The 56,612-nt window shown below is 73.0% G+C and carries 44 protein-coding genes, 1 rRNA gene and 1 other RNA gene (1 of these 46 running past the window's edge); 26 read left to right on the top strand and 20 right to left on the bottom strand.

Translation table 11 applies throughout. The features are described from left to right. Positions 1 to 93 (top strand): 5S ribosomal RNA (gene rrf, locus ACZ6KO_RS13190); the annotation flags it as partial. A 129-nt stretch (positions 94 to 222) separates the two neighbouring features. Here rrf and ACZ6KO_RS13185 read toward each other — a convergent pair. Genes ACZ6KO_RS13185 through ACZ6KO_RS13165 form a run of 5 tightly spaced genes read right to left on the bottom strand, consistent with a single transcriptional unit; the run spans position 223 to position 5,764 of the window. Continuing rightward, positions 223 to 1,533 carry a DUF58 domain-containing protein gene (locus ACZ6KO_RS13185; RefSeq protein WP_469303749.1) on the bottom strand — a complete coding sequence of 437 codons (1,311 nt, stop codon included), beginning with the start codon at positions 1,531 to 1,533 and terminating at the stop codon, positions 223 to 225. Further along, the gene (locus ACZ6KO_RS13180; protein WP_469303747.1) at positions 1,533 to 2,507 is read right to left on the bottom strand and encodes an AAA family ATPase; all 975 of its coding nucleotides are present in this window, start codon (positions 2,505 to 2,507) and stop codon (positions 1,533 to 1,535) included. The genes ACZ6KO_RS13185 and ACZ6KO_RS13180 overlap by 1 nt, the downstream gene beginning before the upstream one ends. Beyond that, positions 2,504 to 3,778, bottom strand: a complete 1,275-nt coding sequence (locus ACZ6KO_RS13175; protein WP_469303744.1) for a DUF4350 domain-containing protein — start codon at positions 3,776 to 3,778, stop codon at positions 2,504 to 2,506. The genes ACZ6KO_RS13180 and ACZ6KO_RS13175 overlap by 4 nt, the downstream gene beginning before the upstream one ends. After that, positions 3,775 to 4,464 (bottom strand): DUF4129 domain-containing protein, encoded by a 690-nt coding sequence (locus tag ACZ6KO_RS13170; protein WP_469303742.1) that lies wholly within the window; start codon positions 4,462 to 4,464, stop codon positions 3,775 to 3,777. The genes ACZ6KO_RS13175 and ACZ6KO_RS13170 overlap by 4 nt, the downstream gene beginning before the upstream one ends. 4 nt (positions 4,465 to 4,468) lie before the next feature. After that, positions 4,469 to 5,764, bottom strand: a complete 1,296-nt coding sequence (locus tag ACZ6KO_RS13165) for an MFS transporter (protein ID WP_469303740.1) — start codon at positions 5,762 to 5,764, stop codon at positions 4,469 to 4,471. A 216-nt stretch (positions 5,765 to 5,980) separates the two neighbouring features. Here ACZ6KO_RS13165 and mtrA point away from each other — a divergent pair, with 216 nt between their 5' ends. The 6 genes from mtrA to ACZ6KO_RS13135 all read left to right on the top strand — a co-directional run bounded on the left by mtrA (position 5,981) and on the right by ACZ6KO_RS13135 (position 13,342). Further along, positions 5,981 to 6,670 (top strand): two-component system response regulator MtrA, encoded by a 690-nt coding sequence (gene mtrA, locus ACZ6KO_RS13160; RefSeq protein WP_360903204.1) that lies wholly within the window; start codon positions 5,981 to 5,983, stop codon positions 6,668 to 6,670. A 1-nt stretch (position 6,671) separates the two neighbouring features. Continuing rightward, positions 6,672 to 8,636 carry an MtrAB system histidine kinase MtrB gene (mtrB, locus tag ACZ6KO_RS13155; RefSeq protein ID WP_469303737.1) on the top strand — a complete coding sequence of 655 codons (1,965 nt, stop codon included), beginning with the start codon at positions 6,672 to 6,674 and terminating at the stop codon, positions 8,634 to 8,636. Positions 8,637 to 8,700: 64 nt separating this feature from the next. Further along, on the top strand, positions 8,701 to 10,578 hold the full coding sequence (locus tag ACZ6KO_RS13150; RefSeq protein WP_469303735.1) for an LpqB family beta-propeller domain-containing protein: 1,878 nt from the start codon (positions 8,701 to 8,703) through the stop codon (positions 10,576 to 10,578). Positions 10,579 to 10,712: 134 nt separating this feature from the next. After that, positions 10,713 to 11,474 carry a ComF family protein gene (locus ACZ6KO_RS13145; protein ID WP_469303733.1) on the top strand — a complete coding sequence of 254 codons (762 nt, stop codon included), beginning with the start codon at positions 10,713 to 10,715 and terminating at the stop codon, positions 11,472 to 11,474. 317 nt (positions 11,475 to 11,791) lie between these two features. Then, positions 11,792 to 12,484 (top strand): ribosome hibernation-promoting factor, HPF/YfiA family, encoded by a 693-nt coding sequence (gene hpf, locus ACZ6KO_RS13140; RefSeq protein ID WP_469303731.1) that lies wholly within the window; start codon positions 11,792 to 11,794, stop codon positions 12,482 to 12,484. Positions 12,485 to 12,634: 150 nt separating this feature from the next. Beyond that, on the top strand, positions 12,635 to 13,342 hold the full coding sequence (locus ACZ6KO_RS13135; protein ID WP_469303729.1) for a response regulator: 708 nt from the start codon (positions 12,635 to 12,637) through the stop codon (positions 13,340 to 13,342). 96 nt (positions 13,343 to 13,438) lie between these two features. Here ACZ6KO_RS13135 and ACZ6KO_RS13130 read toward each other — a convergent pair whose 3' ends face one another. Continuing rightward, complete coding sequence (locus ACZ6KO_RS13130) at positions 13,439 to 14,617, bottom strand: winged helix-turn-helix domain-containing protein (RefSeq protein ID WP_469303727.1); 1,179 nt, start codon at positions 14,615 to 14,617, stop codon at positions 13,439 to 13,441. Positions 14,618 to 14,887: 270 nt separating this feature from the next. Here ACZ6KO_RS13130 and secA point away from each other — a divergent pair, with 270 nt between their 5' ends. Continuing rightward, positions 14,888 to 17,692, top strand: coding sequence for a preprotein translocase subunit SecA (secA, locus tag ACZ6KO_RS13125; protein ID WP_469303724.1), 2,805 nt, complete (start codon positions 14,888 to 14,890; stop codon positions 17,690 to 17,692). Between the two features lie 462 nt (positions 17,693 to 18,154). Here secA and ACZ6KO_RS13120 read toward each other — a convergent pair whose 3' ends face one another. Then, positions 18,155 to 18,610 carry an Rv3235 family protein gene (locus tag ACZ6KO_RS13120; protein WP_469303722.1) on the bottom strand — a complete coding sequence of 152 codons (456 nt, stop codon included), beginning with the start codon at positions 18,608 to 18,610 and terminating at the stop codon, positions 18,155 to 18,157. A 274-nt stretch (positions 18,611 to 18,884) separates the two neighbouring features. Here ACZ6KO_RS13120 and ACZ6KO_RS13115 point away from each other — a divergent pair, with 274 nt between their 5' ends. From ACZ6KO_RS13115 to ACZ6KO_RS13105, 3 genes are all read left to right on the top strand, one after another. Then, positions 18,885 to 19,385, top strand: coding sequence for a DUF6912 family protein (locus ACZ6KO_RS13115; RefSeq protein ID WP_469303720.1), 501 nt, complete (start codon positions 18,885 to 18,887; stop codon positions 19,383 to 19,385). Then, positions 19,382 to 20,041 carry an HAD family hydrolase gene (locus ACZ6KO_RS13110; protein WP_469303718.1) on the top strand — a complete coding sequence of 220 codons (660 nt, stop codon included), beginning with the start codon at positions 19,382 to 19,384 and terminating at the stop codon, positions 20,039 to 20,041. Before ACZ6KO_RS13115 ends, ACZ6KO_RS13110 begins: the two co-directional genes overlap by 4 nt. 367 nt (positions 20,042 to 20,408) lie before the next feature. Further along, positions 20,409 to 25,376, top strand: a complete 4,968-nt coding sequence (locus ACZ6KO_RS13105) for an NAD-glutamate dehydrogenase (protein ID WP_469303715.1) — start codon at positions 20,409 to 20,411, stop codon at positions 25,374 to 25,376. Between the two features lie 108 nt (positions 25,377 to 25,484). Here ACZ6KO_RS13105 and ACZ6KO_RS13100 read toward each other — a convergent pair whose 3' ends face one another. Beyond that, positions 25,485 to 26,276 (bottom strand): ABC transporter ATP-binding protein, encoded by a 792-nt coding sequence (locus ACZ6KO_RS13100; protein WP_469303928.1) that lies wholly within the window; start codon positions 26,274 to 26,276, stop codon positions 25,485 to 25,487. A 22-nt stretch (positions 26,277 to 26,298) separates the two neighbouring features. Next, the gene (locus tag ACZ6KO_RS13095) at positions 26,299 to 27,195 is read right to left on the bottom strand and encodes an ABC transporter permease (RefSeq protein ID WP_469303713.1); all 897 of its coding nucleotides are present in this window, start codon (positions 27,193 to 27,195) and stop codon (positions 26,299 to 26,301) included. A gap of 134 nt (positions 27,196 to 27,329) precedes the next feature. Here ACZ6KO_RS13095 and ACZ6KO_RS13090 point away from each other — a divergent pair, with 134 nt between their 5' ends. After that, entirely contained in the window at positions 27,330 to 27,947 is a 618-nt protein-coding gene (locus ACZ6KO_RS13090; RefSeq protein ID WP_469303710.1) for a TetR/AcrR family transcriptional regulator, read from the top strand. A 31-nt stretch (positions 27,948 to 27,978) separates the two neighbouring features. Here ACZ6KO_RS13090 and ACZ6KO_RS13085 read toward each other — a convergent pair whose 3' ends face one another. From ACZ6KO_RS13085 to ACZ6KO_RS13065, 5 genes are all read right to left on the bottom strand, one after another. Next, positions 27,979 to 30,261 (bottom strand): bifunctional glycosyltransferase/CDP-glycerol:glycerophosphate glycerophosphotransferase, encoded by a 2,283-nt coding sequence (locus ACZ6KO_RS13085; protein ID WP_469303708.1) that lies wholly within the window; start codon positions 30,259 to 30,261, stop codon positions 27,979 to 27,981. A gap of 124 nt (positions 30,262 to 30,385) precedes the next feature. Then, positions 30,386 to 31,324 carry a carbohydrate ABC transporter permease gene (locus ACZ6KO_RS13080; protein ID WP_469303706.1) on the bottom strand — a complete coding sequence of 313 codons (939 nt, stop codon included), beginning with the start codon at positions 31,322 to 31,324 and terminating at the stop codon, positions 30,386 to 30,388. Next, positions 31,321 to 32,643 carry a carbohydrate ABC transporter permease gene (locus ACZ6KO_RS13075; RefSeq protein ID WP_469303926.1) on the bottom strand — a complete coding sequence of 441 codons (1,323 nt, stop codon included), beginning with the start codon at positions 32,641 to 32,643 and terminating at the stop codon, positions 31,321 to 31,323. Before ACZ6KO_RS13075 ends, ACZ6KO_RS13080 begins: the two co-directional genes overlap by 4 nt. Before the next feature lie 15 nt (positions 32,644 to 32,658). Further along, a complete protein-coding gene (locus tag ACZ6KO_RS13070; RefSeq protein WP_469303704.1) occupies positions 32,659 to 34,029 on the bottom strand; it encodes an ABC transporter substrate-binding protein in 1,371 nt (456 codons plus the stop codon). Between the two features lie 98 nt (positions 34,030 to 34,127). Further along, a complete protein-coding gene (locus ACZ6KO_RS13065; protein ID WP_469303923.1) occupies positions 34,128 to 37,190 on the bottom strand; it encodes an FHA domain-containing protein in 3,063 nt (1,020 codons plus the stop codon). A gap of 376 nt (positions 37,191 to 37,566) precedes the next feature. Here ACZ6KO_RS13065 and ACZ6KO_RS13060 point away from each other — a divergent pair, with 376 nt between their 5' ends. Together ACZ6KO_RS13060 and ACZ6KO_RS13055 are read left to right on the top strand one after the other, a co-directional pair. Then, entirely contained in the window at positions 37,567 to 39,390 is a 1,824-nt protein-coding gene (locus ACZ6KO_RS13060; protein WP_469303702.1) for a serine/threonine-protein kinase, read from the top strand. A gap of 159 nt (positions 39,391 to 39,549) precedes the next feature. After that, positions 39,550 to 40,815, top strand: a complete 1,266-nt coding sequence (locus ACZ6KO_RS13055) for a serine/threonine-protein kinase (RefSeq protein WP_469303700.1) — start codon at positions 39,550 to 39,552, stop codon at positions 40,813 to 40,815. Positions 40,816 to 40,889: 74 nt separating this feature from the next. On the opposite strand, the gene ACZ6KO_RS13050 is transcribed toward ACZ6KO_RS13055, so the two are convergent. Next, positions 40,890 to 41,921, bottom strand: coding sequence for an isopenicillin N synthase family dioxygenase (locus ACZ6KO_RS13050; protein ID WP_469303698.1), 1,032 nt, complete (start codon positions 41,919 to 41,921; stop codon positions 40,890 to 40,892). 273 nt (positions 41,922 to 42,194) lie between these two features. Here ACZ6KO_RS13050 and prfB point away from each other — a divergent pair, with 273 nt between their 5' ends. Then, positions 42,195 to 43,304, top strand: coding sequence for a peptide chain release factor 2 (prfB, locus tag ACZ6KO_RS13045; protein ID WP_469303696.1), 1,110 nt, complete (start codon positions 42,195 to 42,197; stop codon positions 43,302 to 43,304). Positions 43,305 to 43,405: 101 nt separating this feature from the next. On the opposite strand, the gene ACZ6KO_RS13040 is transcribed toward prfB, so the two are convergent. After that, positions 43,406 to 43,597 (bottom strand): hypothetical protein, encoded by a 192-nt coding sequence (locus ACZ6KO_RS13040; protein WP_401450714.1) that lies wholly within the window; start codon positions 43,595 to 43,597, stop codon positions 43,406 to 43,408. A 236-nt stretch (positions 43,598 to 43,833) separates the two neighbouring features. On the opposite strand from ACZ6KO_RS13040, the gene ftsE reads away from it, so the two are divergent. From ftsE to ssrA, 5 genes are all read left to right on the top strand, one after another. After that, positions 43,834 to 44,523, top strand: coding sequence for a cell division ATP-binding protein FtsE (ftsE, locus tag ACZ6KO_RS13035; protein WP_469303693.1), 690 nt, complete (start codon positions 43,834 to 43,836; stop codon positions 44,521 to 44,523). A gap of 16 nt (positions 44,524 to 44,539) precedes the next feature. Continuing rightward, complete coding sequence (gene ftsX, locus ACZ6KO_RS13030; protein ID WP_469303691.1) at positions 44,540 to 45,499, top strand: permease-like cell division protein FtsX; 960 nt, start codon at positions 44,540 to 44,542, stop codon at positions 45,497 to 45,499. Positions 45,500 to 45,566: 67 nt separating this feature from the next. Further along, a complete protein-coding gene (locus tag ACZ6KO_RS13025; RefSeq protein ID WP_469303689.1) occupies positions 45,567 to 46,775 on the top strand; it encodes a S41 family peptidase in 1,209 nt (402 codons plus the stop codon). A gap of 18 nt (positions 46,776 to 46,793) precedes the next feature. Further along, entirely contained in the window at positions 46,794 to 47,279 is a 486-nt protein-coding gene (gene smpB / locus ACZ6KO_RS13020) for an SsrA-binding protein SmpB (RefSeq protein ID WP_469303687.1), read from the top strand. Positions 47,280 to 47,357: 78 nt separating this feature from the next. Then, positions 47,358 to 47,746, top strand: a transfer-messenger RNA (tmRNA) gene (gene ssrA, locus ACZ6KO_RS13015). A 120-nt stretch (positions 47,747 to 47,866) separates the two neighbouring features. On the opposite strand, the gene ACZ6KO_RS13010 is transcribed toward ssrA, so the two are convergent. The 4 genes from ACZ6KO_RS13010 to ACZ6KO_RS12995 form a co-directional block, all read right to left on the bottom strand. Further along, complete coding sequence (locus ACZ6KO_RS13010; protein ID WP_469303685.1) at positions 47,867 to 48,298, bottom strand: type II toxin-antitoxin system VapC family toxin; 432 nt, start codon at positions 48,296 to 48,298, stop codon at positions 47,867 to 47,869. Continuing rightward, positions 48,295 to 48,525 carry a FitA-like ribbon-helix-helix domain-containing protein gene (locus tag ACZ6KO_RS13005; RefSeq protein WP_392065608.1) on the bottom strand — a complete coding sequence of 77 codons (231 nt, stop codon included), beginning with the start codon at positions 48,523 to 48,525 and terminating at the stop codon, positions 48,295 to 48,297. The genes ACZ6KO_RS13010 and ACZ6KO_RS13005 overlap by 4 nt, the downstream gene beginning before the upstream one ends. A 280-nt stretch (positions 48,526 to 48,805) precedes the next feature. Continuing rightward, positions 48,806 to 49,693 carry an SH3 domain-containing protein gene (locus tag ACZ6KO_RS13000; RefSeq protein ID WP_469303682.1) on the bottom strand — a complete coding sequence of 296 codons (888 nt, stop codon included), beginning with the start codon at positions 49,691 to 49,693 and terminating at the stop codon, positions 48,806 to 48,808. A gap of 41 nt (positions 49,694 to 49,734) precedes the next feature. Next, positions 49,735 to 51,051: an MFS transporter gene (locus ACZ6KO_RS12995; protein ID WP_469303679.1), complete on the bottom strand. Its 1,317-nt coding sequence runs from the start codon at positions 51,049 to 51,051 to the stop codon at positions 49,735 to 49,737. 88 nt (positions 51,052 to 51,139) lie between these two features. Between ACZ6KO_RS12995 and ACZ6KO_RS12990 the strand changes: the two genes are divergently transcribed. The 6 genes from ACZ6KO_RS12990 to ACZ6KO_RS12965 form a co-directional block, all read left to right on the top strand. Continuing rightward, entirely contained in the window at positions 51,140 to 52,078 is a 939-nt protein-coding gene (locus ACZ6KO_RS12990; protein WP_469303921.1) for a LysR family transcriptional regulator, read from the top strand. Between the two features lie 142 nt (positions 52,079 to 52,220). Next, positions 52,221 to 53,582 (top strand): nitrate/nitrite transporter, encoded by a 1,362-nt coding sequence (locus ACZ6KO_RS12985; protein ID WP_469303677.1) that lies wholly within the window; start codon positions 52,221 to 52,223, stop codon positions 53,580 to 53,582. 93 nt (positions 53,583 to 53,675) lie between these two features. Further along, entirely contained in the window at positions 53,676 to 54,824 is a 1,149-nt protein-coding gene (locus ACZ6KO_RS12980; protein ID WP_469303675.1) for a uroporphyrinogen-III synthase, read from the top strand. Between the two features lie 218 nt (positions 54,825 to 55,042). After that, positions 55,043 to 55,591 carry a GNAT family N-acetyltransferase gene (locus ACZ6KO_RS12975; protein WP_469303919.1) on the top strand — a complete coding sequence of 183 codons (549 nt, stop codon included), beginning with the start codon at positions 55,043 to 55,045 and terminating at the stop codon, positions 55,589 to 55,591. A 66-nt stretch (positions 55,592 to 55,657) separates the two neighbouring features. Further along, positions 55,658 to 56,218 carry a CGNR zinc finger domain-containing protein gene (locus ACZ6KO_RS12970; protein ID WP_469303673.1) on the top strand — a complete coding sequence of 187 codons (561 nt, stop codon included), beginning with the start codon at positions 55,658 to 55,660 and terminating at the stop codon, positions 56,216 to 56,218. Between the two features lie 115 nt (positions 56,219 to 56,333). After that, positions 56,334 to 56,612, top strand: the 5' portion of a protein-coding gene (locus ACZ6KO_RS12965) for a HelD family protein (protein ID WP_469303670.1). Its footprint extends 2,055 nt past the window's final position; 279 of the gene's 2,334 nt are visible here — the first part of the coding sequence; its start codon is at positions 56,334 to 56,336; the stop codon falls past the right edge of the window.

Raw genomic sequence — 56,612 nt, 5'->3', positions numbered from 1 at the left:
ACGCCCGGTTACATTCCGAACCCGGAAGCTAAGCCTTTCAGCGCCGATGGTACTGCAGGGGGGACCCTGTGGGAGAGTAGGACGCCGCCGAACAATCATTGTGGGAAAGCCCCGCACCTTATGGTGCGGGGCTTTTCTGCGTTCAGGGTCCGTTTGCTGTTCCCGTGCGAGTGAACCTCTGAGGCCCCGTGTCCTGGGAGGGGGCTCCCAGGACACCAGGGGTCAGAGGCGGCCGGCGGCCTTCAGGGACAGGTAGGCGTCGGCCAGGGCGGGGGCCAGGGTGTCCGGGGTGGCGTCGACGACCGTGACGCCGTGGCGGGTGAGCTGCTCGGCCGTGCGGTGGCGCTGGGACTGGGTCTGGGTGCCGGCCGCGGCCTCGTAGACGGCTTCGACCGTGCCGCGCGACGCGGTCATCTCCGCCACGTGGGGGTCGGCCACCGAGGCCAGGACGACCGTGTGGCGCTGCGTGAGGCGCGGGAGCAGGGGGAGGAGGCCCTCTTCGACAGGGGCCGCGTCCAGGCTCGTCAGGAGGACCACCAGGGAGCGGCGCGGGGCGCCGCGCAGGATGGTGGAGACCAGGCTGCGGGAGTCCGTCTCGACCAGTTCCGGTTCGAGCGTGGCCATCGCGTTCACGAAGGACGGCAGGACGTCGGCCGCCGACCGGCCCTGGACCTGGGCGCGGGTGCGCCGGTCGTAGGCCAGCAGGTCCACGCGGTCGCCGGCCCTGGTGGCCAGCGCGGCCAGCAGGAGGGCGGCGTCCATGGACGCGTCCAGGCGGGGGGCGTCGCCCACCCGGCCGGCCGAGGTGCGGCCGGTGTCCAGGCAGATCAGGATGTGGCGGTCGCGCTCCGGGCGCCAGGTGCGGATGGCCACCTTGTTCTGGCGGGCGGTGGCCCGCCAGTCGATGGAGCGGGTGTCGTCGCCGGGCACGTAGTCGCGCAGGCTGTCGAACTCGGTGCCCTCGCCGCGCGTCAGCACGCTCGTGCGGCCGTCCAGCTCGCGCAGGCGGGCCAGGCGGGAGGGGAGGTGCTTGCGGCTGGTGAAGGGCGGCAGGACCCGGACCGTCCAGGGCACCTCGTGGTTGCCCTGGCGGGCGAACAGGCCCAGCGGCCCGTACGAGCGGATCGTGACTCGGGCGGCCCGGCGGTCACCGCGCCGGGTCGGGCGCAGCCGGGTGGTGAGCCGGCGGCGTTCACCGGCCGGGATCTCCAGGGTGTGGCGGGAGGCCTCGAACTCGGTGCCCGGCCGCCAGCTGCTGGGCGGCCAGGCGTCCCGCAGGCGGGCGCGGAGCTTGCGCCCGCCCGGGTTGGTCACCGTGAGGTGGACGTCGGCGCTCTCGCCCAGGCGTACCGAGGTGTCGCCGGATCGGGACAGGCGCAGAGTGCGTACGGGCGCCGCCAGGGCGTAGTCGCAGGCGCAGGCCAGGGCGATCGGGCCGTTGACGGCGAGGATCCCCGTCCAGCTCGGCTCCAGGATGCCGACGGGGATGCTGCCGAGGGCCGCCACCAGGGCGGCGCGTCCGGTGAATCCCATCAGCGGGGGACCGGGACGTGGGAGAGGATCGCGGTGATGACCGCGTCGGCCGTGACCCCCTCCATTTCCGCCTCCGGCCGGAGCTGGATGCGGTGGCGCAGCGTCGGCAGCGCGAGGGCCTTGACGTCGTCCGGGATGACGTAGTCGCGGCCGGTCAGCCAGGCCCAGGCGCGGGCGGTGGAGAGCAGGGCGGTGGCACCGCGCGGGGAGACGCCGAGGGTCAGCGACGGCGATTCGCGGGTGGCACGGCAGATGTCGACGACGTACGCGGTGATCTCGGGGGAGACGGCCGTCTTGGCGACGGCCTGGCGCGCGGCCTCCAGGTCGGCGGGGCCGGCGACCGGGCGGACGCCGGCGGCGGCCAGGTCGCGCGGGTTGAAGCCGGCGGCGTGCCGGGCCAGGACGCCGATCTCGTCCTCGCGGGAGGGCAGGGGCACGGTGAGCTTGAGCAGGAAGCGGTCCAGCTGGGCTTCCGGGAGGGGGTAGGTGCCCTCGTACTCGACGGGGTTCTGCGTCGCGGCGACCAGGAACGGCTCCGGGAGCATGCGCGGGGTGCCGTCGATGGTGACCTGGCGCTCCTCCATCGCCTCGAGGAGGGAGGACTGGGTCTTGGGAGGGGTCCGGTTGATCTCGTCCGCGAGGAGGAGGTTGGTGAAGACCGGGCCGTTCTGGAAGGAGAACTCGGCGGTGCGGGCGTCGTAGACGAGGGAGCCGGTGACGTCGCTCGGCATCAGGTCGGGGGTGAACTGCACGCGCTTGGTGTCGAGTTCGAGGGAGGCGGCCAGTGCCCGTACCAGGAGGGTCTTGGCGACGCCGGGGACGCCTTCGAGCAGGACGTGGCCGCGGCAGAGCAGGGCGACGACGAGACCGGTGACCGCGGAGTCCTGGCCGACCACGGCCTTTCCGATCTCGGTGCGGAGCGCTTCCAGGGAGGCGCGTGCGTCGTCCGCGTGAGCGGTGGTCGGGGACGTCATGAGGTGCGGACCTCTCTTTCGAGGGCGTCGAGGTGGTCGGCGAGCGCGACGAGTGCCGCGTCGTCGGACGGTGCGGGGCCGAACAGAAGGCCTGTCAGGTCCCGGGTGGGGTCGAGGAGATGGGCCGAGGCGGCGGGCAGCAGGGTCGCCGGGTCGTGGGCCCGGGCCGCCGGTACGCCGAGCAGGGCCGCGAGGCGTTCGCGGGTGGCGGCGCGCAGCACGGTGGCGGCGCGGTCGCGGGCGTCGGCCTTGTGGTAGAGGCGGGCGCGGCCCTCGGTGGCCTCGGAGGCGCGGATGACGACGGGCAGCCGTTCGGTGACGAGCGGGCCCAGTCGCCGGGCCCGCCACAGGGCGGCCACGGCCGCGGCGATGAAGAGCTGGAGCAGGGCCCAGTTCCAGCCGTCGGGGATCAGGTCGCCGAGGGACTTCCGCTCGGCGGCGGCGCCTTCGGAGAGGTCGGCGAGGGAGGGCAGGTACCAGACCACTTCGGGCCGGGAGCCGAGGAGTTGCAGGGCGAGGGAGGCGTTGCCCTCCTTGGCGAGCTCCTCGTTGAGGAGGATGCGCTCGGAGCCGAGGAGGACGGTGTCGCCGCCGCCGGTCGCCGGCAGGACGAGCACGGTCGGGCTGCCGGCGCTGGGGTAGCAGCGGACGGCGCCGGGCCGGTCGGTGGTGTAGCGCAGGCCGTCGCCGGTGGCGGCGCGGCCGGCGGTGGCGGCGGCCGGGAGGGTGCAGTCGGGGGAGAGGACCTCGTCGGTGGTGGCGGGCCGGGAACGGACGCCGGGGGCGAGGGAGTTCAGGGCGTCGTCGGCGCCGAGGAGGATGGTGCGGCCGCCGGAGCGGTCCATGGCGGTGCGCAGGGCGGTGCGCTGCTGTTCGCCGAGGAGGTCGGGGTCGGTGACCAGCAGGGTGGTTCCCTTGCCGGTGGCCGCGGCGGCTTCCCGAGTGGTGGTCACCACGCGGCTGGCGACGCCGCGTTGCTCGAGGAGTTCGGCGACGGCCCGGCTGCCCTCGGGGTCGGCGCTGCGGGGGTCGAGGTAGCCGTGCTGCTTGCCGCTGTTGAAGGTGGCCAGCAGCAGGCCGGCCGCCAGGAGGGCGGCGAAGGCGAGGACCAGGCCGCGGGAGCGGCGCCAGAGCTGGGCCGGGGTGAGGGCGGTGGAGGTCGTGCCGGGCGTGCGCGCGGGCACCGCGGCGGTCGCGGGCACGGGTGCGGCCGCGGGCGTGGTCGCCGGAGCGGGCGCGGTCGGGCGGTCGGGGGTCGTCGGGCCGGTCATGCGGTGGGTCCCGGGGCGCTGGTCAGGAGGGGCTTGGCCCGCTCCAGGGTGAGGTCGAGGTCGCGCAGGCGGCCGTACGTGGCGGCGTCGGCGGTGCGGCCGCCGTAGGTGACGTCGTCGAAGGTACGGGCGGCGGCGCGCAGGTCCGCGGTGTGGTCGGGCAGGGCGAGGGCGGCCTCGGCGGCGGCCTCGTCGGCGGTGCGGCCGGGGCGCGGGTCCAGGAGGGTGCGTTCCTCCAGGGAGCGGACGACGGCGCGCATGCGTTCCTGGACGGCCTCGGTCCAGTGGCCGGCGGCCGCGTGGGCGTCGGCGGCCGCGCGGTGGTCGGCGGCGGAGCGGACGCGGTCGTCGAAGAGGTCGCCGGCGGTGGCGGCCAGGCGCCCGGGGGTGCCGAGCCGCCACCACAGCAGGCCGATGATCAGGATGATCGCCAGCACGATCACGACCAGGCCGGTGGCGCCTCCCGGGGTGGCGCCGGAGGCGGCGGAGAAGAGGTCGTCGACCCACTCCCAGAACCGGCGCATGGCGCGGTCCAGGAGGGAGGGGTCGTTCTCGTGGTACATCGGCTTCGACAGTTCGCGCTCGGCCGCCTCGCGGGCGGGGCCGCGCGGTGTCGTCACCGGTGGTGCGGTGTCGCCGGGCAGCAGTGCCGCGGCGTGCGTGATGAGTCCCCCCGTGCTCGTCACCGCATCAGCCCCCGGTGGTGTGGTTCGGGCCCGGTCCGCCGGTGCCGTCGGTGGTGCCGTAGTTCTCGACGCCGGCCGCGCGCGCGAGCTCGAGGTCGAGGGCCTCGCGGCGGATGCGCTGGTCGATGTAGAGCAGGACGGTGACGCCGGCCTGCATCGGCAGGGTGATGCCCAGGGCGATGACCGTGCCGATGGCCGAGATGATCAGGTAGCCCCAGCTGTCGGAGACGGTGCCGTCGGTGATGCCGGCCATGCCGCCGCCGAAGAGCGCGGCGCCGATCCCCGTGAAGGGCACCACGATGATCATGGACACGATGCCGGTGATGATGGCGGTGAGGACGCTGATGCCGAAGATCCGCCACCAGGAGCCGCCGACCAGCTTCGAGGAGCGGGCGAAGGCGGTGAAGATGCCGGCCTTCTCCAGCATCAGGGCGGGCGGGGCCAGGCTGAACTTGATCCACAGCCAGGTGACCAGCACGAGCGCGCCGATGCCGACGAGCACGGCGAGTCCCGGGCCGCCGGCCAGCAGGGCGGGTACCACCAGGACGCTGACCAGCAGGATCGCGCCGAGCGCCATCAGCACGGTCAGTCCGCACAGGCGCAGCAGCTGCGGGCGGGCGTCGCGCCAGGCGCCGGAGACGGTGGAACTCTGGCCCAGCACCGCACGGCTGAAGATCATCGTGAGCATCGCGGTGACCAGGATTCCCCCGATCAGCTGGACGAAGATGCCGACGAGGGCCAGCAGCATGCTGCCGCCGGCGGCGTCGAGGACCTCTCCCGGGGTGGTGGTCTCCGGGTCGAGGGTGAGGTCGGCGAAGGCGTACTTCTCGAAGAGGACGTTGGCCACCTCGACGATGACGGCCACCGTGAAGGTGATCGACAGGACCGAGCGCCAGTGCGTACGCATGGTGGTGACCGCGCCGTCGAGGATCTCGCCCAGGCCCAGGGGGCGCAGCGGGATCACGCCGGGCTTGGCGGCCGGGGGCTTGTTCCAGCCGCCGGGGCCGCCGTAGGGGCTGCCGTACTGGCCGCCGTGGGGCTGCTGCTGCCCGCCGTACGAGCCCCAGCCGGCGCGGGGCTGCTGCGGGCCGGAGCCGGGCGCCGCGGGGCCGTCGGTGCCAGGGCTGGACCACTGGCCGGGCGGCGGCTGCTCGGCCGACCAGCCGGGGGCCGCAGGGGGCTGCGCGCCCGGCTGCTCGGGCTGCGCGCCGGGAGGTGTGGGCTGCGAGTCGGGCGCGCCGGGCCGCTCCCCGTCGGACGGAGAGGATCCGGGCGTTGCCCAGCCCGGAGAGTCGTTCATCGTGGCTCCTTCACGTCACCTGCGGGGCGGGGGCGCTGGTCGGCTGCCATCGTGCCACGTGGGGACGCCGGGCGGACCGGCCGTCCCCCCCGGTTTCCCGAGCCTGCCCGCACCTTCAATTGTCACCCGTCGAGCGGGCAGACTGGATCACCCCGGCCATCCGGCCGCGGGACCGCTGTGGGACAGCTCACCGCCAGGTCACGATTAGCTAATGGGATGATGTCAACCATGAAGGGACGCGTCCTTGTCGTCGACGACGACACCGCGCTGGCCGAGATGCTCGGCATCGTGCTGCGTGGAGAAGGTTTCGAGCCGTCGTTCGTCGCGGACGGCGACAAGGCCCTGGCTGCCTTTCGCGAGGCCAAGCCGGACCTGGTGCTGCTGGATCTCATGCTGCCCGGACGGGACGGCATAGAGGTCTGCCGGCTGATCCGCGCCGAGTCCGGCGTGCCGATCGTCATGCTCACGGCCAAGAGCGACACGGTGGACGTCGTGGTCGGACTGGAGTCCGGCGCCGACGACTACATCGTCAAGCCGTTCAAGCCCAAGGAGCTGGTCGCCCGTATCCGGGCCCGCCTGCGGCGTTCGGAGGAGCCCGCGCCGGAGCAGCTGACCATCGGTGACCTGGTCATCGACGTGGCCGGCCACTCCGTCAAGCGCGACGGTGCCTCGATCGCGTTGACCCCGCTGGAGTTCGACCTGCTGGTCGCGCTCGCCCGCAAGCCCTGGCAGGTCTTCACCCGTGAGGTGCTGCTGGAGCAGGTGTGGGGCTACCGCCACGCCGCGGACACCCGCCTGGTCAACGTGCACGTGCAGCGGCTGCGCTCGAAGGTCGAGAAGGACCCCGAGCGCCCCGAGATCGTCGTGACGGTGCGCGGTGTCGGCTACAAGGCCGGACCCAGCTGACGTGCCGCCCGGCAGGGCCCCCGGCTCCCGCTGGGGGGCGACACGGGCGCGCCGGCTGCTCCAGGACGGGGCGCCCGGCGGCCCCGTCCTGCGCCTGTTCGTACGGCTGGCGCGGCGTCCGCTGCTGCCCGCGGTGCGGTTGTGGCGGCGCAACCTGCAGCTGCGGGTGGTCGCCGGCACGCTGCTGATGTCGCTGGGCGTGGTGCTGCTGCTCGGCTTCGTCGTCATCGGCCAGGTCAGCAACGGCCTCCTCGAGGCCAAGCAGGACGCGGCGCAGAGCCAGGCCGCGGGCGGCTTCGCGGTCGCACAGGAGAAGGCCAACACCCCGTCCGCGGCGGACGGCGCCGATACGGGCGCCGTGGACGCCAAGGGCGGCCGGGACGCCAGTACGTGGATGAACTCCCTCGTGTGGCAGCTGGCCAGTGGCGGCCAGTCCGCGTTCGAGGTGGTCGCGCTGGGCGCGAACACGGGCGACGTCGGCAAGGGCGTGCGCGGGGCGCGCGCCTCCGGCGACGTGGACCCGACCGCGAGCATCCCGGCGGAGCTGCGCAAGTCCGTCGACCACGGGACCGGCACCTTCCAGACCTTCGCGAAGATCCGCTACACCGCCCCGGACAAGGCCCCCGAGGCCGCCCTGGTCATCGGCAAGCGGCTGACCGACATCAACGGTGCCCCGTACGACCTGTACTACCTCTTCCCGCTGACGCAGGAGGAGGAGTCCCTCAACCTGATCAAGGCGACGATCGCCACGGCGGGCCTGTTCGTGGTCGTGCTGCTCGGCGCCATCGCCTGGCTGGTCGTGCGCCAGGTCGTCACGCCCGTGCGGATGGCCGCCGGGATCGCCGAGCGGCTCTCGGCGGGGCGGCTCCAGGAGCGGATGAAGGTCACCGGCGAGGACGACATCGCGCGCCTGGGCGAGGCCTTCAACAAGATGGCGCAGAACCTCCAGAACAAGATCCAGCAGCTGGAGGACCTGTCCCGGATGCAGCGCCGCTTCGTCTCGGACGTCAGCCACGAGCTGCGGACCCCGCTGACGACGGTCCGGATGGCCGCCGACGTCATCCACGACGCCCGGGTCGACTTCGACCCGGTCACCGCGCGCTCGGCCGAGCTGCTCGCCGGTCAGCTGGACCGCTTCGAGTCCCTGCTCGCCGACCTGCTGGAGATCAGCCGGTTCGACGCGGGCGCCGCCGCCCTGGAGGCGGAGCCGATCGACCTGCGGGACGTCGTACGCCGGGTCATCGACGGCGCGGAGCCGCTGGCCGAGCGCAAGGGCACCCGGATCCGGGTGCTGGGCGACACCCAGCCGGTGATCGCCGAGGCCGACGCGCGGCGGGTGGAGCGGGTGCTGCGCAACCTGGTCGTCAACGCCGTCGAGCACGGCGAGGGCCGGGACGTGGTCGTACGGCTGGCCTCGGCGGGCGGCGCGGTCGCGGTCGCGGTACGGGACTACGGCGTGGGCCTCAAGCCCGGCGAGGCGACGCGGGTCTTCAACCGGTTCTGGCGGGCCGACCCGGCCCGGGCCAGGACCACCGGCGGTACGGGGCTGGGCCTGTCGATCGCGGTCGAGGACGCGCGGCTGCACGGCGGCTGGCTCCAGGCGTGGGGCGAGCCCGGCGGCGGTTCGCAGTTCCGGCTGACGCTGCCGCGCACGGCCGACGAGCCGTTGCGGGGGTCGCCGATCCCGCTGGAGCCGGAGGATTCCCGGGGCAACCGGGCGCGGGCCGAGGCCGAGCGCCGGGCCGCCGCCGTACCGGGGCAGCCGGCGGACCGCGGTCCGGGCGTCGCGGGCGGCTCCGGGCTGCCCGGAGGCGGTACGGCCGAACGTTCGGCGATACCGCCGCGCCCCGCGGCGGTGCCCGCCGACCCGACGGCGCTGCCGGGCAGCGGCGCGCGGGTGGTGGCCCGGCCGAACGGCGGGGGAGCGGCGGAGCACGTACAGGAGGACGCGGGACGTGAGGGCTGAGGGCAGGGGCGGGGCCGGCGGGATCGCCGGGGCCTCGGGGACGGCCGAAACCGCGGAGATCGCCGTGACCGAGGGGACCTCGGCGGGCGCCGGGGCCGCCGGGGGCGTGCCGGGCGGGTCCGGACGACGGGTGCGTGCCGGGAGCGCGCGCGGGCTGCGGGCGGGCGCCGTGCTCGGCGGGGTCGCGCTGCTGGTGCCCGGCTGTGCCTCGATGCCCGACCACGGGGAGATCCGGCAGGTGCAGGCCTCGCCGGGGGCCGATTCCCTGGTGCGGGTCTTCGGCGTACCGCCGGCCGACAAGGCCAGTCCGATGGAGATCGTGCGCGGTTTCGTGGAGGCGATGACCGCCGACGACCCGCAGCTGGACACGGCCCGCAAGTACCTCACGGAGGACGCGGCCCGCAGCTGGAAGCCCAGCTCCGGCATCACCGTGACCGCGGGCGGCCTGCGCATCTCGGGGCAGACCGAGAAGGACCCGGAGACCCCGCGGTTCAAGATGAGCAGCACGATGCTGGCGACCGTGGACGAGCGCAGCGCGTACCAGCCGGACCCCGGCGGCGGGACCTACGAGGAGTACCTGCAGCTCCTCAAGAACAAGGAAGGGCAGTGGCGGATCGCCACACCGCCCAAGGGGCTGGTGCTGAGCGAGTCCGACTTCCAGCGCATCTACAAGCCGGTCAACAAGTTCTACTTCGCGGGCGGGACGCTCGTCGCGGACCCGGTGTACGTGCGCCAGCGCACCGACCCCGACTCGCGCATGGACCCGATGACGCAGACCGTCAAGTCGCTGCTGGACGGGCCCTCCAAGTGGCTCGGGCCGGTCGTCACCTCCAGCTTCCCGACGGGCACGGAGCTGCGGGAGGGCACCAAGTCCCTGACGTACGACGGCCAGAACACGCTGCGCGTGCCGCTGAACCTCAAGGCGGACAACGTGGCGCAGCCGCAGTGCCAGCGGATGGCGACCCAGCTGCTGTACACGGTGCGGGACATGACCGCCTCGCGGCTGGACCGGGTGGAGCTGCTGCGCTCGGACAAGTCCTCGCTGTGCGCGGTGACCGAGGCGGCCGCCTCGACGATCGCCAGCCGGCCGGCCGCTCCGAGGTACCAGTACTACGTCGACAAGGACGACAAGCTGGTCCGGATGCCGGTGGAGGGGCAGGCCGAGGACCAGCAGAACCGGGCCGAGCCGGTGCCGGGGCCGGTGAACTCGCCCGCCCTCAAGGTCGGGGCCGCCGCGGTGTCGCACGACGAGCGGCGCGCGGCGGTGGTCTCCGAGGGCGGCCACGCCCTGTACGTCGTCTCGCTGACGACGGCCGGTCTGATGCCGCAGCCCGTGCTGACCAGCAAGGCGAACAAGCTGACGGCGCCCAGCTGGGACGCCCGCGGTGACCTGTGGATCGCGGACCAGGACCCGGCGAACGCGGGTCTGCTGTGGGTGCCCGCCGGGACCGGGGCGCACGAGAAGGTCGACGTGAGCGGGCTCGGCAGTGGCCGGATCAGCGCGGTGCGGGTCTCGGCCGACGGGGTGCGGATCGCGCTGCTGGTGATCAAGGACGGCCGCAAGACGCTGTACGTCGGGCGGATCGAGCGGCCCGAGCACAAGACGGACGGGGCGGCGGTGTCGGTGCGCGAGCTGCGGCCGGCGGCGCCGCAGATGGCCGATGTGACGGCGATGAGCTGGGCGCCGCGGGGCAGGCTGCTGGTGATCGGGCGGGAGAGCGGCGGTGTCGTGCAGGCCCGGTACACGCTGTCGGACGGCTCGATGGTCGCGGGCAGCCTGCCCGGTGCGACGGGGCTGAGCGCGGTGGCGGCGACGGAGGACGAGACGCGGGCGGCGCCGGTGGTGGCGCAGGCCGTGGACGACGGGATCGTGTCGCTGCCGCCGGGCGGACAGTGGCGCACCGTGGGCGCGGGCGGCCGGGCGCCGGTCTACCCGGGCTGAGGCCGCGGGCCGTCGGGCCCGGGAGCCGCCGGGCCCGGGGGACTGTCGCCCGGGGGAGGTGGTCCTGGGCCGTCCGGCCCGGAGGGTTGTCCACAGGGGTGGCGCGTGGGCGTGGCCGGCGGCACTGTGGGGTGATGCGGTGGTGCTGGCAGGAGCTCGCCGGGCTGGTGCTGCCGGGGGACTGCGCCGGGTGCGGTGCCGCGCGCGTGCTGCTGTGCCACGGCTGCCGTGCGGCGCTGACCGGAGCGGGAGCGCGGCGGGTGCGGCCGTCCCCGGCGCCGGCCGGGCTGCCGGTGGTGCATGCCGCGGCCTCGTACGAGGGCGCGGTACGGGCGGTGCTGCTCGCCCACAAGGAACGCGGCGCCATGCCGCTGGCCGGGGCGCTGGGCGTCGCGCTGGCCGGTGCCGTACGCACGGGACTGGCGGGACGGGCCGGGGCGGCGGGCGGCGGGGTGGAACGCGAGGTGGTCCTCGTACCGGTGCCCTCGGCGCGGGCCCGGGTGCGGGCGCGCGGGCACGATCCGGCGCGCAGGATCGCCCTGGCCGCGTCCGCGTGGCTGCGTACGACCGGGACGCCGGCGCGGGTGGCGGCCGTCCTGCGGCAGCGGCGGCCGGTGGCCGACCAGGCGGGCCTGGGTGCCCGGCAGCGGCGGGAGAACCTCGCGGGGGCACTGGAGGTACGCCGGGGTGCGGCGCGGCTGCTGGAGGGGCCCTGGGTGGTCCTGGTGGACGATTTGATGACGACCGGGGCGACGCTCGCGGAGGCGGCCCGCGCGGTGCGCGCGGCGGGGGTGCCGGTGGGGGGCGGTCCGACGGCGGCCGTGGTGGCGGGTCCGGCGTACACGCCCGCCTGCGCGATTGAGACAAGATCTGCCGGAACTCGAACAGAGCAATAAAGTTGCGAATAGATTTGGAACTGATCGGGAAGGCGCATCGTTGCAGGTAGTAAGAGGGGTGATACCCCTGAACGGAGGTACGTTCCGGTAGCGGGTGCCGACAACCGGCAGAGAGAGATATGTTCGGTTGTGAGGAACTGGCGAGCCTTGGCCCGCAACGTCTCTCGACTCTGAAGTCGGTGGGGTGGCGATCTTGCCGATGGGGGAGGAGGAGGTGAAAGTCGCCAAGTCCGAGGCTCCGGTGTTCACCGGGGTCTGGTGCGAAAAGGGAGACGCTTCGCCCGAAGCGGCGGAGCGATCCGGGAACGGAGTTCTGCGTGGACATCGTCGTCAAGGGCCGCAAGACCGAGGTGCCCGAGCGGTTCCGTAAGCACGTGGCCGAGAAGCTCAACGTGGACAAGATCCAGAGGTATGACGGCAAGGTCATCAGCATGGACGTCGAGGTGTCCAAGGAGCTCAACCCGCGTCAGGCCGACCGTTCCGACCGTGTGGAGATCACCCTTCGTTCCCGCGGTCCCGTGATCCGTGCCGAGGCAGCCGCCGCCGACCCGTACGCGGCGCTGGACCTGGCGCACGAGAAGCTCGAGGCCCGGCTGCGCAGGCAGCACGACAAGCGTGCCAGCCGCCGCGGCAACGGCCGCCTCTCCGCCGCGGAGGTCGCCGATGCCGTCCCGGACGCCGCGACGCTGAACGGGAGCGGCCAGCCCGTGTCCGACGAGGAGTCGGGCGTTCCGACGACCCGCATCGGCTCGCTGGAAGTGCAGGGCGAGGGCCCGCTCATCGTCCGCGAGAAGACCCACTCGGCGGCACCCATGTCGCTCGACCAGGCGCTTTACGAAATGGAGCTGGTCGGGCACGACTTCTATCTTTTCGTCGACTCCGAGACCAAGCTGCCCAGCGTCGTCTACCGGCGCCACGCCTATGACTACGGCGTCATCCACGTGAACCCCGACGGTGCCTCGAGCTCCGAGGAACCGCGGGGCGGCGCCGGCGGCGCGCTCGGCGGCTGACCCCGGATCGGCCGGTGCCCCTGCGGACGCGCCCGTGCGTCCCGGGGGCACCCGTATGCTGGCGGACAGTCAACCGGCGGTCGACCTCGCCGGGTTGAGGCGGAACTCGCAGGGCTCGCAGGACCCGCAGGTCTTGCAGGGGGAGGAACGATGGCGGACAGCTTCGAGCCGGAATGCCGTGTCGACGGCCCCGGCGGTGAGCCGATCCGGGTGCTCGTCGTGGACGACCACGCCCTCTTCCGGCGCGGACTGGAGATCGTCCTCGCGCAGGAGGAGGACATCCAGGTCGTCGGTGAGGCCGGGGACGGTGCGGAGGCGGTGGACAAGGCGGCCGACCTGCTGCCGGACATCGTGCTGATGGACGTGCGGATGCCGCGCCGGGGCGGGATCGAGGCGTGCACCTCGATCAAGGAGGTGGCACCCTCCGCGAAGATCATCATGCTGACGATCAGCGACGAGGAGGCCGACCTCTACGACGCGATCAAGGCGGGGGCCACGGGCTACCTGCTCAAGGAGATCTCCACGGACGAGGTCGCGACCGCCATTCGCGCGGTGGCGGACGGGCAGTCGCAGATCAGCCCCTCGATGGCGTCGAAACTCCTGACCGAATTCAAGTCGATGATCCAGCGCACGGACGAGCGGCGGCTGGTGCCCGCGCCGCGGCTGACCGACCGCGAGCTGGAGGTCCTCAAGCTGGTGGCGACCGGGATGAACAACCGCGACATCGCCAAGGAGCTGTTCATCTCCGAGAACACCGTGAAGAACCACGTCCGCAACATCCTGGAGAAGCTGCAGCTGCACTCCCGGATGGAGGCCGTGGTCTACGCGATGCGCGAGAAGATCCTCGAAATCCGCTGAGCGCTCCGGGGCCGCCGGCGGCCCGCGGCCCCGGAGCCGCCCGGCACCGGCGGCCCGCGGCCCCGGCGGCCCCGCCCTGTGGCCCCGCCCGGCGGCTCAGCCGAGAGTCGCCAGCTCCGCCGTCACGGCCGCCGCCTCCTCGGGTGAGGCCGCCCGCTCGATCCGTACGTCCTCGCAGCCCACCCAGGACGCCGCCTCCACCAGCGCCTCGGCCATGGCGCGCGCCGCCCTCGGCGTGGTCAGCGACAGCTGGCGGGCCACCAGGGTGCGGCCCTCCCGCGCCGGGTCCACGCGGCCCTGGAGCCGGCCCCCGGCCAGCAGCGGCATGGCGAAGTAGCCGTGGATCCGCTTCGGCTTCGGCACGTACGCCTCCAGCCGGTGCGTGAAGCCGAAGATCCGCTCGGTGCGCGGCCGGTCCCAGATCAGCGAGTCGAACGGGGAGAGCAGCGTGGTGCGGTGCCGCCCGCGCGGTACGGAGGCCAGCGCGGCCGGGTCCGCCCAGGCGGGCCGGCCCCAGCCCTCGACCTCCACCGGCACCAGCCCGGAGTCCGCGATCACCGCGTCGACCTGCTCGCCCCTGAGCCGGTGGTAGTCCGCGATGTCGGCGCGCGTGCCCACGCCGAGGGACTGCCCGGACAGGGCCACCAGCCGGCGCAGGCACTCGGCGTCGTCGAGGTCGTCGTGGAACAGGGCGGCCGGGACCGCGCGCTCGGCCAGGTCGTACACCCGCTTCCAGCCGCGCCGTTCGGTGCAGACCACGTCACCGGTGTCCAGCAGCCACTCCACCGCGATCTTCGTCTCGGACCACTCGAACCACTCGCCGCCGTTCTTCGCGCCGCCCAGCTGCGTCGAGGTCATCGGGCCCTCGGCCGCCAGCCGGTCCAGCACCGTCTTCGTCGAGCGCTCCTTGTCGGCGAGCACGTGCCAGCGGTGGCCGCGCGCATAGCGGGCCCGGCGGCGGAAGGCGAAGTGCGGCCACTCCTCGATCGGCAGGATGCACGCGGCGTGCGACCAGTATTCGAAGGCGTGGCTCCCGCTCCAGTACGCCGACTCCACGGCGGTGCGGCCCACCGCGCCCAGGCGCGCGTACGGAATCAGCTCGTGCGAGCGGGCGAGCACGGAGATCGTGTCGAGCTGGACGGCGCCCAGGTGCCGCAGCACCCCGCGGACCCCGCCACGCCGGTCGGGCGCGCCCAGGAAACCCTGCGCGCGCAGGGCGATGCGGCGCGCGTCGTCGGCGGAGAGGGACACGGTCGGCTGCGGCAGGCTCGTCATGACCGCACCCTAGAGGCCGCCACTGACACCGGGCCGGGGCGACGGCGGGGGCGAAGCCGGGGGGAGGTGGGAGCGAACACTTTTCGGCGGACACCGGCACCTATCGCGGTCCCCGTACGTTCTCCTTCCGGGCGGCCGCAGCCCTTGCGGCCACGGCAGACCTCCCGGCGTGACCGAGTCCTCGCTTACGATGGCCGTTGCGGTGGGGTCCACCTGCCGTGCCCGTGTACGAACCAGTGCCAGGCCCGACCGGCAAGGAGACAAACCTCGGTGTCCGTCTTCAACAAGCTCATGCGTGCAGGCGAAGGCAAGATCCTGCGCAAACTGCACCGCATCGCGGACCAGGTCAACTCCATCGAAGAGGACTTCGTCAACCTCTCCGACGCCGAGTTGCGGGCGCTCACGGACGAGTACAGGCAGCGGTTCCAGGACGGCGAGAGCCTCGACGACCTGCTGCCCGAGGCCTTTGCGACGGTCCGCGAGGCCGCGAAGCGCGTGCTCGGCCAGCGTCACTACGACGTCCAGCTCATGGGCGGCGCCGCGCTGCACCTCGGCTACGTGGCCGAGATGAAGACCGGTGAGGGCAAGACCCTCGTCGGTACCCTCCCGGCGTACCTGAACGCGCTGTCCGGCAAGGGCGTGCACCTGATCACGGTGAACGACTACCTGGCCGAGCGCGACTCCGAGATGATGGGCCGCGTCCACCGCTTCCTGGGCCTGAGCGTCGGCTGCATCCTGGCCAACATGACCCCGGCCCAGCGCCGCGAGCAGTACGACTGCGACATCACGTACGGCACGAACAACGAGTTCGGCTTCGACTACCTGCGCGACAACATGGCGTGGTCGAAGGAGGAGCTGGTCCAGCGCGGCCACAACTTCGCCGTGGTCGACGAGGTCGACTCGATCCTCGTCGACGAGGCCCGTACCCCGCTGATCATCTCCGGCCCGGCCGACCAGGCCACGAAGTGGTACGCCGACTTCGCCAAGCTGGTCACCCGCCTGACCAAGGGCGAGCCCGGCCAGCCGCTGAAGGGCATCGAGGAGACCGGCGACTACGAGGTCGACGAGAAGAAGCGCACCGTCGGCATCCACGAGGCCGGTGTCGCCAAGGTCGAGGACTGGCTCGGCATCGACAACCTCTACGAGTCCGTGAACACCCCCCTGGTCGGCTACCTCAACAACGCCATCAAGGCCAAGGAACTGTTCAAGAAGGACAAGGACTACGTCGTCATGGACGGCGAAGTCATGATCGTCGACGAGCACACCGGCCGTATCCTCGCCGGCCGCCGCTACAACGAGGGCATGCACCAGGCGATCGAGGCGAAGGAAGGGGTGGACATCAAGGACGAGAACCAGACGCTCGCCACGATCACCCTCCAGAACTTCTTCCGCCTCTACTCGAAGCTGTCCGGTATGACCGGTACGGCCATGACCGAGGCCGCCGAGTTCCACCAGATCTACAAGCTGGGCGTCGTGCCGATCCCGACGAACCGGCCCATGCAGCGCAAGGACCAGGCCGACCTGATCTACCGGACCGAGGTCGCCAAGTTCGCCGCCGTCGTCGACGACATCGCGGACAAGCACGAGAAGGGCCAGCCGATCCTGGTCGGCACCACCTCGGTCGAGAAGTCCGAGTACCTCTCGCAGCAGCTGAACAAGCGGGGCATCCCGCACGAGGTCCTCAACGCCAAGCAGCACGACCGCGAGGCGATCATCGTCGCGCAGGCCGGCCGCCGCGGCGCGGTCACGGTCGCCACGAACATGGCCGGCCGCGGTACGGACATCAAGCTCGGCGGCAACCCGGACGACCTCGCCGAGGCGGAGCTGCGCCAGCAGGGCCTGGACCCGGAGGAGCACATCGAGGAGTGGGCGCACGCCCTCCCCGCGGCGCTCACCCGGGCCGAGGCGGCGGTGAAGGCCGAGTTCGAGGAGGTCAAGGAGCTCGGCGGGCTGTACGTGCTGGGCACCGAGCGCCACGAGTCGCGGCGTATCGACAACCAGCTGCGCGGCCGCTCCGGCCGACAGGGCGACCCGGGCGAGTCCCGCTTCTACCTGTCGCTGGGCGACGACCTGATGCGCCTGTTCAAGGCGCAGATGGTCGAGCGGGTCATGGCCATGGCCAATGTCCCCGACGACGTGCCGATCGAGAACAAGATGGTCACGCGCGCGATCGCGTCGGCCCAGTCGCAGGTCGAGACCCAGAACTTCGAGACGCGCAAGAACGTCCTGAAGTACGACGAGGTCCTCAACAGCCAGCGCGAGGTCATCTACGGCGAGCGCCGCCGCGTCCTGGAGGGCGAGGACCTGCACGAGCAGGTGCGCTTCTTCATGGACGACACCATCGACGCGTACATCGCGGCCGAGACGGTCGAGGGCTTCGCCGAGGAGTGGGACCTGGAGCGCCTGTGGGGCGCCTTCAAGCAGCTCTACCCGATCAAGGTGACGGTGGAGGAGCTGGAGGACGCGGCGGGCGACCGGGCCGGGATCACGGCCGAGTTCATCGCGGAGTCCGTCAAGGACGACATCCACGAGCAGTACGAGGAGCGCGAGAAGGCGCTGGGCTCGGAGATCATGCGTGAGCTGGAGCGGCGCGTGGTGCTGTCGGTGCTGGACCGCAAGTGGCGCGAGCACCTGTACGAGATGGACTACCTGCAGGAAGGCATCGGCCTGCGGGCGATGGCCCAGAAGGACCCGCTGGTCGAGTACCAGCGGGAGGGCTTCGACATGTTCAACGCCATGATGGAGGGCATCAAGGAGGAGTCCGTCGGCTACCTGTTCAACCTGGAGGTCCAGGTCGAGCAGCAGGTCGAGGAGGTTCCGGTGCAGGCTCCGTCGCTGACGAAGGAGGAGGCGCCGGTCCCGGCCGCGCGTCCGGAGATCCGGGCGAAGGGCCTGGAGGCCCCGCAGCGCCGTGGCGGCCTGCACTTCTCGGCGCCGACGGTCGACGGTGAGGGCGGCGTGGTCGAGGGCGACTTCGACGACGACGGCGCTGCCGGCGGGTCGGGCGACGGGATGACGCGGGCGGAGCGGCGCAAGGCGCAGCGTGCGTCGGGCGGCCGCCGCCGCAAGAAGTAACGCCACCCCCGACGGGGCCGGCCCCGCCCCCACCGGGCGGGCCGGCCCCGTCGCGCTTCCCGGCCCCTGGCCACCGCTCCCTGGTCCCCGGCCCCTTGGCACGCCGTCCCGGCCCCGCGCTGCCGTCCCTGGCGGGTGGGGTACGCGAGCCTGCCCCCGCCTGGCGTTGCGCCGCTGCGCGGGGCTCTCCCCCACCCCGCCCCTTCCCGAAACCGGGGGCTCCGCCCCAGACCCCGGGGGGTGACGGGCTGTGCCCGGACCCGGGGAACCGGGGCTCCGCCCCGTACCCCGAGGCCGTGAGCCCAGCCCGGTTCCGGGCCGGGACCCGGACGGGGCTGCGTCCCGGACCCCGGGGGCGGGAGCCGCGCCCCCGGTTCCGGGCCTGCCAGCGGGGCCTGGGCGCCCCGGGGGCCGGGGAGCCGGGTGAGGGCCCCGGGGGCCCGTGTGGGGCCCCCGGGGTGGTCAGAGGTGTTGGCCGCCCAGGTCGATGGCCGCGCAGCGCCAGCGGAGGTCCGGGCCCTGTTCCAGGCGGAACGCCATCGCCAGCGTGCGGTCGCCGATCGCGATGCGGGCGAAGGCCTCGATCACGCCCGGGCCGGGGTGGAAGCGGCCGCAGTGGCGCAGGACCGGGCGCAGGCGGTCGGCGGGACGGGGGTCCGGGCGGGCGCAGAGGGCGATCAGCTGCTCGTACGCCGGGCCGATCGTGTGGCCGAGCATCGCGTGCACCGGGCGGTGGCCGCTGAGCACCGCCAGCAGGCGTTCGGCGAACCAGTAGTGCGGGCCCAGGCGCAGCGCCCGCGGCGCGCCCGGCGGGCGGCGCTGGTCGCGGCGGCCGGCGGGGCGGGTCCGGGCGGCGGCCCGTCGTCCGCGTCCGCTGCCGTCGGCGGGCCGGGTCCTGGTGCTGGTCCTGTCCGTCACGATCGCCCCCGGGAAGGCCTGGCCCGGCGAGTACCGGGCGGTAACTTGTTGGGGATCTTTTACGGGGAGTGACCGCCCGCCGCAATCGGTCCCCCTCGTGCGCACCGGCCCGGCGCACGTTCACCTATCCGGGTGACCCCGCCCGCCCCCGGCCCGGCTCCGCGCCCGTCCGCGGGGAGCGGGGTGGACGGGATCCGGCCAGGGCCGGGCACCCCGAAGGGGTACGGGCGGCCGTATCCTGAGGGCGTTTGACGACTACCGAAAGCAGCCGGCCATGCGCGTGTACGTCCCCCTGACCCTTCCCGGGCTCGCCGAGGCGCACAAGGCGGGCGAGCTGGGCCCCGCCCCCCTGCGGGCGTACGCCGTCACGCCCGGGCTCCGCGAGTGGTACGTCTCCGACGACATCGAGGAGCTGGAGTACGCGGCCCTCAGCCGCGCCGCCTCCGCTTCGCTGCGGCTGATCGCGGCCGACGCCGCCGCGCCGCGCAAGCGCGTGGTCGTCGCCGTGGACGTGGCCGACAAGGCCGCCTCCGCCACCCCCGGCCTCGACGAGGCCACCCTCGGCCAGGTCACCCTCGACGGCCCCGTGCGCCTGACCGTCGCCGCCGCCGTCCACGTCGACGCCGCCGACGCCGAGGCCGACGTCGCGGCCGCCGCCGACGCCCTGCCCGCCGCCGACTCCGGCGACGACGACGCGCAGTTCACCGTCGACGGTGCCGAGGACCACGAACTGCTCTGGTTCGGCGTCCAGGAGATCCCGGGGCTGCTGTCATGAGCCCGCACCTGGTCTGGGACTGGAACGGGACCCTGCTGCACGACATCGACGCGGTCATAGCCGCGACGAACGCCTCGTTCGCCGAGTTCGGGTTCGCCCCGCTCACCCTCGAGGAGTACCGCGAGCTGTACGTCGTCCCCGTGCCGAAGTTCTACGAGCGGATCATGGGACGGCTGCCCACGGACGCGGAGTGGACCGTCATGGACGACACCTTCCACCGCCATTACTGGGCCGCCGCCGCGGACGCCGGGCTGACCGACGGTGCCAAGGAGCTCCTCGGCGACTGGCAGCGCCGGGGTCTGAGCCAGTCCCTGCTCTCCCTCGCGCCCCACGACAAGCTCGTCCCGCTCGTGCGCACCCACGGCATCGAGGGGCACTTCGTCCGCGTGGACGGCCGCACCGGCCCCTCCCACACCAGCAAGGCCGGACATCTCGTACGCCATTTGGAGGCCCTGGCGCCGACGGGTGTGCGTGCCTCCCGTACGGTCCTCATCGGGGACGCCGTCGACGACGCCCTCGCCGCCGCGCACGTCGGCGCCCGCGCCGTCCTCTATACGGGCGGTTCGCACAGCCGGGCCAGTCTGGAATCGGCCGGTGTCCCCGTCGTCGACACCCTGGCAGACGCCGTTCGCACTGCCCGCGAGCTGGCCGAATAGCGACTTGGCACGCGCGGCGGTGTACGTCTCTGCGCAGAGTGTCAAAGTTCTGCCCCCTCTTTTGTACAAAGCCCTCTCATGACGGAACGGGGGTAGGGGGAGATAGCCTTGTACCCGTGATCAGCGCGATAGTCATCGGGGGCACCGCTGCCCCCGGCCAGCGCCCGGCGCACGACCGTGCCCGGGCCTTCGCTGATCCCCGCTGCCGGGACCGCTCGCCGATCATGGCCGATTCCCTCCCGGACGCTTCCCACGACGACATAGCGTCGGTTCCGGACGGATTCCCCGCCTCGCGGCGCTACGTCGATCCTTCTTCCTTCACTTACGCCTACGTCACGCAACGGCGCGCGACAGGAGCCATGAGGACATGCAGACCAAGCTGGACGAAGCAAAGGCCGAGCTGCTCGCACGGGCGGCACGGGTAGCTGAGAACAGCCCGGCCGGGGGGCTACTTCCGACTGGGTCCGAGCAGGGCGAGCGGCCGGACCAGGCCACGGTGCTCTCCTACCTCCAGCGCTACTACCTGCACACGGCCCCCGAGGACATCACCGACCGCGACCCGGTCGACATCTTCGGCGCGGCGCTCTCGCACTACCGGCTCGCCGAGAACCGGCCGCAGGGCACCGCGAACGTGCGCGTCCACACCCCCACGGTCGAGGAGAACGGCTGGACCTCCAGCCACTCGGTCGTCGAGGTGGTCACCGACGACATGCCCTTCCTCGTCGACAGCGTGACCAACGAGCTCTCCCGCCAGGGCCGCGGCATCCACGTGGTCATCCACCCGCAGGTCGTCGTACGCCGTGACGTGACCGGCAAGCTCATCGAGATCCTCGGCCCGGACTGCGACGCCCACGGCCCCCGCACCGCGCGCCCCCACGACTCCCTCGTCGAGTCCTGGATCCACGTCGAGATCGACCGCGAGACCGACCGCGCCGACCTCAAGCAGATGACCGCCGACCTGCTGCGCGTGCTCTCCGACGTCCGCGAGGCCGTCGAGGACTGGGAGAAGATGCGCGACGCGGCGCTGCGCATCGCCGAGGGGCTGGGCACCGAGCCCGTCGCGTCCGACCTGCGCGAGCACGAGCTCGACGAGGCCCGCGAGCTGCTGCGCTGGCTCGCCGACGACCACTTCACCTTCCTCGGGTACCGCGAGTACAACCTGGTCGACGGCGACGCGCTCGCCGCCGTCCCCGGCACCGGCCTCGGCATCCTGCGCTCCGACCCGCACCACAGCGGCCAGGAGGACGCCCACCCGGTCTCGCCGTCGTTCAACCGGCTGCCCGCCGACGCCCGCGCCAAGGCCCGCGAGCACAAGCTGCTGGTGCTGACCAAGGCCAACAGCCGCGCCACCGTGCACCGGCCGTCCTACCTCGACTACGTGGGCGTCAAGAAGTTCGACGCCGACGGCAACGTGGTCGGCGAGCGCCGCTTCCTCGGCCTGTTCTCGTCCGCCGCCTACACCGAGTCCGTGCGCCGCGTGCCGGTCATCCGCCGCAAGGTCGCCGAGGTCCTGGAGGGCGCCGGCTTCTCGCCGAACAGCCACGACGGCCGCGACCTGCTGCAGATCCTGGAGACCTACCCGCGCGACGAGCTGTTCCAGACCCCGGTCGACAAGCTCCGCGAGATCGTCACCTCCGTCCTGTACCTCCAGGAGCGCCGCCGGCTGCGGCTGTACCTGCGCCAGGACGAGTACGGCCGCTACTACTCGGCCCTCGTCTACCTGCCGCGCGACCGCTACACCACCGGCGTCCGGCTGCGGCTCATCGACATCCTCAAGGAGGAGCTCGACGGCCACAGCGTCGACTTCACCGCCTGGAACACCGAGTCGATCCTCTCCCGCATCCACTTCGTCGTCCGCGTCACGCCCGGCACCGAGCTGCCCGCGCTGACCGACGCCGACGTCGAGCGCCTGGAGGGCCGCCTCGTCGAGGCCGCCCGCTCCTGGTCCGACGGCTTCGACCAGGCGCTCACCGCCGAGCTCGGCGAGGAGCGCGCCGCGGAGCTGCTGCGCCGCTACAGCGGCTCCTTCTCCGAGGGCTACAAGTCCGACCACTCGCCGCGCGCCGCCGTCGCCGACCTGTGCCACCTGGAGAAGCTCCGCACCGGCGGGCAGGACTTCGCGCTCTCGCTGTACGAGCCGGTCGGCGCGGGCCCCGGCGAGCGCCGCTTCAAGATCTACCGCACCGGCGAGCAGGTCTCCCTGTCGGCCGTCCTGCCCGTGCTCCAGCGCCTGGGCGTCGAGGTCACCGACGAGCGCCCGTACGAGCTGCGCTGCACCGACCGCACCAACGCCTGGATCTACGACTTCGGCCTGCGCATGCCGGTGTCCGACGGCAGCGGCGACAGCTACCTCGGCGACGACGCCCGCGAGCGCTTCCAGGAGGCCTTCGCCGCCGTCTGGACGGGCGAGGCGGAGAACGACAACTTCAACACCCTCGTGCTGGGCGCCGGGCTGACCTGGCGCCAGGCCGTCGTGCTGCGCGCGTACGCCAAGTACCTGCGCCAGGCCGGCTCCACCTTCAGCCAGGACTACATGGAGGACACCCTCCGCAACAACGTCCACACCACCCGGCTGCTGGTCTCCCTCTTCGAGGCGCGGATGTCGCCGGGCCGCCAGGCCGCCGGCACCGAGCTCGTCGACGCGATGCTGGAGGAGCTGGAGGGCGCCCTGGACCAGGTCGCCTCGCTGGACGAGGACCGCATCCTGCGCTCCTTCCTCACCCTGATCAACGCCACCCTGCGCACCAACTTCTTCCAGAAGGACGCGGCCGGCGAGACGCACCCCTACGTGTCGATGAAGTTCGACCCGCAGGCCATCCCGGACCTGCCGGCGCCCCGCCCGGCCTTCGAGATCTGGGTGTACTCCCCGCGCGTCGAGGGCGTCCACCTGCGCTTCGGCAAGGTCGCCCGAGGCGGTCTGCGCTGGTCCGACCGGCGCGAGGACTTCCGTACGGAGATCCTCGGCCTGGTCAAGGCGCAGATGGTCAAGAACACCGTCATCGTGCCGGTCGGCGCCAAGGGCGGCTTCGTCGCCAAGAACCTCCCGGACCCGTCCGTCGACCGTGACGCGTGGCTGGCCGAGGGCATCGCCTCGTACAAGGTCTTCATCTCGGCGCTGCTCGACATCACCGACAACATGGTCGGCGGCGAGGTCGTGCCGCCCAAGGGCGTGGTCCGCCACGACGAGGACGACACCTACCTCGTCGTCGCCGCCGACAAGGGCACCGCGACCTTCTCCGACATCGCCAACGGGGTCGCGGAGTCGTACGGCTTCTGGCTCGGCGACGCCTTCGCCTCCGGCGGCTCGGCCGGCTACGACCACAAGGGCATGGGCATCACCGCGCGCGGCGCGTGGGAGTCGGTCAAGCGCCACTTCCGCGAGCTGGGCCACGACACCCAGACCCAGGACTTCACCGTCGTCGGCGTCGGCGACATGTCCGGCGACGTCTTCGGCAACGGCATGCTGCTCTCCGAGCACATCCGTCTGGTCGCCGCCTTCGACCACCGGCACATCTTCATCGACCCGAACCCGGACGCGGCCGTCTCCTACGCCGAGCGCCGCCGCCTGTTCGAGCTGCCGCGCTCCTCGTGGGCCGACTACGACACCGAGCTGCTCTCCGCGGGCGGCGGGATCCACCCGCGTACCGCGAAGGCCATCCCGGTCAACGCGGCCGTGCGCGAGGCCCTCGGCATCGAGGCGGGCGTCACCAAGATGACCCCGGCCGAGCTGATGCAGGCGATCCTGGGGTCCCCGGTGGACCTGCTGTGGAACGGCGGCATCGGTACGTACGTCAAGGCGGCCACCGAGTCGCACGCCGACGTCGGCGACAAGGCCAACGACGCCATCCGCGTCAACGGCCAGGACCTGCGGGTCAAGGTCGTCGGCGAGGGCGGCAACCTGGGCCTGACCCAGCTGGGCCGCATCGAGTTCGCCCGCCTCGGCGCCGGCGGCGAGGGCGGCAAGATCAACACCGACGCCATCGACAACAGCGCCGGCGTGGACACCTCCGACCACGAGGTGAACATCAAGATCCTGCTCAACGCGGTGGTCTCCGACGGCGACATGACCGTCAAGCAGCGCAACAAGCTGCTGGCGGAGATGACCGACGAGGTCGGCGTCCTGGTGCTGCGCAACAACTACGCGCAGAACGTCGCCCTGACCAACGGCGTCGCCCAGGCCCCCAGCCTGCTCCACGCCCAGCAGCGCTACATGCGCCGCCTGGAGAACGCCGGCCTGCTCAACCGCGCGCTGGAGTTCCTGCCCACCGAGCGGCAGATCCGCGAGCTGCTGGGCACCGGCAAGGGCCTGACCCAGCCGGAGCTGGCCGTCCTGTTCGCCTACACCAAGATCACGGTGGCGGACGAGCTCATCCACACCACGCTCCCGGACGACCCGTACCTGCGCCGCCTGCTGCACGCGTACTTCCCGGCCGCGCTGCGCGAGAAGTTCCCCGAGCAGGTCGACGGGCACGCGCTGCGCCGCGAGATCGTCACCACGCTGCTGGTCAACGACACCGTCAACAGCGGTGGTTCGACCTTCCTGCACCGGCTGCGCGAGGAGACCGGGGCCTCCCTGGAGGAGATCGTCCGGGCGCAGCTCTCGGCCCGCGAGATCTTCGGCATGGCCGAGGTGTGGGACGCGGTCGAGGCGCTGGACAACAAGGTCGCGGCCGACGTCCAGACCCGGGTACGGCTGCACTCGCGCCGCCTGGTCGAGCGCGGTACCCGCTGGCTGCTCAACAACCGGCCGCAGCCGCTGGCGATCACCGAGACCATCGGCTTCTTCGCCGACCGGGTGACGCGGGTGTGGAGCGAGCTGCCCATGCTGCTGCGCGGCGCGGACCTGGAGTGGTACCAGCTGGTCCGCGACGAGCTGATCGGGGCGGGCGTGCCGGAGGAGCTGGCGGCGAAGGTGGCCGGGTTCTCCTCCGCCTTCCCGATCCTCGACATCGTCGGGATCTCCGACCGCACCGGCGTCGACGCCCTGGACGTCGCCGAGGTGTACTACGACCTCGCCGACCGCCTGGACATCACCGCGCTGATGGACCGGATCATCGAGCTGCCGCGGGCCGACCGCTGGCAGTCGATGGCCCGCGCCGCCATCCGCGAGGACCTGTTCGCGGCGCACGCGGCCCTGACCGCCGACGTGCTGGCGGTGGGCGACGGCGACGCGACTCCCGAGCAGCGCTTCAAGGCGTGGGAGGAGAAGAACGCGGCGATCATCGGCCGGGCCCGGACGACCCTGGACGAGATCCAGGGCTCGGACGACTTCGACCTGGCGAACCTGTCGGTGGCGATGCGCACCATGCGCTCGCTGCTGCGCGCGCACGGCTGACGGCCGGCAGCCGACGGCTGACGTCCGACGGCTGACGCCCCGTACGACGACGGGCGGCCCGGGACCGATCGAGGTCCTGGGCCGCCCGTCCGTCGTGGGGCCGCGGTGTCAGCCGCCGCGCGTGAACGCCTCGTACGCGTCGCAGACCTCGGCCGTGGGGCCGTCCATGCGCAGCTCGCCGCGTTCCAGCCAGATCGCCCGGTCGCAGGTCTCGCGGACCGTGCCGATGCTGTGGCTGACCAGGAAGACCGTGCCGGCGGTGGCCCGCAGTTCCTCGATCCGCTTCTGGCTGCGGCGCTGGAAGGCGGCGTCGCCGGTGGCCAGGGCCTCGTCGATCATCAGGACGTCGTGGTCCTTGGCGGCGGCGATCGAGAAGCGCAGCCGGGCGCCCATGCCGGAGGAGTAGGTGCGCATGGGCAGCGAGATGAAGTCGCCCTTCTCGTTGATCCCGGAGAACTCGACGATGCCGTCGTAGCGTTCGCGGATCTGCTGCTTGGTCATGCCCATCGCCAGGCCGCCCAGGAACACGTTGCGCTCGCCGGTCAGGTCGTTCATCAGCGCCGCGTTGACCCCCAGCAGCGAGGGCTGGCCGTGCGAGTAGATCCTGCCGTTCGCGACCGGCTGGAGGCCGGCGATCGCGCCGAGCAGGGTCGACTTGCCCGAGCCGTTGGAGCCGATGAGGCCGATGGCCTCGCCCTTGTACGCGGTGAAGCTGACCCCGCGCACGGCGTGCACCTCGCGGACGGCCGGGTCGGGCCGCCGCCGGCGCAGCAGCCGGCTCAGCGCCGCGGTGGCGCCGCCCCTGCGGCCGCCGCCCGTGACCTTGTAGACGACGTGGACGTCGTCGGCGATGACGGTGGGGACGCGGGCCCCGGGCGCGGTGGGCGCCGGGCGCTCCAGGGTCGTCGTGCGGGCGGTCGTACTAGCCACGGCCGTACTCCTCCTCAGCCTTCCAGAAGTAGATGAATCCGCCGACGCCGGCGAGCAGCGCCCAGCCGGTGGCCAGGAGCCAGACGTGCGGCGGCAGGGCGTGCGCCTCGAAGCTGTCGATCAGCGCGAAGCGCATGAGGTCGATGAAGACGGCAGCCGGGTTGGTCTTGAGCATCGTGGTGACCCAGTGCGGCAGCTGGCCGGCCGCGAGCATCTGGTCGATGCTCCACATGACGCCCGAGGCGTACATCCAGGTGCGCAGGACGAACGGCATCAGCTGGCTGACGTCGGGGTTCTTGCTGCCGATGCGCGCCATGACCATGGCGCAGCCGGCGGCGAAGACGGCCATCAGGAACAGGGTGGGCACGGCCAGCAGCCAGGAGAGGGCCGGGGTCTGGCCGAAGGCGAGCAGCAGCAGGACCAGGGCGGCCATGGTGACGAGCAGCTGCTGGAAGAGCTGGACGACGGCGGAGAGGGGCAGGCTGGCGCGCGGGAAGTGCAGGGCCCGCACCAGGCCGCGGTTGCTGTGGACGGCGCGGGTGCCGGCGTTGATGGAGCTGCCGATGAAGTCCCACACGAAGACGCCGGTGATCAGGAACGGGATGTAGTCCGGCACCTGGTGCCCGGCGCGCATGATCACGCCGAAGACGAAGTAGTAGACGGCCGCGTTGAGCAGCGGGGTCACCAGGTGCCAGACCTGGCCCAGCTTCGCGGTGCTGTACGTGGCGGCCATGCGGGCGGTGGCGTACGCGGTCACGAAGTGGCGGCGGCCCCACAGCTCCCGGACGTAACGCGGCAGCGGGGGGCGGGCGCCGCTGACGGTCAGGCCGTGGGCGGCCGCCAGTTGCGCGGGGGTGGGCTCCGCCGGTGCGGTCGAGGTGGTGGTCACGGAGGGTCGCTTTCGCCGGAAGGTCGTTGGAACGGGTCCGTATCGTCGCTACGGCGAGAGTAGGGCCGGTTACGTCGGAACGCAACCGTATCGTCGTGACGGCCCAGTGGCGGCGTGGCCGTTATGCTCTGTCCATGACCAAGGACCCTGCCGCCGCCGCTCCCGCCCGCCGCGCTCCCGCGGGCGCCGCCGTCCTGCGCGAGGACGTCACCGAAGCCATCCGGGCGGCGGTCCTGGCGGAGCTCGCCGCGGTCGGTTTCTCGCGGATGTCGATCGAGGGCATCGCGCGGCGGGCCGGCGTCGGCAAGACCGCGGTCTACCGGCGCTGGAAGTCCAAGCTGCACCTGGTGCTGGACCTGATCGGGGCCTTCGCGGCCGACGGGCTGCCCGTGCCCGCCACCGGCTCGCTCTACGGCGACGTCCGGGCCCTGCTGGAGGTCATGTCCCACGTCCTGCGCCACCCGGTGGCCTCGGCCGTCATCCCCGACCTGCTGGTCGAGGCCGCGCGCAACCCCGAGATCGCCGACGCGGTCCGCGGCGCGCTGCTGGACGGCCAGCGCCGGATGGCCGCCGGCATCGTCGCCGACGCGGTGGCCCGGGGCGAGCTGCCCGAGGGCATCGACGCCGACCACGCCCTCGACCTGGCGATCGGCCCGCTCTACTGGCGCCAGGTGGTGGTCGGCGACGGCACGTCCAGGGACTACCTGGACGCCCTGGCCCGCCAGGTGGTGGCGGGCCTGACCACCGGCTGACGTCCCGCGCGTACCCGGCCTACGGCAGGCCCTACGGCCACAGGCTCGGGCTCAGCCCGGCCAGCGGGGCCTCCTGCGCGAGCGCCGGGGCCGGCTTCGACGGGGTGGCGGCCGGGGCCGGGCGGCGGTCGGCCAGGGGGACGACCGGTGGCAGGCCCGAGGTCTGGCCCAGGAAGACGTGGCGGACCACCCGCTCCGCCGCCCGGCCGTCGTCCAGCGTGCTGAACCGGGCCCGGAACGCCGCCCGCAGCTGCGCCGAGCGCGAGCCCTGCCAGTGGCCGGTGGTGAAGATGTCGATCAGCTCGTCCTCCGTCCGGGCGATCGCCCCCGGCGGGAAGGCCCGCAGGTCGAAGTAGGTGCCGCGGGCCGCCTCGTACGCCTCCCAGTCGTCCGCGTGGATGACGATCGGCCGGTCCAGGGCCGCATAGTCGAACATCAGCGACGAATAGTCCGTCACCAGCGCGTCCGAGGCCAGGCACAGGTCCTCCACCGAGGGGTAGGAGGACACGTCGATCAGGCGCGGGTGGCGGTCGCCGGACAGCGGGGCCGTGCCGTAGGTCAGGTGGGCCCGGGTCAGCAGGGTGAAGCGCGGGCCCAGGTCCCGCAGCACCCGCTCGAAGTCCAGGTACTCCGGGCGGCTGCGCCGGTAGTCGCGGTGCGTGGGCGCGTACAGGATCGCCGTCGAGCCCGCCGGGATGCCCAGCCGCTCGCGCAGTTCCAGCACGTCGGACGAACTCGCCTGGTGGAAGACGTCGTTGCGCGGGTAGCCGTACTCCAGCGTCGTGTACGGCGACGGCACCGCCTTCTCCCACACCAGCGTCGAGTGCCGGTTCGCCGACAGCAGGTAGTCCCACTGGTCCGCACCTCGCAGCAGGCCCGCGAAGTCCGTCACGGGGGTGGCCGCCGGACGGTCCTGGAGATCGAGGCCGACCCGCTTGAGCGGGGTGCCGTGCTGCGTCTGGAGCAGCACCTGCCCGGGCCGCTTGACCAGCGAGCGGTCGACGTTGACGTTCGTGACCAGGTACGTCGCCCGCGCCAGCGCCGTCCAGTACGCCGCCGACCCCGGCCGCAGCGCCACCGTCCCCGCCGGCACGGTCGCCGCGTGCGCCGGGTCGCAGATCCACGCCGTCCGCATCCGCGGCGCCAGCTCCCGCAGCTTCGCCTCGATCGCCGCCGGGTTGCAGGCGTAGCCGCCGTGCCAGTACGCGCTGAAGACCGCCAGCTCGGAGCGGAGCGGCAGCAGCCGCTGGCAGCGGTAGTGCAGCCGCAGGGCCGCCTCGCGCAGCCCCCGCCCCGCGCCCGCGCCCGCCCGCCCCGCCGCCAGGGCGGCCGACCGCAGCGACGACAGCAGCCGGTAGGTGCGCCGGGTGCCCCACCGCATCAGCGTGTGCCGCAGCCGGTCGGTGCGCGACAGCGACAGCGACAGCGGTACGGGCCCGCGACCGCGGTGGGCGCGCAGCAGCACGGCGGCCCGGCGGAAGAACTCCGCGCGGCAGGAGCGCGGCAGCCGCCGCCGGTCCGCGTACAGGGCGCACAGGTGCTCCGCCATCCGCCGGTGCACCGCCGGCCGCCAGCGCTCCAGCTCCGGCCGCGCGGCCAGGTAGCCGAACACCCGCTCGTACTGGTCGAGGAGGTCCAGGTGCCGGCGGGTGGAGGTGGTCAGGATCGAGCCGGTGCGCCGCTGCCGGTAGTGCACGCACACCCGGTCCAGGACGGCCACGGACTCGGCGGCCAGCAGCGCCGGATAGGTCCAGGGAGTGTCCTCGTACAGGCCGGGCGGGAACTCCAGGCCCTCGCGCTCCACGTACTCCCGGCGGTAGGCCTTGTTCCACACCACCATCAGCATCCCGAGCAGCGCCGGGCGGTCCGCGAGCCGGAAGCTGGCCGGGCCGTCCTCCGACAGCCGGTGCGCGAGCCGGTTGCGGGTCCGCTCACCGGTCCAGAAGGTGCGCGCGTAGTCGTAGACCAGGACGTCCGGGGAGCCGGTGGCCGCCAGCCGGTCCGCGATGGCCCGCAGGGCGCCCGGGGCCAGCGTGTCGTCGCCGTCGAGGAAGATCAGGTAGTCGCCGGTGGCCCGGGCCAGACCCGCGTTGCGGGCCGGGCCCAGGCCGCAGTTGTACGGCAGGTGCACGGCGGTCACCCGGGGGTCCCGGACCGCGTACTCGTCGAGGATCTCCCCGCAGGCGTCCGGCGAGGCGTCGTCGACCGCGATCAGCTCCAGATCCGGGTACGACTGGGAGAGCACCGAATCCAGACTCTCCTGGAGGTACGCCTGAACCTTGTACGCGGGCACGATGACGCTGAACCGGGGCACGGGACATCCAGGGGTCGGCGCGGGCATATTGCCCAGGAACCGCCGCGCCGATCACCGGGTTACGCCGGACGTGGCAATCGGGTTACTCAGTGTCAACACCGCACGTCAACTACTTGATCGCGAACTATTTGATCGCGCCGGCCATCACCCCCGAGACGAACTGCCGCTGGAAGGCGAAGAACACCACCAGCGGGACCGCCATCGACAAGAACGCCCCCGGCGCCAGCACGTCGATGTTGTTGCCGAACTGCCGTACCTGCTGCTGGAGCGCCACCGTGACGGGAGGGTTCGCGGAGTCCGCGAAGACCAGCGCCACCAGCATGTCGTTCCACACCCACAGGAACTGGAAGATGCCCAGCGACGCGATCGCGGGGCCGCCCAGCGGCAGCACGACCCGGGCGAACAGCCGCAGTTCGCCCGCCCCGTCCAGGCGGGCCGCCTCCAGCAGCTCGCGCGGGATCTCCGCGAAGAAGTTGCGCAGCAGGAAGACGGCGAAGGGCAGCCCGAAGGCCGTGTGGAACAGCACCACACCGGCCGTGGTCTCGAACAGCCCGATCGTGCCGAAGAGTTCGGAGACCGGGATCAGCGCCACCTGGACGGGCACCACGAGCAGCCCGACCACGATCAGGAACAGCCAGTCGCGGCCCGGGAACTCCAGCCAGGCGAAGGCGTACCCGGCCAGCGACCCCAGCACCAGCACCAGCAGCGTCGCGGGCACGGCGATCGCGACCGTGCTCAGCAGGGAGCCGGTGATGGTCTCGTTCGACAGCAGCCGCTCGTAGTTGTCGGCGGTCAGCCGGCCAGGCGCCGTCAGCACCTGCCACCAGCCGGCCCGGTTCAGGTCGGCCGGCGACAGGAAGGAGGACAGCAGCAGCCCGAGCGTGGGCAGCAGCCAGAACAGCGCGGCCAGGACGAGGAAGACCCGCACCGCGCCGGAACCCGCGCGCGCGGCGAGCCGGGCGGCGGGCGGGAGCGTCGCGCGGCGGGACCCGGACCACCGGGACGCGCCGTGTGTGGCGGCCGCGCGCGCGGCCGCCGGGGGAGTGGGCGTGGTCGGCGTCATCGGCGTCCCTCCCGGCGCATCCGGATGATGTTGTAGACCATGACCGGCACCACCAGCACCAGCAGGAACACGGCGATGGCGCTGCCCAGCCCCGGGTCGGCGTCCGTGCCGAAGGAGGTGCGGTAGAGCTGCAGCGCCAGCACGTTCGCGTCGTCGTGGACCGACCCCGGCGCGATCACGAAGACCAGGTCGAAGACCTTCATCACGTTGATGACGAGGGTGACGAGGACCACCGCCAGCACCGGCGCCAGCAGCGGCACGGTGATCCGCCGGAACACCTGCCACTCGTTGGCACCGTCCACCCGGGCCGCCTCCAGCAGCTCCCGGGGCACCGCCGCGAGCCCGGCCCCGATCAGCACCATCGCGAACCCGGCCCACATCCACACGTACGCCCCGATGACCGCCGGGGTGACCAGCGCCGGCCCCAGCCAGTCCACGCCCGCGTACGCCTCCCGGAAGTTCTCCGCCGGCAGCCGCAGCACCGCCCCGTCCGCCTTCCCGGACAGCGAGAACGTGCCGTCGACGCGGGTCCGGGTGCGCTCCACCACCGTGCCGTCCTTGACCGCCTCGACGCGCAGGCCCGCGTACCCGGACTCGCCCGCGTCCACCGCGTTCGTCCGCCCGCCCCCGCCGCGCGTGAAGTCCTGCCAGGCGGTACCGGTGACCCGGCCCGGCTCCGCGGTGGCGGCAACGGCCGGACGGGTGCCCTCCGGCAGGGCGTCCGGAGCCACCCCGACCAGCGGCAGCACCACCGGCGTGCCCGCCCGTACCGGCTCACTCGTCACGTAACTCCCGCCGCCCGCCGCGACCAGCGGCGAGTCCCGGCCCGGCCGGGCCTTGGGGAAGGCGGAGGACTCGGCGAAGGTGTCGTGCACCCCGACCCACACCGCGTTGGCCACCCCGCGGTCGGGATCGGCCTCGTAGACCAGCCGGAAGATGATGCCCGCCGCCAGCATCGAGATCGCCATCGGCATGAACACCAGCAGCTTGAACGCCGTGCCCCAGCGCACCCGTTCGGTCAGCACCGCGAAGATCAGGCCGAGCGCGGTCGCGGTCGCCGGCGCCAGCACCACCCACACCAGGGTGTTGCGCAGGGCGGTCCGGATGGCCGGATCGGTCAGTATCTCCTGGTAGTTGGCCGCGCCCACGAAGGAGTCGCCGGAGCGGTCGAAGAGGCTGCGGTAGACCGAGAAACCGATCGGGTGCACCACCAGCGCCCCGAGCAGCACCAGTGCCGGCAGCAGGAAGGCGGCGGCCACGACCCGCCCGCGCCGCACCTCGGCGGCGCGGGAGCGGGACCGCGGCGGCGTGACGTCCACGACGCGCCCCACGGGTCAGTTTCCGTACGCCTTGGCCGCGTCCGCTTCCAGACGGGCCTGGGTGCCCTCCACGTCGGACGGGTTCTTCAGGAAGTCCTGGAGCCCCTTCCACAGGCCCGCGCCGGGGGTGCCGCCGAAGGCCGCCGGCGCCTGGTCGGACAGGTCGAAGCGGAAGTCGTCCCCGGCGTCGACCAGCGCCTTGGCGATGCCCCGCTGGATGTCGTCGGGGTACGCGGCCGGGCTGACCCCCTTGTTCGGGGAGATGAAACCGCCCTGGCGGGCCTGGATCTCGGCCGCGTCCGGCGAGGCGAGGAAGGTCAGCAGCGCCTGCGCGCCCTTGGACGGCTTCAGCGCCACCGCGACGTCACCACCGGAGACCAGCGGCGCCTTGGCGCCGACCGCCGGGAAGGGGAAGACGAGCGCGTCCTTGCCGATCTTCGCCCCGGTCTGCGCGATGTTCACCGCCACGAAGTCGCCCTCGAAGACCATCGCGGCGGCCGGCCGGTCGCCGCCGGTGAAGGTCTGGGTGACCGACTTGGGGAACTCGGTCGACAGCGCGCCGCTCTGGCCGCCCGCCAGGAAGTCCTTGCGGCCGAACAGCGACTGCAGGATCCGCAGGGACTCGCCGACGCTCGGATCCGTCCACTTGATCTGGTGCTTGGCCAGCTTGTCGTACATGTCCGGGCCGTTCTGGGACAGGTAGACGTTCTCGAACCAGTCGGTCAGCGTCCAGCCGTCCGCACCGGCCACCGAGACCGCCGGGACCCCCGACGCCGAGATGGTGTCGGCGGTGGCCAGGAAGTCCTTCCAGGTCTTGGGGACCTGGGCGCCGGCCGCCTCGAACGCCTTCGCGTTGTACCAGACCAGCGACTTGTTCGCGGTCTTGTAGTACACCCCGTACTGGGTGCCGTCCACCGCGCCGAGCTTCTTCCAGCCCGCCGCGTAGTGCTGGTCCAGCTGCGCCTGCGCCTCCGGGCCCAGGGGCTGCGCCCACTTGTTCTGCACGGCCGACACCAGCGCCCCGACCTGCGGCAGCAGTGCCACGTCCGGCGGCTGGCCGCCCGCGACCTTCGTACCGAGGAAGGTGACGATCGGGTCCTGCGCCGGGACGAACGTGACGGTGGCGCCCGTCCGCTTCTCGAACTCCTTGAGGACCTTGGTGAAGTTCTCCTGCTCGGGCCCGGTCCACACGGCCGCCACTTCCAGCTTCTCGCCCGCCAGGGAGGGCAACTGCACCCGCGGGCCCGGCTGGGAGCTCCCGCCCGTGGACGGGCCGTCCTTCGCGGCCTTGTCCCCGTCGCCGCCGCAGGCGGTGAGCGCGAGCGCGCCCACGGCGGCGAGCGCCGCCCAGGTGCGAATCGATCGGCCGGTTCCGTGCGTGCGCATGGCTGTGCCCCCGATACCCGTGGTGTGTCCCGAGCCACAAGGTCTACGCCGACCCGTCCCGCCCCCGCAATACCGCCTCGCCGCCCGGACGCCGGGACCTACGGGGCGGGAGGGAACAGCACGGGTATCGCGGAGACCAGGTGCGAGGCCCGGTCCAGGGCGCTGGCCAGCAGCGCGAGGTCGGTCGGGCCGTTGCCCAGCTCGCGCACCGGACGGCGGGCCGGCGGGTCGCCCATCCGGTCCCACTCGACCGGCACCACAGTGGGCCTCTGGGTCGCGGTCCGCGGGATCCGGCCGGTCACCCGGCCTGCCTGGAAGTGTGCCGTCCGGCCGTCCGGGTGCCGCAGCACCCCGCGGCCCGGGCCCGGCTGGTCCGGCGCGGCCAGCTCCACGCGCAGGGTCGCCACGCGCGCCAGCTCCGTCTCGGCGGTGCGCTCGGGGCGGGCGCTGGTGGCCACCAGGTGCACCCCGAGCCGGGCGCCCTCGCGGGCCACCGCCTCCAGGGCCCGGACCACCGAACCGGCGGCGGGCCGTCCGGTACTGCCGAGTCCGGGGGCGACCAGCGCGTCGTAGTCGTCGACCAGGACCACCAGGCGCGGCAGCGGGCCGCCGCCGGCGTGCTGCTCCGTACGGGGCGTGCCCGCCCGCAGCCGCAGGGTGCCCGTGCGTGCCGACTCCACCTCCCCGAGCAGCTCGCCGGGGCCGGGGCGGCGCGGGGCGACCACCCGGCCGGCGGCTTCCCGGCCGGCGGCCTCCCTGCGGGCGTGCCACTCGGTGAAGGACAGTCCGCCCTCGGCCTCCAGCAGCTCGGCCCGGCGCTTGAGCTCGGCGCCGAGCGCCTGGGCGAACTCCCGCATGCGCACCGGATCGGAGGCGACCAGGTGGGCGGAGACGTGCGGCAGCTCGGTGCAGGGCAGCAGCCCCTCGCCGCGTTCGCCGCCGGCCCCGTCCAGCAGCACCAGGCCGATCCGGTCGGGGCGCGCGGCGGCGGCCAGGCCGGCGGCGACACTGCGCAGCAGCTCGGTACGCCCGCTGCCGGCGGGCCCCTCGATGAGCAGGTGCGGGCCGTCCGCGACGAGTTCGGCGCCGACCGGTCCGCCGCGGCCGCCGCCCAGCACGATCTCGGCGAGACCGCCGACGGCCTGCCCCTGCTCGGTGGCGGCCGCCCAGCGGGCCATGAGCGAGGCCGGGGTGGCACGGGCCAGTCCCAGCTCGTCCAGCAGCCGCGAGGCGGCGGGCAGCGCGGCCGCGGCGGGCCGCGGCTCGGGCACGCAGCCGTCGGCGCGCAGCGGAGCCAGCGCGCGGGCGAACCGCTCGGCCCAGGCGGCGGAGACCGCGTCGGCGGTGGCGGTGACCCCGTGCGGGACCGGTCGGCCGGCGTCGGCGGTGAAGGTCCGTACGGCCGTGGCCACGTCCCCGCTGAGCAGCGCGACGGTCCCGCAGTCCCGGAAGGCGGGCGCGGCGGCGCAGGCCGCCTCGTACGTCTCCTGGACCGGGGAGGCGGGGCCCGCGGCGGGCGTCTCGGCCAGGCACAGTACGTGGACGCCGGCGGCCGGCCCGTGCGAGGCCAGCCGACCGACGGCGACGCCGGGATCGCCGTCGACGACCAGCAGCGTGTACGGCCCCGCGTAGCCGGCGGCCGCCTCGCGGACCGCGCTCGCGGGGGCCGTGGCCCAGGAGCCGCCGAGCGCTCCCTCTTCCAGCCGGCGGTGCAGCTCGGCCACGCGGGCGGTGGCCTGGTCGCGGTCGTAGGCGAGCAGCAGCCGGCAGTCCTGCCCGTGCGCGGGGCGGGTGTGCGGCAGCCAGCCCAGCCAGCCCCAGTCGCGCACCCGCTCCGGGACGGGACGGGCCCGGTCGGCGGCTATCAGCACCACTTCGAGCCCGGCGGGCGCGTGCAGGGCGGCGAGCTGGGAGACCACCGAGCGGGCGAGGCCGCCCAGCCGGGCCCGCGGACCGGCCAGGCCCAGGGCCCCGGTCTCGCGCAGTGCCACCCGGCTGCCGGCCCCGAGGCCGACGACGAGCCGCTCCGGGTGTCGGGGGCCCCGGCCCCACAGCCGCTCGGTCGGCCCGAGCGCGGCCAGCAGCAGCGCGGCGGCGTCGTCCTCGCCGGGTACGGCGAGGACGGTGGCGCTCGGTGCGGCGGGCACGGCCTCGGGCGCCTGCTCGTCGCGCCCCACCCAGCGCCGGGCCCAGGCCCCCAGGCCCCGGCGGCGCCCGGGCTGGGGGTCGCCGGCGGCTTCCGGGGCGCGGTCGCGGGAGGGGTGGGGGCTCTGCGGGGCGCCCGGGTCCTGCGGGGCGGCGGGGTGGAGCGGGGCGTGCGCGGCGTGTGGGGCCGGGGGTGTGTCGGGGGTGTGCGAGGCGTACGGGCTCTGCGGGGCGTGCGCGCCGTGCGAGGGGCCCTGCGTGGAGCTGTGCACGGAGCCCTGACCGGCGGGCGAGGCGTGCGGGTGCCCGGTCTGCCCGGGGTGCGACGGGTCCGGGTGTCCCGGGGCCGTGGGCTCCGTGTCCGCGCCGCCGGCCGCCGGCCGTGCCGGGAGCATGAGGTGGCCCTCCAGGTCCGGGGCCGGCGCGAGCGCCGGGTCCGGGTCCGGCGCCGCCAGCCGCAGCGTCGATTCGCCGACCCGCAGCAGCGCCCCCGGCGTCAGCGGGACCGGGGCCGGGCCGACCTCGGCGCCGTCGAGCGTGGTCCCGTTCGTCGAATCGAGATCGGCGACCGCGACCCGGCCGCTCTCCGCCACGGTCACCACGCAGTGCAGCCGCGACACGTCCGGATCGTCCAGCGGCACGTCGGCGTCCGCGGACCGGCCGACGCGGATCGCCCCGGGGTGCAGCAGGTGCACACCGCCGGCGTCCGGCCCGGCCACCACGTGCAGCGCGGCCACGCCGCCCGCCGAGTCCTCGGAGACCGGTGTCTGCAGCGCCAGCACCGCGCCGTCCACCAGCGGTGGTTCGCCCAGGATCCGGCGCTGCGGATCGAGCCGCTCGGCACCGGCGTAGAGCACGACCGTGCCTCCGGTGTCCGGGCCGCCGACGGTCGAGGCCAGCCCGGAGGCCACCGCCGCCAGGGGGGTGCCGACGGGCGCGGTGACGAGCACGTCACAGCGCGCGGGCGCGATCTGGTGGCCGCTGCGCGGCCCGAGGACGGTCAGCCGGATCTGCATCGCCGTCAGCGGTCCCTTCTGCGCGGTGCGCGGTGCGCGGTCTGCGCCCGGCAGGGGAACAACGGGCATGGCCGCCCGATCGCCCCCCGGTCGTCGTCGTGCGCAAGCGGGGCTCCCTCCCCGTGCCTTGCGTACGGGTGCATCCTCGCACCTGTCACCGACAACACGCCCGGCACCCGCCAACAAATGATCTTGATCGATCGTCGCCGTGTCCACACCGCGCGCAATTCCGGACGTAAAACGCCCGAGGCATACCCCTCGGACGTCACTCTTCGTACACGTGTACGGCAACCAACCCACCGGAGGCCGCGTCTTCCCCAGGGACACCCCCTAGAGTGGGGCAGAAAAACCAAACGAATGCAGGGGAGCGCGAGACGTGCGGCCAGTCGGCAGCAAGTACCTGCTCGAGGAGCCGCTCGGCCGCGGCGCCACGGGCACCGTCTGGCGTGCCCGCCAGCGGGAGACCGCGGGTGCGGAGGCGGCAGTCGCCGGGCAGCCCGGCGAGACCGTGGCCATCAAGGTCCTCAAGGAGGAGCTGGCGTCCGACGCGGACGTCGTCATGCGCTTCCTTCGCGAGCGCTCGGTCCTGCTGCGCCTGACGCACCCCAACATCGTCCGCACCCGCGACCTCGTGGTCGAGGGCGATCTGCTGGCCCTGGTCATGGACCTGATCGACGGCCCGGACCTGCACAAGTACATCCGCGAGAACGGTCCCTTCACGCCGGTCGCGGCGAGCCTGCTGACCGCCCAGATCGCGGACGCGCTCGCCGCCAGTCACGCCGACGGCGTCGTCCACCGCGACCTCAAGCCCGCCAACGTCCTGCTGGACGAGAGCGCCGGCCAGATGCGCCCGATGCTCACCGACTTCGGCATCGCCCGCCTGGCCGACTCCCCGGGTCTGACCCGCACCCACGAGTTCGTCGGTACCCCGGCCTACGTCGCCCCGGAGTCCGCCGAGGGCCGCCCGCAGACCTCCGCCGTGGACATCTACGGCGCCGGCATCCTGCTGTACGAGCTGGTCACCGGCCGTCCGCCGTTCGCCGGCGGCACCGCGCTGGAGGTGCTGCACCGCCACCTCAGCGAGGAGCCGCAGCGCCCCTCGACCCTGCCCGAGCCGCTGTGGACGGTCATCGAGCGCTGCCTGCGCAAGGAGCCGAACGAGCGCCCCAGCGCCCTGAGCCTGGCCCGTGCCCTGCGCGTGGTCGCCGCGGGCATCGGCGTGCACTCCGCCCCGAACGAGGTCGAGGCGGCCCTCGGCGTCGGCGCGCTGCTCGCCCCCGACCCCTCCCCGGCGCCGGTCCCCGAGACGCCGGGCGCCGCGGGCGCCGCCGACGCCACCCAGGTGCTGCCCAGCGGCTCCGCGTCCCCGATGGGCGCGTACGACCCGAACGCGATGACCAGCGTGATGCCGCCGGTCGGCGCCGCCGACGCGACCTCGGTCCTGCCCAGCACGGGCGCCCCGGGCGCCCCGGCCGCCGACCCGACCGCGGTCATGCCGCCCGTGCAGCGCCCGGACAGCCCGCACCCGTGGCAGTCGCAGATGCAGGCGGCCCGGGACCGCAACGAGCAGACGCAGATCCAGTACCTGGACCCCAGCGAGGACCCGCTGCGGCGCCGCCCGCAGCGCCAGGCGCCCCCGCCGCCGGCCCACCAGCCGCAGCAGCCGCGCCGCCAGCCTCCGCAGCAGCAGCCCCAGCAGCCCCAGCAGCACCGGCCGCCGCAGCCGTACCGGCAGGCGCCCCCGCCGCCGCAGCAGTACCAGCAATACCAGCAGCAGCCCCAGCCCTATCAGCAGCCGCAGCCGCAGCAGCAGTACGCGCCGCCGCCCCCGCAGCAGTACCAGCAGCGCCCGCCCCAGCAGGCGCAGCCCCCGCAGGCCCCGCCGCCCCAGCAGCAGGCCCCGCGGGAACCGCGGCCGCCGCGCGAGCCCCGGCAGCGCAGCGCCAACCCGATGCGGATCCCGGGCCTGGGCTGCCTCAAGGGCTGTCTGTTCGTGATCGTGCTGTTCATCATCGGCGGCTGGCTGATCTGGGAGCTCACCCCGCTCCAGGAGTGGATCGGCACCGGCCGCGGCTGGTGGGACCAGCTGTGGGCGATGGGCTCCGGCATCGTCGACTGGGTCAGCAGCCTGGGCGACACCGCCGGAACGGGCACGGGCACGGGAACGGGCACCGGAACCGGCGGGGGCACCGGCCGCTGACCGCCCGCCAGAACCCTGCTGTAATGCCGAGTTCGTGGATTTGTCGACTTCTGGGACGTGATTTCGCCCGCAGAAGTGAAGGTCGCCGCGATCCGGGGCATCCAAGGCCCACCCGGCCGCGTACGTTGGGCTCGTACGCCAGCCGCTGAGGGAGCAGTCGTGGCACGGAAAATCGGCAGCCGGTACACCGCGCACCAGATCCTGGGGCGCGGCAGCGCCGGCACGGTGTGGCTCGGCGAGGGGCCCGAGGGCCCCGTCGCCGTCAAGCTGCTCCGCGAGGACCTCGCGTCCGACCAGGAGCTGGTCGGACGCTTCGTCCAGGAGCGCAGCGCCCTGCTGGGCCTGGAGCATCCGCACATCGTCTCCGTCCGCGACCTGGTCGTCGACGGCAACGACCTCGCCCTGGTCATGGACCTCGTGCGCGGCACCGACCTGCGCACCCGCCTGGACCGGGAGCGCCGGCTCGCGCCGGAGGCCGCCGTCGCGATCGTCGCCGACGTCGCCGACGCGCTGGCCGCCGCCCACGCGGCCGGCGTCGTGCACCGGGACGTCAAGCCCGAGAACGTCCTGCTGGACATGCAGGGCCCGCTGGGCCCCGGCGGCGCGCATCCCGCGCTGCTGACCGACTTCGGCGTGGCCAAGCTGATCGACTCCCCGCGCCGTGCCGGGCCGCGGCCCGCGTCCGCCCCGGTCACCCGGATCATCGGCACCCCGGACTATCTCGCCCCCGAGATCGTCGAGGGGCTGCCGCCGCGCGCGGCCGTCGACATCTACGCCCTGGCCACCGTCCTGTACGAACTGCTGGCCGGCTTCACCCCCTTCGGGGGCGGTCACCCGGGCGCCGTGCTGCGCCGCCACGTCACCGAGACCGTGGTGCCGCTGCCCGGCATCCCGGAGGAGTTGTGGCAGCTCCTCGTGCAGTGCCTGGCCAAGGCCCCGGCCTCCCGGCTGCGCGCCTCGGAGCTCTCCGCGCGCCTGCGCGACCTGCAGCCCCTGCTCGCGGGCATCCCGCCGCTGGACGTCGACGAGCCCGACGACCTCGACGCGGCCGACCCCGACCCCCAGCCCGAGGCGCGGACCCCGGCCGACCCGGTACGGCGGCGCGGGGCCGTCCCGCTGGTCCCCGGCGGGCCGGGGAGCTCACCCGAGTCCAACCGGGACACCCACACCTCGATGCGCGTCCCGGCCCCGGACGAGCTCGCGGGCGGCGCCCTGGGCACCGCCCGCGTCCCGCGCCCGGCCGGCGCCCCGCGGCCCGGCTCCGCCCGGCACCGGGCCGACGCCGCCCGCCGGCGCCGGCTGGTGCTCTCCACGGCCGCGGTCGCCCTGGTCGCGGCGATCGGCATCGGCGGCTGGCTCGCGGCCTCCTCCGACGACCAGGCCCCGCCGCGCGACAGCAAGCACTCGACCCCGGCCCGTCCGTAGGGCCCGTCGGCCCGTCGGTCGGGCCGTTCTCACGGGCTCGGGCCCCTACGGCCGGGCTCCCACGGCCGGTGCCCCTACGGCTGGGGCACCAGCAGTTCCGGGTGCCAGCGGCGGGCCACCGCCGGGTGGGCGCGGACCCAGCCCTTGAGCTCGTTGCGGCCGTACTCGGCGTGCAGCGGGTTCGAGGCGTCGTGGGCGATCCCGGGGGCGTCCCGGACGTAGGCGCCGGGCACCGTGTCGATCACCGCGTCCAGGCGCGGGTTGTAGAAGAACGGCACGGAGAAACGTTCCACCGCGCCGGGCGGACTGACCACCCGGTGATCCGTCGCCGTCAGGTACCCCTCCGTCGCGATCTCCAGCAGCTCGCCCAGGTTCACGACGAACGCCCCGGCCAGCGGCGGCACGTCCAGATAGCCGCCGTCCCGTACGACCTGCAGCCCGCCCACGCCGTCCTGGAGCAGCAGGGTCAGGAACCCGTAGTCCTTGTGCGCCCCCACGCCCTGACCGGGCACCCCCGTCCCCGACGGCGCCGTGCCCGGGTAGCGGATCAGCTTGGTGTGCAGGTGCGGGCGCTCGGCGAACGCCGCGTCGAAGAAGTCCTGCGGCGCCCCGATCGAGGCCAGCAGCTCCCGCAGCAGCCGGTGCGCGACCCCCGCCAGCCGCTCCTGCCAGCCCAGGACCACCTCCCGCAGCTCCGGCAGCGCGGCCGGCCACTGGTTGGGACCCTCCAGCCACAGGTACGCCGGATCGCCCGGCCCGAGCCGCGGCGCCGGCCGCTCCGCGCCCACGTCCAGCTGGTCGCGCCAGTCGGAGGCGCCGCCCGTCAGCTCGTGGCCGATCCGGGTGTAGCCGCGGAAGTGCGGCGAGTTCAGATTGCTGACCGCCAGCCGGTCGGCCTCCGGCAGCGCGAAGAAAGCCCTGGTCACGTCCAGGATGCGGGCCATCTCGGCGTCCGTGACGCCATGGCCGGTCAGATGCAGGAAGCCCCAGTCCCGGGCTGCCGCGAGCAGCTCGCGGCGGAAGGCCTCCCGCTCGGCGGGATCGGCGTCGTCGGCCCGGGAGAGGTCGAGGACGGGCAGCGAATCGTGCGTGTGCGCGGACGGCATGACAGCTCCGTTTCGGATGTCACGGGGTCCTGTTCCCCAAGGGTGGCGGGGCAGCGGAGGGGGAGGGCCGACCGGCGGAAGGGTGGCGCCGGGGCCGCGCGGGCCGCGTACAGGACCGGGGTCGAATCAGTGATCAGGCTCTGGTTCGGTCCGGCGGCAGACAGCTCGTGGTGGTGACACGCCCGTAGTCCACATGGCGTCGCATCACGAGAAGGGTCATACCGCGAGGGTACGCCCCGCCGACCCGGTCGGAGGACCGGCTACGCTGGACCCGTGGCAGTCGTCGATGTTTCCGAAGAGCTGAAGTCCCTCTCCTCGACCATGGGGTCGATCGAGGCCGTCCTGGACCTCGACAAGCTGAGGGCAGATATCGCCGTGCTCGAGGAGCAGGCCGCCGCGCCGTCCCTGTGGGACGACCCGGAGGCCGCCCAGAAGATCACGAGCAAGCTTTCGCACCTCCAGGCCGAGGTCCGCAAGACCGAGACCCTGCGCGGCCGCATCGACGACCTCGCGGTGCTGTTCGAGCTCGCCCAGGAGATGGACGACGCGGACACCCTCGCCGAGGCGGAGACCGAGCTGGTCGCCGTTCGCAAGGCGCTGGACGAGATGGAGGTCCGCACCCTGCTCTCCGGCGAGTACGCCGAGCGCGAGGCGCTGGTCAACATCCGCGCCGAGGCCGGCGGCGTCGACGCCTCCGACTTCGCCGAGCGCCTGCAGCGCATGTACCTGCGCTGGGCCGAGCGGCACGGCTACTCCACGGAGATCTACGAGACCTCGTACGCGGAAGAGGCCGGCATCAAGTCGACCACCTTCGTCGTCAAGGCCCCGTACGCCTACGGCACCCTCTCCGTCGAACAGGGCACCCACCGCCTGGTGCGCATCTCGCCCTTCGACAACCAGGGCCGCCGCCAGACCTCCTTCGCGGGCGTCGAGGTGCTCCCGGTCGTCGAGACCAGCGACCACGTCGAGATCGACGAGTCCGAGCTGCGCGTCGACGTCTACCGCGCCTCCGGCCCCGGCGGCCAGGGCGTCAACACCACCGACTCGGCCGTGCGCATCACGCACCTGCCGACCGGCATCGTGGTCTCCTGCCAGAACGAGCGCTCGCAGATCCAGAACAAGGCCAGCGCCATGAACGTCCTCCAGGCCAAGCTGCTGGAGCGGCGCCGCCAGGAGGAGCAGGCCAAGATGGACGCCCTCAAGGACGGCGGCAGCTCCTGGGGCAACCAGATGCGCTCGTACGTCCTGCACCCGTACCAGATGGTCAAGGACCTGCGCACCGAGTTCGAGGTCGGCAACCCGCAGGCCGTCCTGGACGGCGAGATCGACGGGTTCCTCGAGGCCGGTATCCGCTGGCGCAAGCAGCAGGAGACGGCCGCTTAAGCCCATGCGTACGGAGAAGGGCCCGGACACCTGACAGGTGTCCGGGCCCTTCTCCGTACAAGACCTACGGTCCAGGACCTACGATCGGGACGCGGCGGAGGCTACGCCGTCTGGTGCGCCACGAGGGCCAGTGCCGCGACCAGCACGACCATGAGCGCGATGAGCGCCATCGGATTCAGGCCGGCGAAGGGGCCTTCCTGCTGGAGGCGCTCCCGGTTGGCCCGGCACACCGGGCATCGGCCCTGGCTGACGGGCGCGGCGCAGTTCGCGCACACGAGCCGGTCATATGTCATGCGCTCTCCTCCTCTCGTCCCCTGGTACAACGGCGGGGGGAACCAGACCGTTCCCCCTACCACTGTGCCAGCTCCGGCGACATTCGGCGCGGCCCGTCCGGGCAATCGCGGTCCGGGCCCGCTCCCGCCGGTGACATCCCCCGGGATATATCGGGCAACACCGGACGCCGGGTCCCCACCCCGCGCCCGTTCGCGTATGGTCACGCACACCTACTCCCGGCGACCGTGGTGCACCCATGATCCGATTCGACAGTGTCTCCAAGTCCTACCCGAAGCAGAACCGCCCCGCACTCAGGGACGTGTCCCTGGAGATCGCCAAGGGCGAGTTCGTCTTCCTGGTCGGTTCCTCCGGCTCCGGCAAGTCCACCTTCCTGCGGCTGATCCTGCGCGAGGAGCGCGCCAGCCACGGTCAGGTCCACGTACTCGGCAAGGACCTCGCCAGACTCAGCAACTGGAAGGTCCCCCAGATGCGGCGCCAGCTGGGGACGGTCTTCCAGGACTTCCGGCTGCTGCCCAACAAGACGGTCGCCGAGAACGTCGCCTTCGCCCAGGAAGTCATCGGCAAGCCCCGCGGTGAGATCCGCAAGGCCGTCCCGCAGGTGCTGGAACTGGTGGGCCTGGGCGGCAAGGAGAGCCGGATGCCCGGCGAGCTCTCCGGCGGTGAGCAGCAGCGCGTCGCCATCGCCCGGGCCTTCGTCAACCGCCCGGCCCTGCTGATCGCGGACGAGCCCACCGGCAACCTCGACCCGCAGACCTCCGTCGGCATCATGAAGCTGCTCGACCGGATCAACCGGACCGGCACCACCGTGATCATGGCGACGCACGACCAGCAGATCGTGGACCAGATGCGCAAGCGCGTCATCGAACTCGAGCAGGGCCGTCTCGTCCGCGACCAGTCGCGCGGCGTCTACGGCTACCAGCACTGAAAGGCCGAAAGACGCCATGCGCGCCCAGTTCGTCATGTCCGAGATCGGCGTAGGTCTGCGCCGGAACCTCACCATGACCTTCGCGGTCATCATCTCGGTCGCCCTGTCGCTGGCCCTGTTCGGCGGCTCGCTGCTCATGCGCGAGCAGGTCAGCCGGATGAAGGGCTACTGGTACGACAAGGCCAACATCTCGATCTACCTCTGCAACAAGAACGACGCCGAGGACGGCGGCGCCGCCAAGGACGCGGCCGCGGACGGCGGCGCGGGCACCGGTATCTGCGCCAAGGGTGCCGTCACCGCCGAGCAGAAGCAGGTGATCGACGCCGACCTCAAGAAGATGGACCTGGTCAGGACCGTCTACTACGAGTCGGCGGACGAGGCCTACAAGCACTACAAGGAGCGGTACGGGAACACGGCGCTGGCCTCGGTCATCACCCCCGACCAGATGCAGGAGTCCTTCCGCGTCAAGCTCACCCACCCCGAGAAGTACAAGGTCGTCACCACCGCCTTCGCCGGGCGCGACGGCGTCCACAGCGTCGACGACCAGCGCAAGGAGATCGACGACCTCTTCAGGATCCTGAACTACCTGAACTACGCCGCCCTGGGCATCATGCTGATCATGCTCGTGGTGGCGCTGCTGCTGATCGTCAACACGGTGCGCGTCTCGGCGTTCAGCCGTCGGCGGGAGACCGGGATCATGCGGCTGGTCGGCGCCTCCAGCTTCTACATCCAGGTGCCGTTCATCATGGAGGCCGCCGTCGCCGGCCTGATCGGCGCGGTCTTCGCCTGCGCGATGCTGGCCTCGGGGCAGTACTTCGTGATCGACCACGGCATCGGCCTGCGCGAGAAGATCGAACTGATCAACTTCATGGGCTGGGGCTCGGTCCTCTCCAAGCTCCCCTTCGTCCTCCTGATCGGCGTCCTGATGCCCTCCATGGCCGCGTTCGTCGCGTTGCGCAAGTACCTGAAGGTGTGACGAGCGCCCCGCGAACGGAACGGCCAACCTCCCTTCCCGCCGCGGGGCTTGTCCTAGACTCGGCGCCATGCCGGGTTCCCCCGCCTTCCGCCTCCGGCCCCGTGACCTGCGTCGCGGGGCCGCTCTGACGCTGGCGTTACTGGGTGCGCTCGGTGCGGCCGTCAGTACCGGCTGCTGGGACGACAGGGACGAACACCGTGTCGAGACCGTGTTCGCGGGCACCGGTACGCCGGCACCGGACGCCGGCCCGGACGCCGACGGCGCCGCGCCCCGCCCCGGCACCGCCGACCGGGAGGCCGTGGCCCGGGCCGCCGCCGAGGCGGTCGCCGAGGGCAAGTCCGGCAAGAAGGCCGCCCAGGAGGTGGTCAGCCGCAGCGGCGACCGCTGGGGCGTGGTCTACGACGCGGGCGAGTACCAGGCGTTCGCGCAGGAGATGGACGGCCGCTGGACGGGCGTGGGCCTGTGGGTCGAGCGGCGCGCGGACGGCCGTATCGACGTCGAACGGGTCCAGCCCGGCGGGCCCGCCGCCCGTGCCGGGATCCGGGCCGGGGACCGGCTGCGAGGCGTGGACGGCCGCGAGGTCGCCGGGATGGAACTGGCCCGGGTCGTGGCCCTGCTGCGCGGCGAGGCGGGCACCCCGGTCGTCCTGACCCTGGAGCGGGACGGCGCCGTCCGGACCGACACCGTCCGCCGCGAACAGCTGCGCACCGAGCCGGTGACCGTGCGGCAGCTGCCCGGCGGGGTCACGGTCATCAAGGTCGCCTCCTTCACCCGGGGGTCGGGCGAGCGGGTCCGGCAGGCCGTGCGCGCCGCCCCGCCCGGCGGCGGATTCATGCTCGACCTGCGCGGCAACCCCGGCGGCCTGGTCGCGGAGGCCGTCACCGCCGCGTCCGCCTTCCTCGACGGCGGCCTGGTCGCGACGTACGACGTACGCGGTACCGAGCGCGCCCTGTACGCGGAGCCCGGCGGCGATACCGGCCGACCGCTGGTGACCCTGGTCGACGGGGGCACGATGAGCGCCGCCGAGCTGGTCACCGGGGCCCTGCAGGACCGGGGCCGGGCGGTGGCCGTGGGGACCCGCACCTTCGGCAAGGGCTCGGTGCAGATGCCGACCGAACTCCCGGACGGCTCGGTGGCCGAGCTGACGGTGGGCACGTACCGTACTCCGGCGGGCCGCAGCCTCGAAGGGCGGGGCATCACCCCCGACCTGGCGGCCGGTGAGCGCGTGGAGGAGCGGGCCCGCACGGTATTGGGTGGCCTCGGGGTGGGGCCGTAGTGCGAAAATGGCCGCACTATGGCTAAGGAAAAAGGGCGCAAGCTGATCGCCCAGAACAAGAAGGCGCGGCACGACTACCACATCCTCGACACCTACGAGTGCGGTCTCGTGCTCATGGGCACCGAGGTGAAGTCCCTGCGCCAGGGCCGGGCCTCGCTGGTGGACGGGTTCGTGTCGGTGGAGGGCCGGGAGGCGTGGCTCTACAACGTGCACGTGCCGGAGTACAGCCAGGGCACCTGGACCAACCACAGCGCCCGGCGCAAGCGCAAGCTCCTCATGCACCGCGAGGAGATCGACAAGCTGGAGCGCAAGGCGAACGAGTCGGGTCACACGATCGTGCCCCTGTCGCTCTACTTCAAGGACGGCCGGGCGAAGGTCGAGATCGCGCTGGCGAAGGGCAAGAAGGAGTACGACAAGCGCCAGACGCTGCGGGAGAAGCAGGACACCCGCGAGACGAACCGGGCGATCTCGGCGATCCGCCGCAAGCAGCGCGGCACGGTTTAATCACCTGGCACGCAGTGGTCCGCTTCGCGTACCATGGCGTCAGCGCCCGCCGTTCGCGGTGGTTTGTCAACAAAACATGGGGATGATCGGTTTCGACAGCGGATGTCGATGCAGGGGAAGCGAGCCGAGGAAGCGGCAATGATCTCGCTAACCATATGTCGCAAACAATAATCGCCAACTCCAAGAGCGATAACTCCCGCTTCACCCTCGCTGCCTAATAACAGTGAGCTGAAGCCTCTGTGAGGAGCGTCAGCCCGGAAGTGGTCCCGGTCCGGATCCTGGCGTCAACTAGGGATCTAAACCTCTAACCCCGGTCACGGGGGTTGGAGGGAAATCAAACAGTGACTGAGCCCGTCGGAGACTTGTCCGTGTGATCTCCGGGGCTGAGAAAAGCGCAGCGGACTGCGCTCGGAGAAGCCCTGTTTCTGCACCGTTGGACGCGGGTTCGATTCCCGCCATCTCCACTCATCCCATGTGGGCGAAGGCCCCCTGACCTGCGAAAACTTCGTGAGGTTGGGGGGTCTTCGTCATGTGGGAGCACGACGGGAGCACCACCCTTCAGGGAGCGCGACGGATGCGGCGGCGTATCACGTGCCCGGGTGTGGGGGCTGATCGCCGTTGGCGGTGATGACCTCGATCCCGCAACGCGGCTTCTGGACGCCCCGTTTGATGCGAGCGTCCGCCGTCAGCAGGGGGACGCCCAGCGCCTCGGCGAGGGCGACGTACGTGGCGTCGTAGGCGGAGAGGTTGGCGTACAGCTTTCGGATCCGGGGGAGTAGCGGGCCCGTCTCGTGCCGCTGTAGGCGCAGCCCCTGGTAGGTCTTGAAGTGCTCGTCGAGGCTCGTATGGTCGATTTTGGCTCCGCGTGCCATGCCCAGGAGGGCGGACGCGACCTCCGTGTCCAGGAGGTAGGGAGCGGCGAGAGTGTCTTCCTCGCTGATGCGCCGGCGGGCGGCGGCGCCACTGGAGCCCCTGTCCGTCAGGAACAGGACCAGGGCGGAGGAGTCCAGGACGATCAACGGCCCGCCCTGCCCGCGTCGATGGCGTCGAGGACGTCCTGGACGTCGATGTCCTCCGTGGCGTAGCGCTCGGCGCGGTCGGCCATTTCGGCGAGCGTGGGCTGGGTGGCGTCTCTGGTGACGAGGCTGAGCAGGTAGCTCTGGAGGGACTGTCCGGCCTCGGCGGCTCGGACCTTTATGCGGCGGGCGATGTCATCGGGGACTTCCCGGATCGTGAATGCGGTCATGACTGCATTTTATCGTCAATGCAGTCACTTTGCAGTCGCCAGATCGAGGGGTCGTCCAGTGCTCCCGGGGCGAGCGCCAGGGCGTGCTGGACCCTGCTGGATCGTGCCACCTGGTGTCGTCCTATGCCGCTGACCTGCGGAGATAGCTCCCTGGCCTGCTGCGTGTTGGGCTTGTGGGCGGGTTCGATTCCCGCCATCTCCACTCATCCCATGTGGGCGAAGGCCCCGCAGCCGTACCGGCTGCGGGGCCTTCGTCATGCCCGGGGGCCGTGGCCGGGGGTCAGCAGAGGGGGACCTTGTTCAGGTTCAGGGCGTAGCGGGCGGCGATCCAGCCGCGGCCGTCGGCGAGCTTGTACCAGACCGCGTTGCCGCCGACCTTCTGGCCGTTGGTCTTGCACTGGACGGCGACCACGGCGCCGTTCTTGAGCTTGCCGTTACGGCTGTAGCCGGCACCGGGGCCGGATCGGATGCCGAGTCCCTGGGTGGGGGAGACGATGCGGGCCTGGGGGTGCTTGCCCTTGCCCTTGCCCTTGCCCTTGCCCTTGCCCTTGCCGTTGCCCTTGCCGTGCCCGCCGCCGTGACCGGGGCCGCCGTGGCTGCCGCCGCCGGTGCCCGGCGTGCCGGTGTCACCCTTGTGTCCCTTGGGTCCCTTGTAGCCGGGGTCTCCCTTCGGGCCCTCGGGACCGGTCACCGGGGTGGCGACCGCGAACAGGACCGGCGCGGCGGCGCCCGTATCCCACTCGCCGCCGTCCAGCGTGGTGCCCTGCGGCGCGTCCGTGTCCACCCGCAGCGTCACCGCCAGCCGCGTCTGCGCGTCCGCCGGGAAGGTGAAGCCGGCGCGCCTTCCTGCGTCGCAGGTCAGCAGCCGGGCGTCGGCCGACCGCGCGCACGCGACGGACGCGCGCTGCCCGTTCCAGTAGAAGCGGGTCTCCGGGAACGTCGTCCGCTCCGGCGCGGTGATCCGGAAGGTCGAACTGACCGCCGGTTCGCCGCCGCCCGTGGCAACGAGCACGACGCGTCCGGTGCGGCCGGCGGCGATGGAGGGGACGTACGGCTGGGAGAACCGGATGCCGGGCGTATCGGCGACGGCCGGTGCCGCCGGGACCAGGCAGGACGCGGTGACTGCGGCGACGACCAGGGCGGCGCGTGTGCAGCGGGAAGCAGACAAGGGTGTTCCTCCGCGAAGGGAAGTGCGCTTGAGGCCACCAGTTAAAGCTGATCTTGAGAGACGGTGGTGGGCACCTCGCGGGGACCGTCACTCGGTTGCCGGTCCGCTCCCCGCGCCCGTACGAGCGCCAGCGCGGCGGCGACGGCCGGAACGGCGTACGCGACCACCGGGCCCCAGTGGTCGGTGATCGCTCCGGACGCCGCGGAACCGGCCGCGATGCCGGTGAAAATGGCCGTCACGGCCAGGGTCATGCCCTCGTTGAGGCGGCCCTCGGGGGTGTGGCGGTGGACCAGGGACATGGCCGTGACCATCGTCGGGGCGGTGGCCATCCCGGCAAGCAGCAGGGCCACCCCGAGCAGGGGGACCGAGCCCGCGGCGGCCGCGGCCCAGGGGAGCGTCATCAAGGCGGCCAGGGCGGCGACGCAGCGGGTCAGCGAGCGGGGGCGCAGGGTGCCGTAGAGGAGGCCGGCCGCGCAGGAGCCGAGGGCCTGGAGGGCGAGGACGGGTCCGGCGGCGGCGCCCAGGCCGTGGGAGGTGAGGTAGGCGATCGAGGCAACCTCCATGGCCCCGAACAACGTTCCTAGAGCGAGGAAGAGCATCAGCAGGGGGCGGATGCTCGCAGACCGCAGCGGGGAGGGCCGACGGATGTCCGCAGGGGTGAGCGGGGGCTCGGTGGAGCGCTGGGCCGTGAAGACGACCATGCCGATGAGCAGCAGGGCGGCGCCGGTGAGGGTGCCGGCCTCGGGGAAGAGCGCCGAGCACAGGGCGACGGCGAGGACCGGGCCGAGCATGAAGCAGGCCTCGTCCGCGGCCTGTTCGAAGGACATGGCCGTGTGGTGGGCGGGGGCGTTCCCGCGCAGCAGATGGGTCCAGCGGGCGCGGGACATACCGCCGATGTTGGGGGTGGTGGCGGTCGCGGCGTAGGAGGCGAAGAGGGTCCAGGCGGGGGCGTGGGTCCGCACGCTCAGGACGAGGGCGAGGGAGCCGAGGACGGCGATCAGGGTGGCGGGGAGGGCGATCCGGGCCTGGCCGTACCGGTCGATGAGGCGGGCGGTCATGGGTGCGACCACGGCGGTGGTGGCGAGACCGGTCGCGGTGACGGCGCCCGCGAGGGCGTAGGAGCCGCGCTGTCCGGCGATCATCATGACCGCGCTCACGCCGAACATGCCCATGGGGAGGCGGGCGATCAGGTTGCCGGCGGTGAAGCCCCGGGTGCCGGGCAGGGTGAACAGGCGGCGGTACGGGCCGGCCGGGCGGGGTGCGCGACGCGGCGCGGCGGGGGCGGTGCGCGGTGCGGCGTGCGGGGTGTGCGGTACGGCGTGGACGAGGGTGGTGCCGGAGACGGTCATGAGGGGCATGGGAAACAGGCTGCTGGGAGCGGGGCGCCCCGGTCCAACACCTGTTCGGGTCTGATTCACGCACGTGCGTTGTTAGTCTCGGCGCGTGATGATCCCTGATGTCGAGACCCGGCTGCTGCGCGGGTTCCTGGCCGCCGCCGAGGAACTGCACTTCACCCGTGCCGCCGCCCGGCTGTACGTCGCCCAGCAGGCGCTCAGCCGGGACATCCGCCGGCTCGAACGGGACCTGGGCGCCGAGCTGTTCCTGCGCACGACCCGGCAGGTGGAGCTGACGGCGGCCGGGGAGCGGCTGGTGCCGTACGCGCGGCGGGTGGTCGAGGCCCAGGAGGAACTGGCCGCAGCCTTCGGCGGGGCGGCGGCGCGGGCCCTGCTCGTCGACCTGAACACCGACGGGCCGAGCACCGGGCGGAGCGTGCTGGAACGGGCCCGCGAACTGGCGCCGGACGCCGAGTTGATGGCGCGGTTCGAGAGCGGGCTGACGTACGCGGCGGGGGAGGTCGCGGCGGGGCGGCTGGACGTGTCCTTCGGCTGGGTGGACGGGCTCGACCCCGCGCTGCGGGCCCGGCTCGCCCACCGGCCCGTGCGGTACGAGCCGCTCGCCGTGCTGCTGCCCGAGGACCACCGGCTGGCGGCTCTCGAGCGGGTGCCGGTCGGGGCGCTGGCCGGGGAGCGCGTGTACGCGGGCGCCGGGAACCCGAGGACGCTGGAGTGGACGGAGCTGGCCCGGCGGCTCTTCGAGGGGCGCGGTGTCGCGCTGGCGCCGCCGGCGCCGGTGGCCGTGGGGAAGGAGGAGTTCCGGCGGGTGATGACCAAGACCCGCAACCCGGTCCTGGTCACCGTCGACTTCCTCGACATGCCCGGCTCCGTGAAGCGGCCGCTGGTGGACCCCGTCCCGCTGTCGCCGCTGTCCATGGTGTGGCGCAAAGGCTCCGGCCACCCGGCGCTGGACGCGCTGCGCGCGGCCGCCGCGGAACTGGCCGCCGCCCGCGGCTGGCTCGCCATCTCCGACGGCTGCTGGCTCCCCTGACCTCCTGGGGAACGCGCGGGGCTCACACGCGGCGGGCCCGGGGGGTGAGTGCAAGGTTGCGCGGCGGTCATCGGGCGGGGACCGGGGCTGAAACGCGTCGTCCCTACGGTCGGTCATCACGGACACGACAGCTGGAGGCGTGATGACCGCACCGCGCACGGGCGGCCGCTGGATCGAGCGGTGGGATCCCGAGGACGAGACCTTCTGGAAGGAGTCGGGGGAGCGGATCGCCCGGCGCAACCTCATCTACTCGGTGCTGAGCGAGCACATCGGTTTCTCCATCTGGTCGCTGTGGTCGGTGATGGTGCTGTTCATGGGCCCGCAGTACGGCATCGACCCGGCCGGGAAGTTCTTCCTGATCGGGACGGCGACCTTCGTGGGCGCCCTCGTGCGCGTGCCGTACACCTTCGCCGTCGCCCGCTTCGGCGGCCGCAACTGGACCGTGGTCAGCGCGCTGCTGCTGCTCGCGCCGACGGCCGCCGCGTTCGCGGTGATGGAGCCGGGGACCTCCTACACGACGTTCCTGCTGGTGGCCGCGCTGACCGGGGTCGGCGGCGGCAACTTCGCCTCCTCCATGACCAACATCAACGCCTTCTTCCCGCTGCGCAAGAAGGGCTGGGCGCTCGGGCTCAACGCGGGCGGCGGCAACATCGGCGTCCCCGTCGTGCAGCTGATCGCCCTGCTGATCATCGGTACGGCCGGGGCCGCCCACCCCCGGCTGCTGCTGGGGGTCTACCTCCCGCTGATCGTGATCGCGGCGACGCTCGCGGCCCTGCGCATGGACAACCTGGCGCCCGTCAGCAACGACACCGGCGCCGTGAAGGAGTCGCTGCGCGAGCGCCACACCTGGATCATGGCCTTCCTCTACATCGGCACCTTCGGATCGTTCATCGGCTACAGCTTCGCCTTCGGGCTGGTGCTCCAGACGCAGTTCGGGCGGACCCCGCTCCAGGCCGCCTCGCTGACCTTCATCGGGCCGCTCCTCGGATCGCTGATCCGGCCCCTGGGCGGCTGGCTCGCCGACCGGTTCGGCGGGGCGCGGATCACCCTGGGCACCTTCGTGGCCATGGCGGCCGCGACGGGCGTGGTGATCGCCGCCTCGGTCCAGGAGTCGCTGCCCGTGTTCCTGGTCGGGTTCGTGGCGCTGTTCGTGCTGAGCGGCCTCGGCAACGGCTCGACGTACAAGATGATCCCCGGCATCTTCCAGGCGCAGGCCCGGGCCCGCGGCATGGCGGGCGAGGCGGCCGACGCGTACGGACGGCGGCTGTCCGGCGCGGCGATGGGGCTCATCGGCGCGGTCGGCGCGCTCGGCGGCCTGGGCATCAACCTGGTCTTCCGGGAGGCGTTCTCCTCCTCCGGTTCCGGCACCGCCGCCTTCGTCACCTTCCTCGGCTTCTACGCCGTCTGCTGCGCGGTGACCTGGTCGGTATACCTTCGGCGGCCGGCCGCCGCGGCCGCCCCCGCCCCGGACAACGTTGCGAAACCGCAGCTCACGTCGGTGTAACCGGCGCGAAATACGCGTGAACCGAGCCTGATACGCCCTGTTGGCAGGCTCGGTTCCGGCGTATCCCCCCACGGTTGAACAAGGCAGGTCGCGATGGATGACAACGCTGTGCCGAGTGCCGGCCCGCTCGCCGGATTCACCGTCGGGGTCACCGCCGCCCGGCGCGCCGACGAGCTGATCGCCCTGCTGCGCCGGCGCGGGGCATCCGTCGTGCACGCACCCGCCCTGCGGATCGTGCCGCTGGCCGACGACAGCGAACTGCTGGCCGCCACCAAGGAGCTGATCGACTGCGCCCCGGACGTGGTCGTGGCGACCACCGCGATCGGCTTCCGCGGCTGGATCGAGGCCGCCGACGGCTGGGGGATCGGCGAGGACCTGCTGGCCCGGCTGCGCGGAGCCGAGCTGCTGGCGCGCGGCCCCAAGGTCAAGGGCGCGATCCGGGCCGCCGGGCTGGTGGAGCGCTGGTCCCCGGACTCCGAATCGCTGGCCGAGGTGCTGGACCGGCTGCTCGCCGACGGCGTCGCCGGCCGGCGGGTGGCGCTCCAGCTGCACGGGGAGCCGCTGCCGGGGTTCGTCGAGGCGCTGCGCGAGGGCGGCGCCGACGTGGTCGTCGTACCGGTGTACCGGTGGATGCCGCCGGAGGACCTGGCCCCGCTGGACCGGCTGCTGGACGCGGCGGTGGCCGGGACCCTGGACGCGATCTGCTTCACCTCGGCGCCGGCGGCGGCCTCGCTGTTGTCGCGGGCCGAGGCACGGGGGCTCGGCAGCGCCCTGGTCTCCGCGCTGCGCGGCGAGGTGCTGGCCGCCTGCGTGGGACCGGTGACCGCGCTGCCGCTGCAGGGCGCGGGCGTGGACACGGTGCACCCCGATCGGTTCAGGCTGGGCCCGCTGGTGCAACTGCTGTGCCAGGAGCTGCCGGGCCGGGCCCGGGTGCTGCCGGTCGCCGGGCACCGCCTGGAGATCCGCGGGCACGCCGTGCTGGTCGACGCCGAGCTGCGGCCCGTACCGCCCGCCGGCATGGCGCTGCTGCGGGCGCTGGCCCACCGCCCGGGCTGGGTGGTGGCCCGCGCCGACCTGCTGCGCCGCCTGCCCGGCGCGGGCCGCGACGAGCACGCCGTGGAGACCGCGATGGCCCGGCTGCGCGGGTCGCTGGGCACGCCCCAGCTGATCCAGACGGTGGTCAAGCGCGGCTACCGGCTGGCCCTCGACGCCGGCGCGGAGGGCAAGTACGCGGACGCCTGAGCCGGTGGCCGACCGACCCTGGCCGGGCCGCCGGACGTCGGCTAGTGCCGTGGCCGGAAAGGTTTGCCGGGTCGCGGTTTCCGGTGCGGTGCATCGCAAGGCGGAGGGCCGTGGCTCGTACTGGACGTACTTGTGCGGTCCGACAACGCGGCGAGGTGCCGTGCCGGGGGCCGTGACACGGTGAACTTTTCCGGTCACGGCGCTAGCGTGCACGGATGATGATCATTGACGGTGTGGAGCTGCGGATCGTCGGGCCCGACGACGCGGCGGGGCTGGCCGAGGCGCTGGTCCGCAACCGGGTGTTCCTGAGCCCCTTCGAACCCGCCCGCCCCGAGGCGTTCTACACGGCGCAGGGCCAGCGGGAGCGGATCGAGCAGCAGCTGCACTCCCGCGCCGAGGGCCGGCTGCTGCCGTTCGTCCTCGTCGACGCCGCCACCGGCGCTCCGCTGGGGACCGTGAACCTCGGCAACATCCAGCACGGGCCGCTGTCCAGCGGCGGACTGGGCTACTGGGTCGACGAGGCCCGCTGCGGCAAGGGCCTGGCCACCGCCGCCGTCCACGAGGTCTGCCGGATCGCCCGCGAGGAGCTCGGGCTGCACCGGGTCGAGGCCGGCACGCTCCTGGACAACCACGCCTCGCAGCGGGTGCTGACCAAGGCGGGATTCCTCGCGTACGGCGTCGCCCCCCAGTACCTGCACATCAACGGCGCCTGGCGGGACCACCGGCTCTTCCAGCGGATCCTGCACGACGACCCGCCACCCTTCTGAGGTCTTCCGCTCGTCGGCGGGCGGGGGCACTCTGGGGGAGCTACGGCGACCGAGGCGGTGACGGGCATGTGGTTCGACTCCGGGCGGGTCTGCCTGGACCTGGTGGCCACCTTCACGCCCCGGGAGGGCATCCGGGACGGCGACGCGCTGCGCCAGTGGCTCACCGGAGCCGGGCTGGTGCCCGACCGGACGCCGCTGACCTGCGTGGGAGCGGACTGGCTGGCACCCTTCTGGGCCCTGCGCGCGGACGTGGCCGCGCTCGTACGGGCCGAACTCGGCGGCGCGGTCCCCGAGGACGCGGCGCTGACCCGGGTCAACGCGCTGGCCGCCGGTCCGCCCCCGGGCCTGTGTGCCGTACGGGACCAGGAGGGACACCTGGTGCGGGAGCTGTGCGGCGGCGCCGAGTGCGGGGCCCTGCTCGCGGCCGTCGCCCGGGACGCCGTCGAGCTGCTGACCGACCCGGGCGAGGTGGCCCTGCTGCGCGCCTGCGAGGGCGACGGCTGTACCCGCGTCTACCTGGACACCTCGCGCGGCCACCGGCGCCGCTGGTGCTCCAGCGAGCTGTGCGGCAACCGCGAGCGGGTGGCGCGCCACCGGCGCCGGACCCTGGCGGCGAAGCCGGCGTGACCCGGTCGTCCCGAGGACGGGACGCGTAGCGTCCGGCGCGCGGTACGGGCGTGCGGACACCCGCTCCGGTCGCGTACGGTTGACGGTCGCCCACGCACGTCAGAAGGGGGCCTTGGTGGCCGCGCAGGATGCCGCTGTCGACAGCACGGCGGATTCCGTCCGCGATCGCGAGATCGCGGTCGAGCAGACGCATCTGGACCAGGTGTACCGGCGCCTCGAGGAGAAGATCCACGAGGCGGAGTTCCTGATGAACGACGCGGCCAAGCGGGGCCAGGTCGGCACTCCCGGTGCGCTCGCCGAACGCGACGCGCAGGTCTTCCGGGCCGGGATCCACCTCAACCGGCTCAACAACGAGTTCGAGGACTTCCTCTTCGGCCGCATCGACCTCGTCCTC

The sequence above is a fragment of the Streptomyces sp. NPDC042102 genome, from assembly GCF_055582305.1.
The sequence above is the reverse complement of the archived record's forward strand: the minus strand, read 5'-3'. Positions and strand labels throughout refer to the sequence as shown.

Coding starts and splice junctions, on each gene's coding strand:
- ACZ6KO_RS13185 (WP_469303749.1), bottom strand. CDS start 1,533: ATGGGATTCACCGGACGCGCCGCCCTGGTGGCGGCCCTCGGCAGCATC.
- ACZ6KO_RS13180 (WP_469303747.1), bottom strand. CDS start 2,507: ATGACGTCCCCGACCACCGCTCACGCGGACGACGCACGCGCCTCCCTG.
- ACZ6KO_RS13175 (WP_469303744.1), bottom strand. CDS start 3,778: ATGACCGGCCCGACGACCCCCGACCGCCCGACCGCGCCCGCTCCGGCG.
- ACZ6KO_RS13165 (WP_469303740.1), bottom strand. CDS start 5,764: ATGAACGACTCTCCGGGCTGGGCAACGCCCGGATCCTCTCCGTCCGAC.
- mtrA (WP_360903204.1), top strand. CDS start 5,981: ATGATGTCAACCATGAAGGGACGCGTCCTTGTCGTCGACGACGACACC.
- ACZ6KO_RS13145 (WP_469303733.1), top strand. CDS start 10,713: ATGCGGTGGTGCTGGCAGGAGCTCGCCGGGCTGGTGCTGCCGGGGGAC.
- ACZ6KO_RS13135 (WP_469303729.1), top strand. CDS start 12,635: ATGGCGGACAGCTTCGAGCCGGAATGCCGTGTCGACGGCCCCGGCGGT.
- ACZ6KO_RS13130 (WP_469303727.1), bottom strand. CDS start 14,617: ATGACGAGCCTGCCGCAGCCGACCGTGTCCCTCTCCGCCGACGACGCG.
- ACZ6KO_RS13115 (WP_469303720.1), top strand. CDS start 18,885: ATGCGCGTGTACGTCCCCCTGACCCTTCCCGGGCTCGCCGAGGCGCAC.
- ACZ6KO_RS13110 (WP_469303718.1), top strand. CDS start 19,382: ATGAGCCCGCACCTGGTCTGGGACTGGAACGGGACCCTGCTGCACGAC.
- ACZ6KO_RS13105 (WP_469303715.1), top strand. CDS start 20,409: ATGCAGACCAAGCTGGACGAAGCAAAGGCCGAGCTGCTCGCACGGGCG.
- ACZ6KO_RS13090 (WP_469303710.1), top strand. CDS start 27,330: ATGACCAAGGACCCTGCCGCCGCCGCTCCCGCCCGCCGCGCTCCCGCG.
- ACZ6KO_RS13080 (WP_469303706.1), bottom strand. CDS start 31,324: ATGACGCCGACCACGCCCACTCCCCCGGCGGCCGCGCGCGCGGCCGCC.
- ACZ6KO_RS13070 (WP_469303704.1), bottom strand. CDS start 34,029: ATGCGCACGCACGGAACCGGCCGATCGATTCGCACCTGGGCGGCGCTC.
- ACZ6KO_RS13065 (WP_469303923.1), bottom strand. CDS start 37,190: ATGCAGATCCGGCTGACCGTCCTCGGGCCGCGCAGCGGCCACCAGATC.
- ACZ6KO_RS13050 (WP_469303698.1), bottom strand. CDS start 41,921: ATGCCGTCCGCGCACACGCACGATTCGCTGCCCGTCCTCGACCTCTCC.
- ACZ6KO_RS13040 (WP_401450714.1), bottom strand. CDS start 43,597: ATGACATATGACCGGCTCGTGTGCGCGAACTGCGCCGCGCCCGTCAGC.
- ftsE (WP_469303693.1), top strand. CDS start 43,834: ATGATCCGATTCGACAGTGTCTCCAAGTCCTACCCGAAGCAGAACCGC.
- ftsX (WP_469303691.1), top strand. CDS start 44,540: ATGCGCGCCCAGTTCGTCATGTCCGAGATCGGCGTAGGTCTGCGCCGG.
- ACZ6KO_RS13025 (WP_469303689.1), top strand. CDS start 45,567: ATGCCGGGTTCCCCCGCCTTCCGCCTCCGGCCCCGTGACCTGCGTCGC.
- smpB (WP_469303687.1), top strand. CDS start 46,794: ATGGCTAAGGAAAAAGGGCGCAAGCTGATCGCCCAGAACAAGAAGGCG.
- ACZ6KO_RS13005 (WP_392065608.1), bottom strand. CDS start 48,525: ATGACCGCATTCACGATCCGGGAAGTCCCCGATGACATCGCCCGCCGC.
- ACZ6KO_RS12995 (WP_469303679.1), bottom strand. CDS start 51,051: ATGCCCCTCATGACCGTCTCCGGCACCACCCTCGTCCACGCCGTACCG.
- ACZ6KO_RS12990 (WP_469303921.1), top strand. CDS start 51,140: ATGATCCCTGATGTCGAGACCCGGCTGCTGCGCGGGTTCCTGGCCGCC.
- ACZ6KO_RS12985 (WP_469303677.1), top strand. CDS start 52,221: ATGACCGCACCGCGCACGGGCGGCCGCTGGATCGAGCGGTGGGATCCC.
- ACZ6KO_RS12980 (WP_469303675.1), top strand. CDS start 53,676: ATGGATGACAACGCTGTGCCGAGTGCCGGCCCGCTCGCCGGATTCACC.
- ACZ6KO_RS12975 (WP_469303919.1), top strand. CDS start 55,043: ATGATCATTGACGGTGTGGAGCTGCGGATCGTCGGGCCCGACGACGCG.
- ACZ6KO_RS12970 (WP_469303673.1), top strand. CDS start 55,658: ATGTGGTTCGACTCCGGGCGGGTCTGCCTGGACCTGGTGGCCACCTTC.